Here is a 56,324-nt window from a genome sequence, read left to right as displayed (position 1 = left end):
ACGAAAGCCGGCGGATCGACAACCAGCTGCGCGGCCGCTCCGGCCGGCAGGGCGATCCCGGCGCCTCCAAGTTCTTCCTGTCGCTCGAAGACGACCTGATGCGGATCTTCGGCTCCGAGCGCATGGACGGCATGCTGAAGCGCCTCGGGCTGGAAAAGGGCGAGGCGATCGTCCATAGCTGGATCAACAAGGCGCTCGAGAAGGCACAGCAGAAGGTCGAGGCCCGCAACTTCGACATTCGCAAGCAGTTGCTGAAGTATGACGACGTCATGAATGACCAGCGCAAGGTCATATTCGAGCAGCGCAAGGACATCATGCGCGCCGAAGAGATCGCGACCATGGTTGCCGACATGCGTCATGAAGTGATCGAGGATGTGGTATCGCGCTGTATCCCGGAAGGCGCCTATTCCGAACAGTGGGATATCCCCGCCCTGCACGAGGAATGCCTGCGATTGCTCGCCCTCGACCTGCCCGTGTCCGAATGGGCGGCGGAAGAAGGCATCGCGGATCAGGAAATCCTGGAACGCATCACCAAGGCGTCGGACCGGGCGATGGCTGAGAAAGCCGCGAACTACGGCCCGGAAGTGCTGCGCATGGCGGAGAAGAGCCTGCTGCTGCAGATCCTTGACCAGCAATGGAAAGAGCACCTTCTGTCCCTGGATCACCTGCGCCAGGGCATCAACCTGCGCGCCTATGCCCAGAAAGACCCGCTCAACGAGTACAAGCGCGAGGCCTTCAATCTATTCGACGGCATGCTGACCGGACTGCGCCAGACTGTCTGCAGTGTGCTTTCTCATCTGGAAATCCGGATTCAGGCAACACCGGAAGAAATGGAAGCCCGCATGGCGGCGGAGAGGGCAGCCCGGGAAATGCATGAGGGCCGCCAGGATCCCGCTCTTGCTGCTGCTGGTACCGACGACGAAACGATGACGGACGGGGAAACCATGGTCCGCTCCCGGCAGAGTGCCGCCAGCATTGACCCACAGGACCCGTCGACCTGGGGCAAGGTGCCGCGAAATTCGGCATGCCCCTGTGGTTCTGGCAAGAAGTTCAAGCAATGCCACGGGAAGATCTGACCAGGAACGCAGGCCGGAGCACCTACCCTGCTCCGGCGCGTTAGCGCCCGAGTGAGATCACCGTCCCCCCGGCACGGATTTCCATGCTGGCCACGCAGACCAGTCCGATAAGCACAACATCGACCTCGTCGAAGTCGCCGCTGAAAGGCAGGCAGAGGAACTGCATTCCATCGGCGGAACCCGATGCCGGCTCGTGGCACTGCGCCGCCGTCAGAATGCAGCGCGTGAGTTCGTCAGGCAGACCTTCGCCGGGCTCGGTTGTCGCGCCAATTGGCTCCCCGCCGAGAAGACCCGCCGCGGCCTCGCCTGCGAACTCGATCTGAAATCTGGCATTTTCCCCATAGGCGAGTAGGACATGGGGCATTTCATCCACAAGATCGGAGAGAAACAGGTTTTCCGACAGGGGGAGTACCAACTGCGCACGGGAAAAATCCCAATAGACTTTCAGATCCCGCAAGACCGGGGACAAAGGCTCCGCGTGCGCAAGCCGCCGGTCCAATTGAAAATCCACAATCATAATCTTCTCCCTCGGCGTTGCCATGCGCCGTGGCTATGGACGGTCGACAATGGTTTTTCATTGCCCGGCCCTATTCCAAGCCAGCCCCTTAGTTCCTTTCGCTCCGGCTCCGGTCGCTCCCCGGCCCCGGCATCGCCTTGCTCCACCAGCGCGAATTCAAACGCTTACGCTGCTACGACGTAGCACCAGAGCGTATGTGACAAGACCAGCCTCCGCAACGTTCCGTCAGGCAGTCGTGTGTTTTTCAATCATGGCTTTTCAAATACATCCGACCCCGGGCAATGGCGACAACTTTAGCTATCATCCGTTCCGCTACGGGTTCGCACAGCCGCAACCCTCTGCACACAGGCCGGACGGGGGATTTCTACTGTAAGGTCTTCGAAAGCGACAACCCTGAGTTCAGGCCGACACAAAATCAGAAGTTCTTCGCGGTGTAGCAAAAAGTCCGGATTCCGTGGCTTGCCGAATGCTTCATTACCCGTCGCGAAGGTTTCGTAAATCAGCATACCGCCCGGTTCGACGGCCGCCACAATATCCCGCACGATCGGCCGGTGCAGATAGTTCGTCACGACGACACAGCCGAACCGGCGGCCGGCAAGCGGCCAGGGCCGTCCGGATTCGAGATCGAATGCGACAAGCTCGACCCTGGGATCGGCTGCCATATCGGCAACCGGCGCAATATTCCGATCCAGCATAACCACCGGATTTCCACGAGCGCGGAAAAACCGGCCATGGCGTCCCCCGCCGCAAGCGACGTCAAGAACAACCGCCTCTTTCGGCACCATCGTCGCGAACCGCTTCACCCAGTCCGATACAGCCCGGACCGGACCGGTTTCAGCCCGTGCCTCGCTCATTCCGCCCCCCCGGCCGCGTCAATGATGGGGATGACCGCGCCGGAAAACACACAATCCGGAACCGCGAGTCGCAGAAAAACCGGCCCGGCCGCCTCGACCGGGGTCACAGATCGTGGGTCCTCATTCGGAAAGGCCGTCGCCCGCATATCCGTGCGCATCGCCCCCGGATCGACGGCATTGGCCCGGATGCCGAATTTCCGGTTTTCTGCTGCATAGACACGCATCATGGCTTCCAGCCCCGCCTTGCTGGCGGCATAGGCGCTCCAGTCCGCATGGGCGCCGCGGGCGGCGCCAGAGGTCACAAAAACGCACCGGCCAGCATCGGACGCGGCCAGCATCGGGTGCAGTGCCATCAGCAAACGATGGGCGGCGTTGAGATTGAGATCGATCACCGCGTCCCAGGTTGCGTCTTCGGTATCCGGCAGGGGCATAAGGCTCCCGAGCGATCCGGCATTGAGAACAAGCACGTCAAGCCGTCCGCCGCTGCTCTCGATGGCCTCAAGCACCATCGCCATTCCTTCCGGGCGGCTCAGGTCGGCCGGAACGGACACCGCAGCACCTCCCTCGACCTCGATTTCGCCCTGCCGGGCTGACAGCGCTGCGGCATCACGCGCAACCAGAAAAACGGCCGCTCCGGCGCGCGCGAAGGTTCGCGCAACTTCTGCACCGATGCCGCGGGAAGCGCCGGTCACAAGCGCCACCTTCCCGGCGAGCGGTTTTTCCGTATGGTCGACGACGTCGGCGACTTTCTTCTCCTCGGCGATGATTCCGAGCTCTTTGCTGATGTCGTTCAGGGCTGCTTCCAGGGTATCCACGATGTCGTCGACCTGATCATGCGTCACCACGAAGGGCGGTGCGATCAGAAGGGTGTCCCGCACCGCGCGCAGGATGATGCCGCGCGCCCGCATGTTCTCGCGGCAGACCGCGGCGACCACGCCGGGCGGATCGAACAGGATATGACGGGCCTTGTCCTGAATCAGCTCCACCGCCCCCAGCAGGCCGAGACAGCGCACTTCTCCGACCAGAGGATGATCCGAAAGACGGGCAAGCGCATTCCGGAAATAGGGGCCGATATCCTGCGCAACCCGCTCGACCAGCTTTTCCCGCTTCAGGATGTTCAGGTTTTCCAGAGCCACGGCGGCCGCGACCGGATGTCCGGAATATGTAAAGCCGTGGGCCAGTCCGCCATCGGCATCCCGCAGTCTCTCCGCGATCGGGTCCGAAATCATCAGGGCGGAAATCGGCTGGTAGCCCGAGGAAAGTCCTTTCGCCAGGGTGATGAAATCCGGACTCAGGCCGAACAGTTCCGCCGCCGACCAGGCCCCGAGCCGGCCGAAAGCGCTGATCACCTCGTCCAGAACGAAGAGCACATCATGACGCTGGCAAATCGCCTGAACTTTCTTCAGATACCCTTCCGGCGGGAAGATCAGGCCGCCGGCGCCCTGGATCGGCTCGCAAATGAATAGCGCGACGTTCTCGGCACCGAGTTCCGCGATCTTGATTTCAAGCGCATGCGCGGCTTGCTCGGCGAAAGCAGCTTCCGACAGGTTCGGACCATGGCGGAATTTGTAGGGTGCATCGATATGCGCAAAGTCCGGCAGTCCGGCACCGCCCTGCTCGTGCATGGCGCCGATGCCACTGGCTCTCAGCGTCGCCAGTGTGGAGCCGTGATAGCCCTCTTCCCGGCCAATCACGATACGCTTGGATGGCTTGCCGGCAAGCTGCCAGTAATAGCGCCCCAAACGGATCGCACTGTCGCAGACCTCGGAGCCGGAATTCGCGAAAAAGGCGGTGTTGAGATGACCCGGCATCAGCGCTGCCAGCGTCTCGGCCAATTCCGCCGTCGGCGCGGTCGTGGTGTTGAAGAAGGTGTTGTAATAGGCCAGCCGCTGCATCTGTCGGGCCGCAATATCGGCCAGTTCCTTGCGGCCATAACCGACATTCACGCACCACAGGCCGGCAAGTGCATCGAGATAGCGATGGCCCTGATCATCCCAGAGATAGCAGCCCTCGCCCCGATCCATCACCGTCGGCCCACCCGCCTCGGCAAGTCCCCGGTTATCGGTGAAAGGATGCAGGTGATGGGCGGCGTCCCGCTGCCCCAGGGTCTTGCCCTCCGGATCACTCACACTCAGTCCCCCGCGCAACAACACACTGGCTAATTCGCAATTATTACACTATTTCCACACCATGCTATCCGATAGCTGACAGAACGACATTGGGTCAGTTGGATGATCAAATACAGATTGCATTGCGACAAGGATCATAGTTTCGACGCATGGTTTCGCGACAGTGCTGCCTATGACACTCAGGCGAGCGCCGGTTTGCTGACATGCCCTGACTGCGGCTCGTCCTCGATCACCAAGGCCCTGATGACGCCAAACGTCTCCTCTTCCAAGAAGAAGGGCGACGACACGCCACCGCGAACAGTCGCGGCGATTAACGAAACCCCGCCGGAAATGATTGAGCTGCGCCAGAAGCTCGCCGCACTTCGTTCCGAGGTCGAACGCAATTTCGACTATGTCGGCAAGGATTTTGCCGAAGAGGCCCGGAAGATCCACTACGGCGAGACCGACCCGCACGGCATTTACGGTGAAACCAGTTCCACCGAAGCCGAAGCCCTGCGGGAAGAAGGTATCGGTTTCTCAGCCATCCCCTGGCTGCCGAAAAGCGACGCCTGATCAGGCACTTTCCGGACGGACCGCCAGCATGGCGTAATTGATTGCGAGATCCGAAGACCGCTCAAAGGAATCGCCCAGTGGATCGAACCGGATCCCGGTCTTCTCCGCCATGGCCAATCCAGCTTCCGTCAACAGCGCGCGCAGCTCTTCCGGTGTCAGAAACTGCCGCCAGTCATGCGTGCCCGCCGGCACCCAGCGCAGCACATATTCGGCCGCAAGCTTTCCGAACAGCAGAGACCTCATGGTCCGGTTGAGAGTGGTCACGAAGACCGCGCCGCCGGGGCGAACCAGCTTGGCGAGCGAGGATGCAAAAAGCGCCGGATCAGCCACGTGCTCGATCACTTCGGAAGCGATCACGACATCGAAAGCCCCGGGCATTTCGGCGGCAAGATCTTCCGCCAGACAGGCCCGGTAATCGATTTCGAGACCTGTTTGCCCGGCATGCAGCCGCGCCGTGCCGATGGTCAAGGGATCCGCGTCGATGCCGGTCACCGCCGCGCCCATCCGGGTCAGCGGTTCCGAGATCAGGCCGCCGCCGCAGCCGATATCGAGAAATTTCAGGCCATCGAACGGCCGCACGTCCGTTTCGGAAAGCGCAAAATGATCGCCCAGCCACTCCCGAATCAAAGCGAGACGGACCGGTGTGAACTTGTGCAACGGCGCGAAAGGCCCCTGCATGTCCCACCATTCCGCCGCTACCGCGGAGAACCGTGCGACATCCTCCGGATCCGCCGTACTTGCTGCTGTGTTCTTCTGATTCATGGGCGCTCCATTCAACACCGAGCCCGGCCTTGCCCGGACAGCGACGTGCCGTTATGTATAGCCCCGCCCGGGTCCATTAGGAACGCTTGCGTTCCGGTTTCGGGCATTGGGGATACACTCCTGAAAAGCGGAACGAAATGGCGCGTATCGTGCAAAAGTTCGGCGGCACATCTGTCGCCGACATTGAGCGCATCAGAAATGTGGCGCTCCGAGTCAAGAAAGAGGTCGACGCCGGCAACGAAGTGGCCGTCGTCGTCTCGGCCATGGCAGGTGTCACAAACCAGCTTGTCGGCTGGGCACGCGAGATGAGCGTGCTGCACGACGCGCGGGAATACGACACCATTGTCGCAACCGGCGAGCAGGTCACCAGCGGATTGCTGGCGATGGCGCTGCAGAATCTCGGCATCAACGCCCGGTCCTGGCTCGGATGGCAATTGCCGTTCCGCACCGACGGCGTGCACAGCAATGCCCGGATCGAGGGCATCGACACGGACGAGATCATCAAACGGTTCGAGCAGGATCAGGTTGCCATTCTGGCCGGCTTTCAGGGCGTCGGACCGGACAACCGCATCACCACGCTCGGCCGCGGCGGCTCGGACACCTCGGCGGTGGCGCTGGCAGCGGCGCTGAATGCGGACCGGTGCGACATCTACACCGATGTCGACGGCGTCTACACCACGGATCCACGGATCGTGCCCGCCGCCCGCAAAATCGACAAGATCACCTACGAAGAAATGTTGGAACTGGCCTCGCAAGGGGCCAAGGTGCTGCAGACGCGCTCGGTGGCGCTGGCCATGCAGCACAATGTCAGGCTCCAGGTGCTGTCCAGCTTTATCGACGCTCCCGGCACCCTGGTCTGTGATGAGGATGAGATCGTGGAACAGCAAATCGTCAGCGGCATTGCCTACAGCCCGGAAGAAGCCAAGGTCACCGTGCGCCATGTGCCAGACAGGCCCGGCGTTGCCGGATCGATCTTCGGCAGCCTCGCCGATGCGGCCGTGAATGTGGACATGATCGTCCAGAACGTGACCGAGGACGGCAACACCACCGACATGACCTTCACCGTCGGCAAAACCGATCTCGCACGCGCCCGCCAGGTGCTGGAAAAGCTGCACGACGAACTCGGCTTCAAGGAAATCAACGCGGACCCGAATGTCGCCAAGGTCTCGGTCGTCGGTGTCGGCATGCGCTCGCAGCCGGGCGTGGCGAAGACCATGTTCCGCACCCTGGCCGACAAGGGGATCAACATCCAGGTCATCTCGACCTCGGAGATCAAGGTCAGCGTTCTGATCGCCGCCGAATATACCGAGCTCGCCGTGCGGGCCCTGCACACCGCATACGGCCTCGACGGGCCGCCGGCGGGCTGAGGCATGACAGCGGCGGTCGGGCAACACGGCTTCGGCCGCAACTCCCGCACCATGTTGCGCAGATTGCGCGATGTGATGGCGGATACGCGCGCACCGCAGGAACGTCTCGACAGCATCACTTCGATCATCGGCGCGGACATGGTGGCCGAGGTCTGCTCGATCTATGTCCGCCGCGCCGACAACCTGCTGGAGCTCTGTGCCACCGAGGGCCTGAACAAGGACGCGGTCCACCGCACGCTGATGCATTTCGGCGAGGGCCTGGTCGGCGATATTGCCGCCCGTGCCCAGTCGCTTGCCCTGTCGGACGCGCAGTCTCACCCCAAATTCGCCTATTTCCCGGAAACCGGTGAAGAGATCTACCAGTCCCTCGCCGGCGTGCCGGTGATGCGCGCCGACCGGGTTCTCGGCGTGCTGGTGGTGCAGAACCGCTCCCGCCGGCAATATTCCGACGAAGAGATCGAAACGCTCGAAACCTTTGCCATGGTGCTGGCGGAGCTGCTCGCGAACGGCGTTCTCGACGGGCAGGACAACAAGCACGACGCCCCCGTCCGCCTTGCCGGTCAGGCCGTCGCCCCCGGCGTCGGCATCGGCGCTGCACATTTCCACAAACCGAGCACCGCGATCCGCCGGGTTGTTGCCGACAACCCGGCGATCGAAAAGGATCGGCTGGACAGCGCCATGCAGGGCGTCCGCTCCCGCATCGATACACTGCTTTCGGCGCCCGACCTCGCCGAAGCCGGCGAGCATCGCGACGTGCTCGAAACCTTTCGCATGATCGCCCATGACCGCGGCTGGCTGACCCGGATGAACGACGCGATCGACAATGGGCTGACCGCGGAAGCCGCCGTTCAACGCTCCCGCGCCGACATGCGGGCCCGCCTCGGGTCGGTCCAGAATCCCTATCTGCGCGAGCGCCTCGCTGATTTCGACGATCTTACAAACCGGTTGCTCGCCCAGCTTGCGGACGGTGAGGAGAATGGCGATACAGCCGGAACGCTCGACGACGACCAGCCCTATATCGTCGTCGCCCGCTCCATGGGGCCTGCGGAGCTGCTCGACTATGACCGCAAGAACCTTGCCGGCCTCGTCCTTGAGGAAGGCTCGGCGACCGCACATGTCGCCATCGTCGCCCGGGCGCTGGATATTCCGGTCCTCGGCAACATTCCGGGCCTGCTGAGCGAGGTCAACCCTCGCGATCACCTGATCATCGACGCCGACAACAGCCAGATCCTGCTGCGGCCGACCGAAGATGTGCGGGAATATTTCCATGCCGGCCTGCGGGCCCGGGCAGAGACCAAGGCCCGCTATCAGGCCTTTCGCGACCAGCCGGCCCGGACCCTGGACGGCGTCGATATAAGTCTCCTGCTCAATGTCGGGCTGATGTTCGACCTGCAGCAGCTGGATGCCACCGGCGCTCAGGGAATAGGCCTCTACCGGACCGAAATCCCGTTCATGGTGCGCCGGGATATTCCAGACGTGGCGCAGCAGACCGAAGTCTACCGCCGGGTCCTGGACGCGGCCGGTGGCCGCCCCGTGACCTTCCGCACGCTGGATGCGGGCGGCGACAAGCATATCCAGGCCTTCGATCACAGCCCAGGCGACAATCCGGCACTCGGTTGGCGATCGATCCGGATATCGGTCGATCACCCAAGCCTGTTGCGCAACCAGATCCGGGCAATCCTGCGCGCGGCGGACGGTGAACCGGTCGACCTGATGTTTCCGATGGTCGCTACGGTCGCCGAATTCGACGTCGCACGCTCCATTCTTGATCGGGAACTCGACCGGGCCGCTCGACTGGGGGCCGCGTTACCGTCAGAATTGCGCCTCGGAAGCATGCTCGAAGTCCCGTCACTTGCATGGCAACTTCCTGAGATCTTGCGCCGGGTCGATTTTCTTTCTGTGGGTAGCAATGATTTACAGCAGTTCTTCTTCGCTGCCGACCGTGGCGACCAACGCGTGACCAATCGGTATGACGCCGTCTCCGTGCCGTTCCTGAAACTGCTCAGAGATATATCCAATACTTGTAAAAGTCACGGTAAGCCATTGACTCTATGTGGTGAGATGGCTGGATCGCGGATCGGCGCAATGGCACTTGTCGGAATCGGATACGAGAAACTGTCCATGGCGGCAGCGTCGATCGGCCCCGTGAAAGAAACAATAAGATCATTTAGTTACAGTGATTTGCAAATATTGATGTCTAATTTATTGGAATCAAAAGAAGGCTCTCTCGTTCAGCATCTGAGAGCGTTCGCGCAAGACCATCAGATACCTGCGTGAGTCATCGGATCGAAAAATCCGAATAGATCATTGATTCATTGGAGAATTTATTCTAACTTGGAACTGAGCCTGATTACTCCATGGTGCCGCAGTTTGTTTTTTTCGGAATAATGACTGCAGAAATTTTGGGGTTAGGACGACGTAATATTCGCGGGCAATAAGGTCGTGGATGATATGAGCGCAAAAGCAAAGTTGAGACTTCGGCATATCGAAGATGCCGCGTTGTCAAGTGCTGTGGACAGCCCGCCCAAAGTGAGGGCGGTCAATAATACAGCGTCGCCAAAAACGGCCTCCGGCATAAAGCTGTCCGCGCCATTCGAACATTCTTCCTCTCCGCAAGCGAACCCCGGATCAGCGGTCGGCGAAACTTTGCGCCGCCACCGAACCGAACAGAACTTTTCCCTGCGTGATATTGCGGATCAGCTCCGTATTCAGAGGAGCTACCTGGAAGCTCTTGAGACCGGTGATTTCGACCGTCTTCCCGGCCTGACCTACGCGATCGGATACGTTCGCAGCTACGCCCGGCTTCTCGACCTCGATCCGGAGGCGCTGATTCTTGACTTCAAGACCGAAGCCAAGAAGTTGCAGGAACCGACGCAGCTTTCGTTCCCGTCTCCCGCGCCCGAAGGGAAAGTTCCCGGAGGCGCCCTGGTGTTCGTTGGCGTTCTGCTGGCAGCGCTGAGCTATGGCGGCTGGTATTATTTCTCAACATCGGGAACCATGGTCTCCGACCTGACGCCGACCGTGCCGGACCGACTGGCCTTCCTGCTGGAAGAACCCGCAATCGGCTCCACCGCACCGGCAGGCAACGCGGCGATTGCGAGCGAACAGGTCGCGCAGAATGCGGAGACGCCAATTCCTTCTGCCGGCGAAACGTCATCGACCGGCAATAAGGCATCGAAGCCTGTTCAGACAGCAGCCACCGACGCGCCAATAGCGCCGACGCCGGAGAGCGTGCGGCCCGCACCGGTCACCCCGGTGGTGAGTCCGCCGCCGGCTGACGTGATCGCAACAGCGGCGACTACGGAACCCGTGACAGCAGCGCCGGAAGATCTGGTGCCGACATCGACAGATAATCCCACGCCTGATGCTGGACCCAGCACGGAAACTGTGGCGATTGAAGAGCCGATCCCGGAAGCGCCGGCAGCGTCGCCAATCTCGACCAGCGCCAGCGGCGCAGTGGTGCCCGTTCCCGCGCCGAAAGCTCCGGCGGCAGCGGAACCGGAGCAGGTTGCCAGTGCACCGGCATCGGACACCGGCTCTGAAGCGACAGCAATTCCGGACATCCCCGAGATGCCCCGCGAGGCATCTGCATCGACCGGTCGGTCCGGCGCGGAAGCAGAAGCCGCCGCGATCGACAGCAAGCCGAAACCCGTATCAGCCGTATCGCATACCGGCCCGATTATCGTAATCAGCGCCACGGACGACAGTTGGGTCCAGGTTCGCAGCAAGGAAGCCACGCCATTGCTGACACGCATCCTGCGCAAAGGCGAGCGATATGAGGTGCCGGTCCGGTCCGGGTTAAAACTGTTCACCGGGAATGCCGGCGCCCTGAAAATTTCCGTCAATGGTGCAGAAGCGCCGAGCCTCGGCCCGTTCGGCAAGATTGCCCGGAACATCCCTCTGGACGAGAGCCTGCTGACCCACACGGTCACCGACTGACACGGGCAAACGGCGATCGTCACGAAGGCATCGTTTACCCGTAGTACCTGCTTGCACTATAAGAGCGGAAACGCCATCTCGCATTGGCGAGGACAGCGAGCGGATCGATCCCATGAGCGTGCGGCCCTACCGCGACATCTTCAGACGTAAATCCCGCCAGATCTCCGTCGGCAATGTGCTGGTGGGCGGCGACGCACCGATCACGGTGCAGACCATGACGAACACCCTGACATCGGATGCCAGGGCGACCATCGCCCAGATCCAGGCCTGCGCCGATGCCGGCGCCGACATCGTGCGCGTCTCCTGCCCGGACGAAGCCTCGACGGCGGCAATGCCGGAAATCTGCAAGGCCAGTCCGGTACCGATCGTCGCGGATATCCATTTCCACTATAAGCGCGCCATCGAAGCCGCCGAGGCGGGGGCTGCCTGCCTGCGGATCAATCCGGGCAATATCGGCAGTGCCGAACGCGTCCGCGAAGTCGTGAAAGCCGCCAAGGATCACGGCTGCTCCATCCGGATCGGCGTCAATGCCGGCAGCCTGGAAAAGCATCTGCTGGAAAAATACGGCGAGCCCTGCCCCGAAGCGATGGTCGAATCCGCGCTCGATCACATCCGCATACTGGAAGACAACGACTTCTACGAGACGAAAGTCAGCGTGAAAGCTTCCGACATCTTCCTTGCGGTCGCCGCCTATCAGGGACTGGCTGACGCCTGCGATTACCCATTGCATCTGGGCATCACGGAGGCTGGCGGTTTCCGCATCGGCTCCGTCAAATCCTCCATTGGCATGGGCATGCTGCTCTGGAGCGGTATCGGCGACACCATTCGGGTCTCGCTCTCCTCAGATCCGGTGGACGAGGTGAAGGTCGGCTTCGACATCCTGAAGTCGCTCAACCTGCGCCACCGCGGCGTGAACGTTATTTCCTGCCCGTCCTGCGCCCGCCAGCAGTTCGACGTCATCAAGACCGTCGAGGTTCTGGAACAACGGCTCGCCCATATCACCACGCCTATGACGCTCTCGGTAATCGGCTGCGTCGTGAACGGGCCGGGCGAAGCGCGCGAGACCGATATCGGTTTCACCGGCGGCGGCAAGGGAACTCACCAGGTCTATATCGCCGGAATGCCGCACCACCGCCTGAAGGACGACAATGTCGTCGACCATCTGGTCTCTCTCGTCGAGGAAAAGGCGGCGGAGATCGAGAAGGAGCTGGCCGAAGCGGACGAAAGCCCGGCGCAGGCCATTTCTCCGGCGGCTTCCTGACACCCTCCGGAATTTCCAACCAACGCAAATTCACCGCATCCGTTTGAATCCGGGACGGAAACGCGGCATAAACCGAGCCTCCCCGGCATTCTGTCGGTTTCGGGGACGTTTGAAAGGACCTCAATCATGGCCAAGTTGCAGCCCGTTCGCGGCACCCACGACCTCCTCGGTGAGGACGCGCGGCGGCATCGCCATGTTATCGAGACGGCCCTCGAAACGGCGAGCCGCTATGGTTTCAGCGAAATTCAGACACCGATCTTCGAGTTCACCGAAGTCTTCGCCCGCACCCTGGGCGAGACCTCGGATGTGGTTTCGAAAGAAATGTACAGCTTCACCGACCGGGGCGATGAAAGCATCACCCTGCGCCCGGAAGGGACGGCGGGCGTGGCGCGCGCCTTCATTTCCGGCGGCCTGACCCAGGACCTCCCGCTGAAGCTGTTCTATCAGGGCCCAATGTTCCGCTATGAGCGCCCGCAGAAAGGCCGCCAGCGTCAGTTTCACCAGATCGGCATCGAGCTGATCGGCGTGCCGACACCGCAGGCGGATGTCGAGGTGATCACGGTCGGCGCCGATATTCTCGACGCGCTCGGCATTTTCGACGGCATCGTTCTGCAGCTGAACACCCTCGGCGACACCGAAAGCCGCCAGGCCTATCGCGGCGCGCTGGTCGAGTATCTGATGGGCCACAAGGACGGGCTCTCCGAGGACAGCCTCCGGCGGCTGGACGCAAACCCCCTGCGCATCCTCGACAGCAAGGATGAGGGCGATCGCAAGATCGTCGCGGGCGCTCCCTCGTTCGGCGACTACCTCAATGCGGCTTCCGAAGATTTCTACGGCACGGTCAAGGCCGGGCTGGATGCAGTCGGCATTCCCTATCAGCAGAATGACCGGCTGGTGCGCGGCCTCGACTACTATTGCCACACCGCCTACGAGTTCGTCACCGACCGGCTCGGCGCCCAGGGCACCGTGATGGCCGGCGGACGCTATGACGGGTTGATCGAGACCATGGGCGGCCCCTCCACACCGGGTGTCGGCTGGGCAGCCGGGATCGAGCGGATCGCCATGATGATCGAGGCGCCTGCCGCTCCGGCACGGCCGCTTTCCCTGATCCCGGTCGGCGCGGACGCAACCATCGCGGCAATCAAGCTCGCGCACGACTTGCGAAAGGCGGGCCGCTCTGTCGAAATGGGCTATTCGGGCAATCTCGGAAAGCGCATGAAACGGGCCAACAAACTCAATGCCAGCCACGCCGTCATCATCGGCGAGACGGAACTCGAAAAGGGCGTAGCGACGATCCGCGACCTGGATACAGGCACGCAGGTCGAAGTCGCGCTGGGCAAGATCGGGGACCATCTCGGCGCCGAGGCCTAGCGAGGCGCGCGTTGGCGGACCGCTCCGCTTCCCCGCTTTTTCAGGATCTGCACCGCTTCGCCGTCGTCGGCGTCAACCACCGGACCTGTCCCGACGCGATCCGTGAGCAGCTTTTCGTCGCTGACGAGGAGCTGCCGGTCGTCCTTCGCTCGCTCCGGGTCTTCGGTGTCGAGGAAGCCATGCCGCTCTCGACCTGTGACCGGGTGGAAGTCGCCGGTATCTTCCCGAACCCGGAAGAAGCCCGCAGCATCATCGCGAAGATCCTTTGCGCTCCCGTCGGTCTCGATCCGGCACTGCTGGAGCCGCTGCTGTACCGCCATGTTGGCGGGGACGCGGTGAGCCATCTGTTCCGTGTCGCCGCTTCCCTCGACAGCCAGGTCATCGGCGAGCCGCAGATCCTCGGCCAGATGCGGGCGGGCCACCGGCTCGCGCGCAACCTGAAATCCTCGGGCCCACTGCTCGACGCCACGATGAGCGCAGCCTTTGAAGCCGCCCGCCAGGCGCGCCGGGAGACCCGTATCGCAGAGGGGCCGGTCTCCATCGCCGCCGCCGCGCTCTCCGTCGCACGCGACGTGCATGGCGCACTGGAGCGAACCCGTGCGGTGCTGCTCGGCTCAGGCGAGCTCGGCCTCATCCTGGCGGAACAGCTTCTCAACAGCCACGGCACACCGGTCACGGTGCTTGACCGCATTGCCCGCCGAGCCGAGGCAACGGCCAGATCCATCGGGGCGCACCACGGCACCATGGACACACTTGCGGATGCGCTCGTCGATGCCGATATCGTCATCGCCGCCGTCGGAGAAGGCCGCCCCCTGCTGACTGAAGAGATGATCACGCGGACGCTGGCGAAGCGCCGCTACCGGCCGATCTTCCTGGTCGATCTGTCGGTTCCCTGCGATATCGATCCGGCGGTCAACAGGATTGACGAGGCATTCCTGTTCGATCTGGAAGATCTGGAGCGATCGGCCACCGAAGGAAAGAATGCCCGGCGTGCCGAAGCGGAGGCGGCCCGCGAGTTGGTCGATGCCGCCGTCGCCCGGTTCCTCTCGGACCAGAGCGGACGCATCGCCGCCCCCTCGATCGCGCGGCTGCGGGCTCATCTCGAAGCCATGCGCGACACCCTGCATGCGGAGCAGCGGAATCTTTCCGCCGAAGACGCGACCCGCTTGTTGCTGAAGCGCATCATGCACGGCCCGTCGGAACATCTCCGGCGCCTGGCGGCAACGGACAATCTGGACGACCGGACACTCTCCACGCTGGAGGAACTGTTCGGTCTCGACCAAGAACAAGGAGAAGACCAGTGAGCTTGCAGGCAAATCTGGAACGCGTGCTGGCCCGTCACAAGGAACTGGAAGCCATATTGGCCTCCGGTGACAGCTCGGACATTGCCAGGCTTTCGAAAGAACTCTCGGAACTCGCGCCCATTGCCCAGAAGGTGACGGAGCTGAACGACATGCGCCGGGAGTTGACCGACACTCGCGGGCTGCTGGAAGACCCGGACATGGCGGACATGGCCGGTGAGGAAATACAGCGGCTGGAAAAAGCGCTGCCGGAGCTTGAGCACGAGGTCCAGATCCTGTTGCTGCCGAAGGACGAAGCGGACGAGAAAAACGCCATTCTCGAAGTCCGGGCGGGCACCGGAGGAGACGAAGCCGCGCTGTTCGCTGCAGATCTGTTCGGCATGTACCAACGCTACGCAGCCCTGAAAGGCTGGAAGTTCGAGGTCATGGAAATCTCGGAGAATGATATCGGCGGCTACAAGGAAGCCACGGCCGAGATTACCGGCCGTTCGGTCTTTGCCCGTCTCAAGTTCGAGTCCGGCGTGCACCGGGTGCAGCGGGTGCCAGTGACGGAATCGGGCGGCCGCATCCACACCTCCGCCGCCACCGTCGCGGTGCTGCCGGAAGCCGAGGATGTCGATCTCGACATCGAGGACAAGGATCTCCGGGTCGATGTGTTCCGGGCCAGCGGCGCCGGCGGCCAGCACGTCAACACAACGGAAAGCGCGGTGCGCATCACACATGTTCCGTCAGGCATCGTGGTTTCCCAGCAGGACGAGAAGTCTCAGCACAAGAACCGGGCCAAGGCGATGAAGATCCTGCGTGCCCGTCTCTACGATCATGAGCGCCAGCGTCTTGCCAGTGAACGGGCGGCCGACCGAAAGGACCAGATCGGCAGCGGTGATCGTTCGGAACGCATCCGGACCTATAACTTCCCGCAGGGCCGGGTGTCCGACCACCGCATCAACCTCACCCTGTACAAGATCGACAAGGTCATCGCCGGGGAAGCCCTGGACGAGCTGGTCGACGCCCTGACAGCCGAAGACGAGGCCGCCCGCCTCGCCACGATGAACTGATGACGCCGGACCAGACTGGCGCGGCGCCTGTGGGCGCTCTGCTGCGGGATGCGACGCAGCGTCTGGCCGCGGAGGGAAACGACAACCCGCGGCTCGACGCCCGGCTGCTGCTGGCACATGCCCTCGGCACCGATGGCCGCCTGCATGGCCGGGAGGATGATCCGGTTTCGACAGAGGATCAGATCGCCTATGCCGCATTGCTGGCCCGGCGGATCGGCGGGGAGCCTGTCTCCCGCATTCTTGGCAACCGCGAATTCTGGAGTCTGGAATTCTCCCTCTCACCGGCCACGCTCGATCCGCGCCCCGATAGCGAGACCTTGATCGACGCGCTTCTGGAATTGCGCCTGGACCGCAACCGGGCCTATCGCATCCTCGATCTCGGTACCGGAACCGGCTGCCTCCTGCTGGCGGCGCTTTCCGAATTCCCGAATGCTGAAGGCGTCGGTGTCGATATCGATGCAGATTGCGTCGATACCGCGCGTCAAAATGCAGAGAAACTATGTCTTTCCCCGCGCGCACGAATGATCCGTTCCCGATGGGCCGATGACGTGACAGGGCTGTTCGATATAGTGCTTTCAAACCCACCATATATTCCCACGCAGGAGATCGAATCGCTGCAACCGGAAGTAAGACTTCACGATCCGATGGCAGCGCTTGATGGCGGACCCGACGGGCTGTCCGCCTACCGTAACATTGCGGATTTCCTGCATTCCCTGCTCACGGAAGATGGTCTCGCGCTGCTCGAATTTGGAGAAGGTCAGGGGCCTGATATTGCCCGCATCATGGAAACAGCGGGTCTCGTCGCGCGCGAATTCAGAAAAGACCTGGCCGGCATTGATCGATGCCTTCTGGTGCGCCGGAATTAATCAGCCGCCGCCGCCGTCCAGTGCTGCAAAGCGGGAATTAAAACTTGGAATACCGCGCTCAAACCAGTACTCTCCGTGACATGCAATAGATGCCGGAGGGGGCGTTCTGTTGCAGGAAACCATCCTGGTTATGAGACGAACAGCATTGGCTTGGGCGACGCTCGGCCGAATGCTCCGGATGATTCGATCACACACGCAGTGTGGATCGGTGTTTTGGCACGGGGCCATACTGTGGCACCCTTTAAAAACGGCAAAGTAATCGACCATGAGACAGGGTCCGCATCAGAAGCGTGGGCGAGGCCGCGGCGGTAATAACAATAACAACCGCCGTCCGAATGCCCCCAACAGAAACCAAACCTTCGACAGCAACGGTCCCGATGTCCGGATCCGCGGCAATGCGCATCAGGTGTATGAGAAATACCTGACACTTGCGCGCGATGCCTCGACCGCCGGCGACCGGGTTCATGCTGAGAGCCTATTCCAGCATGCGGATCACTATTTCCGCATCTACAGTGCCTATAACGAAGAGAACGAGGCACGCCGGAATAATTCCCAGCAGGAAAATAATCAGAATCAGGATCAACCGTCGCGCGGCGGTAACGATTCCGAAACCGGTTATTATGGACCGAGCGACGGCTACTCAGCCCCGCCCGCCACTTCCCAAACGACACCGTCCGACGACGACGCTCCGTCCCGCAAGACGCGGAGCGAGCGCCGGCAGGACGCCGAGACTGCCGAGCAGACTCAGACAGAGTCACCTCAACCACAGCAGGATCGTCCGCCGCGTCAGCCGCGCCGCCGTCGCAATGGAACTGCTCCGCAGGCTGAAGGCGCTGTCGCCGCCACTTCGGCAGAAGACAACGACGCCGCGCTCCGGGCCATGCTCGGGGCAAGCGAAGCCGGGGCAGCGAAAACTGAATCGGCGGAAAAATCCGCGTCCAGCGAAGAGCCGGAAGCAAAGCCGGTCCGCCGCCGCGGTCGTCCGCGCAAGGTTGTGGAGCAGACCGAGCCTGCCCTGCCGCTGGCCGGCGAGGACTGAGCTCTCAATCATCTTCATGAAAAACCGGTCGTCAGAAATGGTGACCGGTTTTTTTTGCTCAAACAACCGCCTGGCGGGGCCCGGCTCATCCGTCCGGATCAACGCCCCCCACCAGCGCGGTCTTGCAAGTCCATGAAGCTGGATACGCCACCCGGCAAGCTCGCGAGAATGCTGACGCGCCCGGGCGGCCCATGTCCCGCCGCTAGAATTTCTTTGAAAAGGAATATGAGCGCGAAGAACGCTGATAGCCGATGCGTTCGTAAAAGGCATGAGCTCCGGACCGGCGTTCGTTCGATGACAATGTCACGGTCGAACAGCCCAGCTGCCGCGCCAACTACTCAGCCTCGGCCATGAGCCTGCGCCCGGCCCCGCTGCCCCGCGCCCGCTCATCCACGACGAGTGACCGCATCCTCGATGGTCAAACTCCGCAGGATCAAGTCGTCCGCCGCCACAATGTGCCGCTCTCCCGGCCGGTCCGTCCTAGAGAATGCTGATGTCGTCCCCGACGCCGATGGTGCCGCCGGACGTGATCTCGACATAGATGCCGCAATCGGTATGGCCGAACCCGTTCTGCAGATCACGCGGGATCGTCAGATCGCGCTCAGCCGTCACCGGATCGACATTGGTCGCCGGACAGCGGCCGATCCGTTCGGCAACGCGGATCTCGGCCTCACCGATTTTCACCGTCTTTCCGACCCAGGTGAATTCTTCCCAGGCGGGCACCCCCTCGATCAGGAGATTGCCCCGGAACCGCAGCGGATCGACCGACCGGCCGACCACCCGCTCGAGATCGCGGACACTCTCCAGATTGATGATGGAGACAAACGGGACCTTCACATCGGAATAGGGCTGATCTCCGCTTTCGACAATGCGCGGCTGCCCCCGGCTCTCCTTCGCCATGAAAGCGGCGAAGAACTGCTCCAGGACCGTGCGCCCATTGACGTCGGTGAGCTTGCCGCTGGCGACGTTCCGTCCCTTGCGCCAGATCTGCAGGATCTCGCTCGAACCATCGAAACGCGCTTCCAGTTGAGCGAGCTTCTCGGCCTGGGCAAGCTGCAGGAAATTGGCTTTCGCCTTCCAATCCCGGTCCCCGGCCTCCGCCCGACGCGCCGACGCGCCGTGCAGAATTCCGAAACGACGGTCATTCGGGAGCATGCGCCCCGCTTCCAGCGGAACGCTCTCCAAAGATTCCCCGGTCATACCCTTGACCGGAAATCTGTAAATCTGGCTGATTTTTCCCATAGTGCACCGCACAATAAATGGCTTCGAAAGACTGTCAACTCGCTTTACCACCTCTTGCGGCGGCGGCGGTGCTCCCCATATCTGGTATGCGGGTTCCGGATGCCACACGCGGGTCCAGGAGCCTTTCAAGACGGAACGCAATCGGCGATGCTGTGATGATCGACCGTGCGTTCCGGAAAAGGCCTGCGTGCCGCCATATTGGGGCACGTGGCGCTGTATCGGCAACCTTGCGGTACGAAGGAGACAACCGTTGGATTTCGAAAAACTCTCGGAGCGTCTGCGCGGCTTCATACAATCGGCCCAGACCTATGCAACCGGCGCCGGCCACCAGCGCCTGACCCCGGAACATCTGCTGAAAGTCCTGCTCGACGATAAGGAAGGCATGTGCGCCAAACTTATCGACGCGTCGGGCGGTGATACGAAAGCGGCCCGCCTTGCCCTTGAGACCGAACTCGGCAAGCTGCCGACGGTCGAAGGCAGTGGCGCCGGACAGGTTTACCTGGCACCGGAAACCGCCCGCCTGCTCACCCAGGCGCATGAAATCTCCGAAAAGGCCGGCGACAGCTTCATCACGGTGGAGCGGCTGCTGCTCGCCATCACCATGGCGGAAGTCACGGCCGCGGCCCGCATCCTGAAGGATGCAGGTCTGACGGCGCAGGCCCTGAACCAGACCATCAATGACGTGCGCAAGGGCCGCAAGGCAGACAGCGCCACGGCCGAGAATGCCTACGAAGCGCTCGACAAATACACCCAGGACATGACCGAGGCGGCCCGCGACGGCAAGCTCGATCCGGTGATCGGCCGGGACGAGGAAATCCGCCGGACCATCCAGGTGCTGTCGCGCCGGACCAAGAACAACCCTGTGCTGATCGGCGAGCCCGGCGTCGGCAAGACCGCGATCATCGAAGGTCTGGCACTGCGCATCGTCAATGGCGATGTGCCGGAACCGCTGAAGCAGAAGCGGTTGCTGACGCTCGACCTCGGTGCGCTGATTGCCGGCGCCAAGTTCCGCGGCGAGTTCGAGGAGCGGCTTAAAGCCGTGCTTCAGGAAGTCTCCCACGCCGAAGGCGACATCGTTCTCTTTATCGACGAATTGCACACGCTGGTCGGTGCCGGTGCCGCGGAAGGCGCGATGGACGCCTCCAACATGCTGAAACCGGCCCTTGCCCGCGGCGAGCTGCACTGCGTCGGCGCCACCACGCTGGAAGAGTACCGCAAACATATCGAAAAGGACGCGGCGCTGGCCCGCCGGTTCCAGCCGGTCTTCGTGGCGGAACCGACCGTGATCGACACGGTCTCGATCCTGCGCGGCCTGAAAGAGAAATACGAACTGCACCACGGTGTGCGGATCACCGATTCGGCACTGGTCTCGGCGGCGAACCTCTCCAACCGCTACATCACCGACCGGTTCCTGCCCGACAAGGCCATCGACCTGATGGACGAGGCGGCATCGCGCCGGCGCATGGAAGTGGATTCCAAGCCGGAGAAGATCGACGAGCTCGACCGCAAGATCATCCAGCTCAAGATCGAGCAGGAAGCCCTGAAGAAGGAAGCGGACAAGGCCTCCAAGGATCGCCTCTCGAAACTCGAGGGCGAGCTGGCGGCGCTTGAGAAAACCTCTTCGGAGCTGACCGACCGCTGGCAGTCCGAGAAGGAAGTCGTGGTCGGCGTCCAGAAAATGCAGGAGAAGCTGGACAAGGCCCGTGTCGAACTCGAGAACGCCAAACGGCAGGGCAATTTCGAGAAAGCCGGCGAGCTGATGTACGGCGTGATTCCGGATCTGGAAGCCACCATCGGCCAGGCCGAAAACGCGTCCGCCGAGAAGATGGTCATGGAAGAGGTGACGGATCGCGACATTGCTTCCGTCGTCTCCCGCTGGACCGGGATTCCGGTCGACAAGATGCTGGAAGGCGAGCGCGAGAAGCTGCTGCAGATGGAGGCAAACCTGCATGCACGGGTGATCGGCCAGGACGAGGCCATTGCCGCGGTCTCCAACGCCGTGCGCCGGGCCCGTGCCGGATTGCAGGACCCGCATCGCCCGATCGGCTCCTTCCTGTTCCTCGGCCCGACCGGAGTCGGCAAGACGGAACTGACCAAGGCGCTTGCCGAGTTCCTGTTCGACGACGAGCAGGCCATGGTCCGGCTCGACATGTCCGAATACATGGAGAAGCACTCGGTCAGCCGTCTGATCGGGGCGCCTCCGGGCTATGTCGGCTATGACGAAGGCGGTGCGCTGACCGAAGCCGTGCGGCGCCGGCCCTATCAGGTCGTGCTGTTCGACGAGGTCGAGAAGGCGCACCCGGATGTCTTCAACGTGCTGCTCCAGGTGCTCGACGACGGCCGTCTGACGGACGGTCAGGGCCGGACAGTCGATTTCCGCAACACCCTGATCATCCTGACCTCCAACCTCGGCTCCGAGTTCCTCGCGGCCCAGGGCGAGGGCGAGTCGGTCGATGCCGTGCGCGAACAGGTGATGGAAGTCGTGCGCCGGGCGTTCCGGCCGGAATTCCTGAACCGGCTCGACGAGGTGCTGCTGTTCTCACGGCTCGACCGGGCGAACATGACGCATATCGTCGATATCCAGCTCGGCAACCTGCGGAAGCTGCTGGAAGACCGCAAGATCACGATCGACCTGGACGAGGCGGCGCTGCGCTGGCTCGCCGATACGGGCTACGATCCGGTCTACGGTGCCCGGCCGCTGAAAAGGGTGATCCAGCGCTCGCTGCAGAACCCGCTGGCCAACCAGATCCTGGAAGGCTCCATCCTCGATGGCAGCCATGTGACGGTGACGGCGGAAGACGGCAAGCTGATCATCAACGGCAAACCGTCCGCGCCGAGCTCCGAAGTCCGGATAGAGGCGGCGGAGTAAGTTATGTAACCACTCTCTCCCTACCAAGGGAGAGAGTGGTAGAAGTCAGAAACGCGCTGATAACACTCATTGAAATCGGGGACTTCGTCGAGTTCTTACGCGAATGTGCCCCAATCTGCCCCAGATCTATTCCTGACCTCTGGATCGTCAATTAATTTGATTTCTGGATCAATACCACGAGATCGACATTTAACTTGAAAGACTTCAAGGAGTCTTACCTTAAAATCCTCATCTAAGTATGGGTGCGCCTTAATTAAAAAATTTAGATCGTAAACATCCTGCCTTCTAATACGATCACGAGAAACCTGTTGAAACATTGCACGGTATTTTTCAGCCATTAGCTCAATTAGGCCGTAGACATATAGCGACTCTCCATCAGTGAGTTTAATGACATGAATGTCTGACAATGGTTCGTTGAATGAAATATCGACTTCAACGACATTTGGAGGATTTGACCTCTTCGAGGCACGCTCTTGTGGAGATCCGCGCCGCGCGTAAGCAATTTTTATTTTGAGAGCGGGGTAAGTGTCTTTTTCAAAACTACTTTTCCGTGGTAATTTTTTAATGCTGCTCAGGCGGACAAGAATGTCAGCGTAGCCGAGTTGGGCGGCCGAACGCGGAAGTGTTTCACTCAACTGATTTGCGATTAAATCAACGACTGCATCGCTCGCATTTAGGTTTGTTGAAAAATCTACATCAGTTGTCTGGCGTAGACTGTTATATGCCACCCCCATAAGGATCCCTCCCTTGAGGAATATTTTACCTCTTATAAGGCTTGCTACAGAAATGGCGTTTAAAAGTATGTGAGTCGCCTGTCTTTGCATCCAAGCGACGGGGTCTTCCTTTACTTGATTGACCCACGCATCAATATCGACTGGCGGGCTATCTTCACTTAACATTCAGAGAAATCATCCACTTTTCTGAGAATCTTGGCAAAAAAGGAGCATTTGGATCCAATTTTCTACTACCACCTCTTTGAGCCGATGAAATCCAAGATTCAATTTTAACATTATTTTTTACAGACAAAACTTCCTCTAAGATGTACCCGGCACGACACTTAACAATTCCAGAAACATCTTCTTGATCAATTCTATTGATTATTTCTTGCACCCAATCTCTCGCATGCCTCTCCCAAACACGGAGCACGTGACGCATACCACCGCATAAATCCGGATCTTTAAGCGATTCCAAAAAAGTTTGCCCCATCGTCGACACACATGCATGAGTCCCACGAACTTTAATACGCTCGCTAGGATTAGTGCTTTCGTGAAGTACCAACGGGCGCTTTCTGACTCGCTTCGGATGACTGACTATCGTTATCGGAACCACCGGTTCTTGATCACCATAATCACGTTCAACTATATGATTCAGAATTTTTTTTGCTGCTGGCCGATTCGGTCTCGTAATGCTCAGAGCCTTCGGACGGCGATTGGTTATCCCCCAACGCTGCATAGCTGATAAATGCGAAATGTGGCAGGTCGGATCAATTAAACAGACTATCTCTTCAGCAGGCAGGTCCTGAAGAGATAGAACTCGGAACGCCCGCCGATCATAGTCATAATCAGGCGCAATGATCTGCGCTGCCAACAAGTTACGACGCAATCTTTCATATGCAGAAGGATCCGCTTGGGTCGATCTCAAGTATAGTTTCCGCTCTTTATTTTGAGCATAAATATCTGAAATCATTACACCAATTCTATATGGAGTAATGACCGGGAGCGCCTCTAAATGAATTACATCCGCAAGGAATCGCGCCGCACGGGAGAGTCGGCTTGTCGGAGCAGGAAAGACACGATGCTGAATGATAATATTATATCCCCGCTCTGTATGTGTGTCCTCAGGACACACATACAGAGCGGGGAATTGAAAAGCAACAAGAAATTAGCTTCGCACAATTATTTATTGACTTTTCTAACAGCATCGTATATATCCTGTCCTCAGGACAGGATATATACGATGCTGGCGTATTTTTTGTGTTTTCCTAACCGAAAATACCTACAAGCGCGCCCAAACATACACAAATTCCTATCCCCCCTTCTCCAGCAGGAACCAGGTCATGTCGTCCGCCGGGAAATTCGGGTCCCTGTGATAGCAGAAGCCGTAATCGACCAGCTTGAGGTCCGGGAACCGATCCAGCAGGTCGCCGGCGAAATCCCGTTTGAACAGCCGGTCGTCGTGCCCCCTGTAGGGGATCGCGACCGGGGCCGGGTTGTAATATTCCGACAGCGCGATGTAGCGCCCGCTCGCCGCGTAGAGATTGTCATAGACGCTCGGCAGCGCGTCAGGGTTGATGTGGATGAGCACGCCGGAGGTGAAGGAGAGATCGTGCGGCGTCTCCACCTGCGGCTCCAGGATCGAGCCGTGATGCACGTTCAGCCGCTCCTGCGTCTCGAGGATCTTCACCGCTTCCGGATTGATCTCGATGGCGGAGAGTTTCGCGTCCGGCAGCAGGCTGCGCAGGGCCAGCATGTTGAGGCCAATATTCGCCCCGAACTCGACCACCGAGCCCACCGTTCCGGCCCGTGACAGGATGCGGGTGAACATCGCCGTGCGCGAGGCCAGGATGGCGGCGTCCCGGTTCCGGTCGATATAGGCATTGCCGAACGATCCGGCCCAGAAGGCTTCCTGCTCGGTACGATAGCTGTCCGTCATCGGGTTACTCCGTTCTAGCGGTGTCTCAGGCCTGCTCGGGATAAGCGCCGCTGTCATTCTTCACGGGCTGGGGGCGTTCATAAACCCCGCGATTGATAAGCGGCCAGTCCGGGTGCTGCTCCAGCAATGCCAGCACGTCCTGGTAGGTAAAGGCCGGGTTCACCGGATAGAGCGTTTCGAGAATGCGCCGGACCAGCTCGAAATCCTCCGGATGGTCCACCGTCCAGCGATGTCCTGTGATCGGCGGCTCGTGCAGCAGGTAGCGGCAGGCGAACCGGTCCTTGTTGTTGTAGAGGAAGGGTGTGACATGCTCCCTCTCCTGCCGGGCCCCGGCCTCGCGGTGCGCCGCCATCAGGGCCGTGCCCCGGATCCCCTCCGCATCCAGCCCCATGGGCAATGTGCGCGGGGTGGTGTTGGAGACGTAATCGAGCGGCGGGTTGCTGTCCCGCAACGTCTCGACAACCTGATCCACCAGTGCCGGATCGATCAGCGGGCAATCGGCGGTCAGGCGCACGACGAGATCTGCCGCCGCCATGTCCGCCGCTTCGGCATAGCGCGACAGCACATCCGCTTCCGAGCCGCGCCAGACACGCAGCCCCGCGCCCTCGACAAACTCCGCCACCGGATCGTCCGTCGCGTTCACCGTGGTGGCGACGACAATCTCGTCCACCGTCCGGCAGCGGCCGACACGTTCAAGCTGGTAGGCGAGCAGCGGGCGGCCAAGGACCTGCTTCAGCACCTTGCCGGGCAAACGCGACGAGGTCATGCGCGCCTGGATGATCACAACAGTTTTCACGAAATGCCTGTCCCCGCCCCAATTCCCAGCATGGCGTCGATCACCCGTTCCGCCCCGCGCCCGTCGACAAGGGCCGATGCGGTGGCGGAGAGATTTCGGCGCACGTCTGAATCTTGCAACACCCTGACGGTTTCCGCCACCAGTTGCTCCGCCGGGCAGTCCGCAAAGCGGCCGAGATAGAGTGCGGCGCCCCGGGCCGCCATGCCTGCGCCCACCGGTTCTTCCACCGGAACACTGGCGCCGAGGATCATCGGCGTGCCCTGCAAGGACAGCTCCCAGACCGTGGAGCCGGCAGAGGAAATCGCCAGATCCGCCTTGCCGATCAACGCCGCCATATCCGTCACGCAGCGGTGATAGGCAATCATCGGGCCCGCATCCGCCGGCGGTTGCCAGATGCTCGCCGGGCCGATCACCGCATCGACATGGCCATCGCCAAGACCAGCTTTCAGCAGCGCTTGCGCCGCCGCCTGCGCCAGTGCCTCAAGATGCCCGCCGGGATCCGACCCGCCGACCAGCACGAGAATACGCTGCGGCCGGTCGGGGATCCTGCGGGGCGGCACGGCACGGCGCATATCGGCACGGATCAGGGCATAACCGGGTCCGGCCAGGACCCTTGCCCCGGTAAGCCCGGTATACTGATCGGGCGATGCCTGCACGTTCTGGTTCAACAGTAGATCGCAGGGATAACGCTCCGCCGATGCCGCATCGTCGAGCAACAGGATCGGCAGACCCGCGTTGTGAACAAGATCGAGATAGCCGGGCGTCGCGAAGGAACCGTCGACAACCAGCCAGCGTGCGCCGATCCCGGCTGCCGCCACGGCAAACTCAGCGCCGGTATCCAGTGTGGCAAACGTCCGGTGCTCGATACCCGTATCATCGAGCCGGGCCAACACCGGATCGGGCAGCGCCGCACCGGAAAAAAACACCGCTTCACCGCCCTGCGCGCACCAAGTTTCCGCCAGCGCGAAACAGCGCATGGCATGACCGAGACCGATCCGCGCGTCGGCGTCGGCCCGAATTGCCAGCATCCCCGGACTCACCCTGCGGCCATCCCTTCTATCCCCCGGTAAAAAAAGCTATTCTGGCGACTTCGCAGCACCAAGTCACGGGAACCATGGCCAGCACCTTCGAGATCAACGGACGCCCTGTCGGCCCGGATCACCCGCCCTATGTCGTGGCGGAGCTGTCCGGTAACCATAATGGCGATATCGGTCGTGCCCTTGCCCTGATCGATGCCGCCAAGGCGGCGGGCGCCGACGCGGTGAAGATCCAGACCTATCGGGCGGACACCATCACCATCGATCATGACGGCCCGGAATTCCTGCTCAACGACGGGCTTTGGAAGGGCCGGCGGCTCTATGAACTCTACGAGGAAGCCCATACCCCCTGGGACTGGCATGCGGAGCTGTTCGCCCATGCCCGCAATCTTGGCATCACGATGTTCTCCGCGCCGTTTGACCCGACGGCGATTGAACTGCTGGAGCGTCTGCACGCCCCGGCCTACAAGATCGCCTCTCCGGAAATTGTCGATCTCGACCTGATCGAGCTGTGCGCGCGAACGGGAAAGCCACTAATCATCTCAACCGGTATGGCCAGTTTCGAGGAGATTGAGGAAGCGGTTGCCACAGCCCGCGCCGCCGGGGCGACGGAGATTCTGGTCCTGCACTGCACCAGCGGCTACCCGACGCCGGTCGATCAGGCCAATCTCTCCACGATCACTGACCTGACGAAACGTCTCGATGTGGCGATCGGCCTCTCGGACCACACACTGGACAACATCGTTGCCGCCGCCGCCGTCGCGGTGGGTGCGGTGCTGGTCGAAAAGCATTTCACCCTGAGCCGGGCCGATGGCGGTGTGGACAGCACCTTCTCGCTGGAGCCGGCGGAGCTGGAGAAACTGGTCAAGGATCTGCGTTCGGTGCATGCCGCGATCGGCCAGCCGAACTACCGGCCGACGGCGGCGGAAAAAATCACCCTGCCGATGCGCCGTTCCCTCTATGTGGTCGCGGATATTGCTTCCGGCGAGGCCTTCACCCGGCAGAATGTCCGCTCGATCAGGCCCGCCAACGGCATGCCGCCCCGGCATCTGAAAAGCGTTCTCGGCAAGACCGCGACCCGCGCGCTGAAGCGCGGCGAGCCGCTGGCATCGGACATGATCCAGGGCTTCACGGTCTGACATGACGGACAGTGCCCCGCAGACCCTGCTGCATCAGGCCCTGCAAAAACACCAGTCAGGCGATCTCGCCGGAGCGGCGCCGCTCTATCAGCAGGTGCTCAAAGCCCGGCCGCAGCATCCCGATGCCTTGCACCTTCTCGGCTTCCTGCTGCACCAGGCGGGAAAACCTACCGAAGGTCTGCAACTTATCGAGGCGGCCATCGCCGTCGCCCCCCGGCAGGCCAGCTTCCGCAGCAATAGGGCCCGGGTCCTGCAGCGCCTCGGGCGGCACACGGACGCGGATATCGCTTTCCGGTCCGCACTGGTGCTCGATCCCACCGATGCAAATACATTCCGGGAACTCGCCGAGGCACGACGCGCCGATGGTCAGATCGTCGCGGCCGCTCCGCTGTTCCATCGTCTGCTCAGCTTGAGCCCTTCGGACCCCGTTGCCCTTCTCGCCGAGGCAACGAGCCGTATAGATCTCGGCCGGCATGACGCAGCACGGCATCTGTTGCGGAAATGCCTGCTGGTCGCCCCGACCCTGATCGAGGCATCCAACAGCTACGCTTTTCTCGGGATCACCGCCCTCGCCCTTGCCGAATCACGCCGATGGTTCCGGCGGACCGTTGCAGTTCAGCCGCGCTATGCCGCGCCCTATTCCGGTTTGTCTGAAGTCAGTTACTTCGAAGGTGATGTAACGGCCAGTCTCGGCTTTTCCGAGCAGGCCCTCGCCCTGACTCCGGATGATCCGCAAATCCGGGTTCGCCACGGCATCCGCCTGCTCTCGGCCGGGCATGTCCGGGAGGGCTGGCAGAATTTCGAGTGGCGCCTGAAACGGCCGGATGCGGTGCAACGCCTCGGCCTGCCTCCCCGCTGGCAGGGAGAACCCCTTTCCGGCAAACGCATCCTTGTCTGCGCGGAAGAAGGTGTCGGCGACGAAATTCTCTATGCGTCACTGATCCCCGACCTGCTGACCGCCGGCGCATCCGTCGTGATCGAATGCGCACCGCGTCTGGTCGACGTCTTCCGGCGTTCCTTCCCGGAGTGCCTCGTGCATGCTTATGCAAGGAGTGGCGATCGTTTCAGACCTGTGCATGATTGCAGCTGGCTGCCGCAGGACCCGCCCGTCGATTACGCAATCGCCGGCGGCAGCCTGCCGGCGCTCCTGCGGCCCGATCTCGCGTCTTACGATCGTCAGCGCCCCTACCTCACCGCCTCACAGGAAAGAGTCAGCCTGATGCGGCAGAAACTGTCCCGCCTGCCGCCTGGTCCACGGATCGGGTTTGCCTGGAGATCAAAGGTGCGCGACCCTTTCCGCGACCTCTTCAACACCCGGCTCGACGATTGGCGGGATCTGCTGACAGACCCGCATCTGCAGATCGTCTCCATGCAATACGGTACCGGGTGGGAGCAGGAGATCGCCGAAGCGCGGCATGCATTCGGTGCCCGCCTGCACGTGTTCGACGGTGTCGACATGACGAATGATTTCGAGGATATTTTCGCCTTGGCCGCTTCTGTCGATTGTCTGGTCTGCCCAAGCAGCACACTGGTCTGGGTCGGGGCCAGCCTGGACAAACCCGTCTTTCAGTTCACACTCAGGCCGTATTTCCCGCAGTTCGGCACGGATATCTGCCCGGGGTTTCCGACAGTGACCTGTTTTCTCAAACGCGCGGCGGAGAATTGGAACAAGGTGACGGACGCCGTCACCGCATCCGCCCGAACCCTGTGAGCCCCGGAATGAAACCTCACTTCTTATCGTGCGGCGTTCTCACCATCCGGCCAAGCGGCTAAGCTTCCGGATCTTTCGCTCCTTCGACCAGCATGGACGTTCGACAAAGCAATCATGCCCACTCCGCAAACCCAAGACCTGCTGCAGCAGGCGCTCACGCACCACCAGCAGGGCAAGCTGCCGGAGGCGGCCGCGCTTTATCAGGAGGTCTTGCGGCGTGACCCGCGCCAGCCGGATGCACTCCATCTGTTCGGCGTACTGATGCATCAGGGAGGGCAGCATGAAACCGGGCGTCAGCTTGTCGAGGCCGCGGTGCAGATCGCGCCCCAGAGAGCAGACTTCCTCAGCAATCTTGGTCAGATCCTGAAAGCATTGGGCAAGCTGGACGAGGCCGAATCTGCCTACCGCAGCGCCCTCGCCAAATCACCCGGCTTTGTCGATGCCCTGGCCAATCTGGGCGCCCTCCTGCAGGAGCGCGGCGCGGTGGCGGAAGCGATCGGTTTCCTGCAGCAGGCGATTCGGAAAGAGCCCGGCCACGCCAATGCGCATATGAATCTTGGCAACGCCCTTCGAAAGGATGGCCACGTCGAAGAGGCCGAAGCCGCGCACCGGCAAGCCGTCTCGCTCGCGCCTTTGAGCGAGGAGGGCCATGCCAACCTGGCCACCACATTGATGGATCAGGACAGGCTCGGGGAAGCGGATCGCGCCCTGAAACGTGCCCTTCTCCTGAATCCGGCCCTGGCCGAGGCAGCAAACAGTTTCGGTTTTCTCCTTTTCAACCAGCGCCGCTACGGGCAATCGGGGACTTGGTTCCGCCGCGCCATCCTGCTGGCCCCCGGCTATGCCGCCCCCGAAACCGGTCTTGCCGAACTGGCCTATTTCTGCTGTGACCTGGAACAATCCCTGCGCCACTCCGAAAACGCCCTCCGCCTCGCCCCTGACGAGCCGCAAATCCATCTGCGCCATGCCATCAGGCTGCTGGCAGCCGGCCGGCTGGCAGAAGGCTGGCAGGAACGGGAATGGCGGCATCAGGCACCGGACCGGGTGCGTCGGATCGGCCTGCCACCCATATGGCAGGGCCAGCCTCTGGCTGGAAAGCGCCTTCTTGTTTGCGCCGAGGAAGGCGTCGGGGACGAAATCCTCTATGCCTCCATCCTTCCCGAAATCGCGCAGCAGGGCGCCGAGCTGGTGATCGAATGCGACGAACGTTTGCTTCCAGTTTTCCGGCGCTCCTTCCCCGATGCAATGGTGCATGCCTATGCACGTGCGGGCGACGGCTTCCGGCCGGTGCAGAAATATGACTGGCTGCCGCACGACAAGCCGGTCGACTACGCCATCGACGCCGGCAGTCTTGCCCTCTATTTCCGGCGTTCACTTTCCGATTTCGCAAGGACCCGGCCCTATCTGAAACCGGATCCGCAACGCATTCTTCACGTCCGAGACATGCTTGGCGGAACCGGCGACGGACTGAAGGTCGCGCTCGCCTGGAGATCACGCAAAAGCACGGCTTTCAGGGACATTCACTATACCGCCCTGAAAGACTGGTTGCCGCTCTTCGCCCTGCCCGGAGTGCAGACTGTCTCTATCCAGTATGGCGAAGACTGGAATACGGAGATCGAGACCCTCGCGCGGGAGACCGGGTACGGTCCAGCGATCCTGCCGGACCTCGATCTGACCGATAGTTTCGACGACATCCTCGCACTGGTATCCTCGGTCGATATTCTCGTCTGCCCGAGCAGCACGCTCGGCTGGATCGGCGGGGCGCTCGGACAGGAAACCTGGCTGTTCCATCCCCGGCCTCTCTTCGTCCAGTACGGCACGGACAGCTTCCCCGGCTTTCCGTCCGTCAGAAGCTTCTCCAAGCCGTTTGAGGAAAGCTGGGAGCAGACCATCTCCGGGATTACCGCCGCACTCGGCACAAGAGCAGCGACATGAGCGCGACATTGCTTCAGGCAGCATTCGCCGCCCACCGGGCCGGCAAACTTGAGGACGCCGTCGGCTATTACAGGGCCTGCCTTGCTTCCGATGCCGGGCAAAGCGCCGTCTATGATTATCTTGGCATCGCCTGCACCGGCCTGCCGGGGCGCAGCGCGGAAGCCGTACATGCCTTTCGACGCTCCCTGCTGCTTGAGCCCGGGCGCGGCGCCGTCTTGAGTAACCTGGCAACGCTCTATGCTCACGCAACGGACGATCCAAGGGCCCTCCTGTGGTTTCGCCGCGCGTCGAAAGCAGATCCTCTGCGCGCTGACCATTGGGCGCGTCAGGCGAGCTGTGCAATCCGGCTTGGCCGTAATGCCGAAGCCCATACCTGCCTGAAGCAGGCATGTATGCTGGCACCGGAGGACCCTGTCCACTGGGAGCATTTCGGGACCCTGTTGCGCCGCATGACCCGCCGGGCGGATGCAGAGCGCAGTGTCCGGAACGGACTGCTCATCTGTCCCGGGGCGGGACGTCTCTGGTCATCCCTGTCGGCGACACTTCTGGAAGTGGACAATATTCCAGCGGCAATCCTGTATGGACGCCGGGCGAGAATTGCCGCACCGGCGGATAGCGAGGCTTTCGGAAATCTTGCCCAGGCCCAATACCGGTCCGGGCAGATTGACGCCGCGATATCGAGCGGTGCGCAAGCCATGCGGCTCGACCCGCAAAATCCGATCATCACTCTCAATCTCGCAATCTATCTTCTGACAAAAGGTGATCTGGCGCATGGCTGGCCGCTCTATGAAGCCCGCCTGATTCCGCTCCGGAAAATGACGCGAAATCTTCCGCCACAGCCCTGGACTCCGGAGATCGCCGGGCCGGGAATCCATCTGCTGGTCTATGCCGAACAGGGTCTCGGCGACGAGGTCATGTTCGGCACCTGCTTTCCGGAGCTTCAGGAACGGCTGAGCGCGGGAGATCTGGGCAGCGTGACGGTCGAGTGCACCGACCGGCTACGTTCCCTGTTTGAACGCTCCTTCCCCGCATTCCGGTTTTTCGACCGGATCCGCAAACAGGAGCAGCGGCTGCGCCCGGCGGACTATGAAACCGCGGTTCGCACCCATGGCTGCACGCATCATGTGGCGGCCGGCAGCCTGCCCAAATTCTTTCGCGCGGCATTGAGCCACTTCCCGGACACGAATACCATCCTGACACCGGATCCGGACAAGCTTGAGCACTGGAAAAACTGGCTCGCGACAGCGGGGGCCGGCCCCAGGATCGGGCTGAGCTGGAGATCACGCGCCGGGCGCGACCGGGCGTCGGTCTATTATCCCGGGCCAGGAAATCTCGGGCCTTTTCTGGATATCGCCGGCGCGCAGTTCGTTACCCTGCAATATGACGAGGATCCGGAGGAACTGGCCCTGATCGAGCAGCAGACCGGAGTCCGCATGCTGCGGCCGGACGGCCTCGATCTGACCAACGATCTTGATGGTGTGGCCGCGCTGATCGCGGCACTCGATGCCGTCGTCGCGCCACAGAATCTGGTGCTCAGCCTGACAGGAGCTCTCGGAAAAAAGGGTTACTCGATGCCGCATTTCCTGACCTGGGTGTCGCTCGGCTCCGACCGCATGCCGTTTTTCCCGTCACTCACGGTTGACGTTCGATGGGACCGGGAGGGGCTGGACTGGAAGCCTGTCATGGGGCGGCTCGCCGGACGCTTGCGATCGGATCTTGGCCTCTAGAGATGTAACCCGCGTCTCTAGCGCTCCGCGACGGCTTCGGCGGCGATCGGGGTCGAGCGTGCCCTGCGCGCCTCGCGGTAGGTAATATACAGCCCGCTGCCGACAATGATCCCCGCCCCGAGCCAGGTCAGGGCATCCGGCAGGGTGCCGAAGATCAGGAACGTCATCAGAGTTGCCATCAGCAACTGGCCGTAATTGATCGGCGAGAGCAACGAGGCTTCACCGAGCCGGAAGGCCTTGATGACGAAGAAATGCCCGAGGCCGCCAAGGAAACCGGTCAGGGCGAACAGACCGTAATCGAGCGCATTGTTCGGCAGCCGGTAGTCGAAGGGCAGCGCCACGCTGGTGATCAGGGCACCGATCAGGGCGATATAGGTGATTGAGGTCTCGGCCGAATCGCTGCTGGCATATTTACGCGTCAGCACCTGGTAGACCGCATAGAAGAACGCGGTTCCCATGACCAGGAACATCGCCCAGTGGCTTTCCGCGCCCCCCGGACGAATGATGACCAACGCGCCGCCGAAGCCGACCAGAACGGCAATCCAGCGCCGTATCCCGACCTTTTCGCCGAGGAACGGAACCGCCAGTGCGGTGACGATGATCGGCGAGGTGAAGTTGATCGCGCTCGCTATCGGCACTTCGACATAGCGCAGCGCCAGGAAGAACAGGCAGGTGCAACAGAACATCAGTATGGAGCGAATGATGTGAACGCCCGGCTTCTGCGCCCGCAACAGCCCGATCCCGTGCCGCGGCATGAAGATGAGGAGTGCAAACACAAGGTGCCCTGTATAGCGGGCCCAGACGATCTGCGTGGTCGAGTAATCGGCCGAAAGATAGCGCGCCACCACATTCATGCAGGGCAGCACGGTGATCGCGCCCAGCATGAAGAGAACAGCGATGCCGTAGGAATTCGTCAGTGTGCCGGAAGGAGATGCCGCAGCATCCGGTGCGTCTGTTGCCATTTGCGCAGCTTACTTTTGCTGCGACCGCAAAACAAATTCCAAGCCGGAATGAATGAGGCGTCACGGCGCCCGGAGCGATGCCAGACGCGCAGCCAGCCTGCCAGGTATCATCGCTTCAGAGTATGCGGCGTCACGGTGAGGTACATCGCGTTCATGGACATGTCCGGGTGCCGGCCCTTCTCGCGAAAGCCGGCCCGCTTCAGGGCGATGACGGCGGGCCAGTTGTCCGGGTGCGGGCAGGCGACGACGCGGTCGATTTCAGGGTCGCGGAATATCTGGGTTGCCAGTGCCCGGAGCAAAGCCTGTCCGTGTTTCCGGTTAAGGAACGCGCTGTCGCCGATCAGAAAATCGATGGCGCGGGTCCGTCCCGTAACATCCGCAATCGCTTTCCAGCGCGGGTCGCCTTCGGCACCGTAGACATGCGCGCAGCCGATCGCCTGGCCGGCATGTTCCACAATGAGGAGCGAGGCGTCCGTATCCCGGGACAGGCTGTCGAGCGCCCCGGAAATCGTCGAAAAGACCCGGTGCGTCCAGCGCGTGACATGGGGCGCGGCGAGCCAGCGCCGGATGATATCTTCTTCCGCAGGCTCCGCCGACCGAAGACTGAGGTCACTGCTGCTAGCGGACATCCGCGCCGAGCGCCGCCACCGTCGTCATATCCTTGTCCTTGCGCATGCTCGCGACGTCGCGGCGTTCCGGGTTCAGTCGGTATTCGATGAAAGCCACGACCCGCGTCACAACGAAGACAAGCGTCAGGTAGAAGACGGCGGCAATCAGGAAGATTTCCAGCGGCTTGTAGGTCTGCGAGATCAGTTTGCGGGCAATGCCGGTCATTTCCAGCAGCGTGATCGTGCTGGCCAGCGATGTCGACTTGATCATCAGGATGATCTCGTTGCCATAGGCCGGCAGGGCCTGGCGAATGGCCTGCGGAAAGACGACCCGCCGGAACCGCATGACCGCGTTCATGCCGCAGGCCTTGGCCGCCTCGATCTGGCCGAACGGCACCGCCTGGATGCCGCCACGGATGATCTCGCTGGTATAGGCGCCGGTATTCAGGGTCAGCGCCAGGATCGCGCACCACCAGGCTTCCCGCAGGATCGGCCAGGCAAAGCTTTCCCGCACCACTTCGAACTGGCCGGAGCCGTAATAGATCAGGAAGATCTGCACCAGCAGCGGCGTGCCCCGGAAGACATAGACAAAACTGTAGGCGAAGCCCGCAAGAGGCCGGAACCGGGACGTCCGCAGCAGCGCAATGACAATCGCCAGGAAGAATCCGAGAAAGAGCGACGACGCGGCCAGAGCCATGGTTACCGGCAGGCCGTCGAGGATTTTCGGAAAGGCTTCCGCCATCAGTTCGAAATCCATGGCTCAGGCCCTCCTGACGCCGCGATTGGCCCACAGCTCGGCAAGGCCGAAACCCTTGTTCGAAAAGGCCGTCAGGATAAGATAGAGCACGCCCGCGGTAAGGTAGAATGTGAACGGTTTCTGGGTCGAGCCGCTGGCAACAGACGCCTGGCGCATGATTTCGACCAGACCGACGATGGAGATCAGCGATGTGTCCTTCAGGGTGAGCTGCCAGACATTGCCGAGCCCCGGCAGCGCGAACCGCGCCACCTGCGGCACCATGATCCTGCGAAACAGCAGGAAGCGGCTCATGCCGCAGGCCTTCGCTGCCTCGATCTGACCCTTGGGAACAGAGAGGACCGCGCCCCGGATCACTTCGGTGGCATAGGCGCCGGAGATGGTGCCGAGCGCGATGGTGCCGATGGCGAAGGCATCCAGCTCGATATAGTCCTCATACCCGAACATCCGGGCCACAGTCATCAGCGCCATGCTGCCGCCGAAGAACAGCAGATAGATGACCAGCAGGTCCGGCACGCCACGGATCAGCGTTGTGTAGGCTTCCCCGATGAGGCGGAGGAGCATGTAGCGGGAAAGTTTCAGGGCGGCGCCCAGGGTACCGATGACGATACCGAGCAGGAATGCCGCCATGGCCACAGCAAGCGTCATCAGCATGCCGCGGACCATTTCGTCGCCCCAGCCGGCATCGCCCCACTGCAGCAATAGCATCCAATCCGGCAAATTCACCTGGGCGGTCTCCGTCGGGTTTCAGCAGCGACACGGCCGCCATCAGGCGGCCGCGTGCATTTTTTCAGGTCAGTTGCAGCCGATCATTCCTTCGGCGTGCCGTCGAAGCCGAACCACTGCTTGGACAGCTTTGCGATCGTGCCGTCTGCACGGGCTTCGTCGATCGCCTTGGTGAACATGTCGGCCAGTTCCTGGTCGTCCTTGCGGATGCCCGCGCCGACGCCGTTACCGAACGGGCCACCATCCATCTTCGGGCCGACCATCGCCATGGTCTTGCCCTTCTCGCCTTCAAGCAGCGGCACCCAGTAGGAGAGCGACGCCAGAGCGGCATCGATCCGGCCTGCAACGAGATCGAGATCGAGGTTTTCCTGGGTGTCATAGGTTTTCACGGTGACCGTGTCGCCCATGTATTCGTTCAGGAAGTTCTCGTGCGTGGTGGAGATCTGCACGCCGACGGTCTTGCCCTTCAGAGCGGCCTTCATCGAGTCCAGGCCAGCCTTTTCCTTGGCATCGACATCGGCCAGGGTGAGCGCGTCAAGACCGGCACTAAGGCTTGCCAGCGGGCTTGACTTGACGACCACGAAGGAAGCCGGGGACCCCATGTAGGAACGCGAGAATGTGATGACTTCCTTGCGCTTGTCGGTGATGGACATGCCGGCCATGATGGCGTCGAACTTGCCCGCCTGCAGCGCCGGAATAATGCCTTCCCACGCGGTCTGCACCAGATCGCACTGAACATCCATGCGCTCGCACAGATCGGCATAGAGGTCGACCTCGAAGCCGTCGAGCTTGCCGGAGCTGTCGGTGAAGTTCCACGGCGCGTAGGCGCCTTCGGTGGCGATGCGGACCTTGCTGCCCGCCTTGAAATCCTTGGCATCCGCGGCACCGCCAAAAGCGATGGACGCGAGGGCCAGAGCAGTCAGAAAACGTTTCATTATTGTAGCTCCCAGTTTGGTTCCCTGCGGTTGCTGTTGCTGCCTCGATCAGGCTCGTTTGACGAACTGACGGCAGCGCTCCGATCGCGGGTTGTCGAACACCTGTTCAGGCGGTCCCTGTTCTTCCACGCGCCCCTGATGCAGGAAGACAACCTCGTTCGAGACCTCGCGAGCGAAATCGATTTCATGTGTAACGATGATCATGGTCCGGCCTTCCTCGGCGAGCTGGCGCATGACCAGCAGCACCTCGCCAACCAGCTCCGGGTCGAGTGCTGAGGTCGGCTCGTCGAACAGCATGACCTGGGGCTCCATTGCCAGCGCCCGCGCAATCGCACAGCGCTGCTGCTGGCCGCCGGAAAGATGGCTGGGATAGGAATCCCGCTTGTCTGCGATTCCGACTTTCTTAAGCAGGCTCTCCGCGCGGGCAATGGCCTCTTCGCGCGGCACCTTCAGCACATGGACCGGTGCCTCGATGACGTTTTCGAGCACTGTCATGTGAGTCCAGAGATTGAAGCTCTGAAACACCATGGAAAGCCGCGAGCGGATGCGGTCGACCTGCCGGTTGTCGGCCGGGAGCTGCGTGCCGTTCGGGCCCGGTTTCATGGCGATTGTTTCACCGTCGACGGAGACAATGCCCCGGTCCGGGATCTCAAGCAGATTGATGCAGCGCAAAAAGGTGCTCTTGCCGGACCCGGACGAGCCGATCATGGAGATCACGTCGCCCTGACGGGCTTCGAGAGAAACCCCCTTGAGGACCTCAAGGCCAGCGAAGCTCTTGTGCAGGTCCTGAACGACCAGCGCTTCGGATACGGAATCCGGCGCGTGCGCTACTGCCATATTGACGCAATCCCTACGGTAACGGACAGGCGCAGCATAATGGTCAATGCGAAACCGGCAAGATTAATGTCACGGAAACGCCATGAAAATCGCACGGAACAATGCGGGCGGCACCTATCCGCCGAGCGCCTTGATCCGGGCTTCGAGCATGCCGCGTGCCGGCGCATCCGGTCCCATAAGCGCCAGCAGCTCGCTCCAGAGCGCTTTCGCTGTCGCAGCATCACCATTCCGGAAGGCGACAAGGCCGCCATAGAAAAGGCCGTCGGGATTTTTCGGTGCCAGGTCGCGGATATGGCCGACCAATGCGACGAACTCTTCGGTCATTCCCGTCTCCGGCGTGCCGGGCGGGAACAGCGCCCGGGCATAGGCGAGCTGGATGTTCAGGTCATCCGGCGCCAGCCGGGCCGCATTGGCCTGCGCGTTCTTCGCCGCCTCGGTCTTGCCGAGCACGCCATAGGCGCGGGCGAGCCGGATCCAGCCGTCGAGATCATCGGGCTCTTCCTCCATCCGGCTGGCCAGACGATCGACCATCGACTGGATCATGGCCGCACGATCCTCGGTGCTCATCTGCTGCGCTGCGGCCACGTCATCGGCACTCGGCCCGGGTTCCACCGGGCGTTCGGAACGGGTCGCCTGCTCGGCCGCACGGAGGCTGGCCACGTCGATACCGGCCTCGGCGCCAAGCTCGTCGATCCGCTGTCTCACCAATGCTTCCCACGGAGCATCCGGCGGTGTATCCGCCTCCAGTGCAATCCACCATTCCAGAGCGCCGGCCGGGTCCGCGGCCTGACTGCGCGCCAGGCCGAGATAATACCGGGCACGCGGTTCCAGCGGCTGCTGCCGATTGACGGCACGGAAGTCCTCGACGGCCGTGGGCGACACCATGCCATCCGCCGCGAGCACCAGCGCCTCTCCCCGCGCGGCCAGGAGCTCCAGGTTATCCGGCACCATGGCAATCGCCTTGTCGTAGGCAGCAACCGCCTCGCGATAACGCTCCGTCACCATGTAGGAGCGACCCAGCAGCGACCAGCCGTCCGCATCGTCCGGATTAGCCGCCAGCTTGGCTTCCAGCTCCGAAACCATGTCCGAAACGCCCGGCTGCACCTCTTCCGGGGTGCCCCCACCCCCCTCGCTGCCGGGATTGCCGGCAAGGGCCCGGGTTCCTGCTCCATCACTACGCGAAGCCAGCGGCAGATCCGGCATGCCGGGGCTGCCGACGGAAACATAGGTCAGAAGAGCGCCCGCGGGGACCGCGAAGATCACCAGCACCACTGCCGCGAGCCGGCGCTTGCGGATCGCCTGCGGAGACTCGGTGTTGCCGCCGTCATGCTCCGCCGCCGCAGCCAGCATCCGGCGCTCGATCTCGAGTTTCGCAGCCTCGAAATCCTCGGTCGCGAGGCGACCCGCATCAAGGTCGCGCTCCAATTCCAGCAGCTGGTCGCGATAGACCGCCAGCGCTTCCTTGCCGGCTTCTTCCGCATCATCGTCAAGTGTTCCGGCGGACAGGACCGGCCAGAGCAACAGCAAGATGGTGCCGAATGTCAGCACTCCGGCAAAAACCCAGAAGATCATCAGGCATTCCCATCCTGCTCAGACAATAAGGCGTCGATCCGCTTGCGCTCGGCATCGCTCAAAGGCACCGGCGCCACGTCCACGCCACCGCCATCTCGTCGCCGCAGAAGGAACACGGCGACACCGATGGCACCGAAGATCCCAATGGCCAAGGGTCCGTACCAAAGGACCAGCGTCGATGCCTTCACCGGTGGCTTGAGCAGCACGAAATCGCCGTAGCGGTCGACCAGGAAGCTCTTGATTTCGGCATCGCTGTCGCCGGCAACCAGCCGTTCCCGCAGGATCACCCGGAGATCCTTGGCCAGCCCCGCATTGCTGTCGTCGATAGACTGGTTCTGGCAGACAAGGCAGCGGATTTCCTTGCTGAGTTCGCGCGCCCGAGCCTCAAGCGCGGGATCCTTCAGCATTTCGCCCGGCTCCACCGCAAAGGCGGGCAGGGTCAGGACGGCGATCAGCAGTGCCAGGAGTGCGGGGCGGATCATCCTTTGGCCGCCCGCAACTGCTGGACCATCGGCAGGATCGTCTCCTGCAGGGCCGGGGATGTCAGCGGGCCGACATGCCGATAGCGGATATGCCCGCCCGCATCGACGACATAAGTCTCCGGAACGCCGTAAACGCCCCAGTCGATGGCGGCACGGCCGTCCCCGTCGACACCGATCCGGCCGAACGGATCACCCAGCTCGCGCAGCCAGACGATGGCGGCATCCGGCTTGTCCTTGTAATTGATGCCGACCAGCGGCAGGTCGGTCTCGGCGGCAAGCCGCATCAGGATCGGGTGTTCCACCCGGCAGGGACCGCACCAGGAGGCGAAGAAATTGACCAGCGTCACCTCACCCCTGAGAGCCTCCGGTCCAACCCCGGGCTTGTCCTGGAGCAGCGGCCCCAGATCATGCGGCGGCACGGGCTTGTCTATCATCGCCGATGGCAGCACATGCGGGTCTTTCTTGGTCAGGATCGGCACGGTGAAATAGCCGGCAATCACCGCGAAAACCAGCAGCGGCAGAAGGAAGAGCAGCCGTTTCAGCATCTCAGTCTCCCGCCTCCGCCGCCGGCGCCGCCGCGCGCCGCTTCGAGCGTTTCGGCGCCCCGATCCGCAACCGCCGGTCCGACAGGGAGAACAGTCCGCCAAGGACCATCAGCATGGCCCCGGCCCAGATCCACGGTACCAGCGGCTTGACCCAGACCCGAACGATGTAGCCGCCCTCGGTACTGCCTTCACCGATGGCGACATAGAGGTCGCCTTCGATGCCGGAGCGAATCGCCGCTTCGGTGGTTGGCATCTGCTGTACCGGGTAGAGCCGGCGTTCGGGCTGCAGGGTTGCGAAAGGCACACCGTCCTTCGTGACATTGAGTGTGGCCATGTCCCGGAAATAGTTCGGTCCCTGGCTGCGCTCGACCTTTTCCAGCACCAGCTCGTACTGGCCGATGGTCAGGGTATCCCCCGCCTTCGCCGTGGCGACGAGCTCCCGTGTCCAGTTGGTCTCGCCCGTCGCACCGCAGATGAATACCGCCATGCCGATATGAGCGAGACTCATGCCATAGGCCGCACCCGGAAGCGAGACGAGACGTCTCAGACTGTCACCGAGCGGTATCCGGAACAGGCGGATCCGCTCGGCCAGCTCGGTCACGACGCCGCCGGCCACCCAGGCGGCGAAGCCGAAACCAAGCACCGGCGCCAGCGGGGCGCCCTCCACCAGCACGAGGATGCCGCCCGCAACCACGATGGTGAAGAGCGCACTGACCCAGAGCTTTTCGATCGCCACGCGCAGGTTCCCGCGCTTCCAGGGCAACAATGGCCCGATCGCCAGAAGCACAAGCAGCGGGATCATCACCGGCACGAAGGTCGCATTGAAGAAGGGCGCACCGACAGAGACCTTGTCTCCCGTCATGGCGTCGAGGAACAGCGGATAGAGCGTGCCGATGAAAACCGTTGCCGTCGCCACGCTGAGAAACAGGTTGTTGAGCACCAGCCCGCCTTCCCGGCTGACCGGGGCGAACAGGCCGCCGGCCTTCAGCGCCGGCGCACGGATGGCAAAGAGCGTGAGCGAACCACCGACCGCGACGATCAGGATACCGAGGATGAACAGCCCGCGCTCGGGATCGACGGCAAAGGCATGCACCGATGTCAGGATGCCGGAACGCACCAGGAACGTGCCCATCAGGCTGAGCGAGAAAGTGATGATGGCAAGCAGGATGGTCCAGGCCTTCAGCGCATCCCGCTTTTCCACCACGATAGCGGAATGCAGCAACGCGGTTCCAGCGAGCCAGGGCATGAAACTGGCATTCTCGACCGGATCCCAGAACCACCAGCCGCCCCAGCCAAGCTCGTAATAGGCCCACCAGCTGCCGAGCGTGATGCCGGCGGTCAGGAAGGTCCAGGCGGCGAGGGTCCAGGGCCGCACCCAGCGGGCCCAGGCCGGATCGACCCGGCCCTCGATCAGTGCCGCCATGGCGAAGGAAAAGGCCAGCGAGAAGCCGACATAGCCGATATAGAGCATCGGCGGATGGAAGGCGAGGCCCGGATCCTGCAGCAGCGGGTTCAGGTCACGGCCGTCAAGCGGCGCCGGGTCGAGCCGCTCGAACGGGTTCGATGTCAGCAGGATGAAGCCGAGAAAGGCGAGGCCGATCAGGCCCTGGATGGAAATCACCCGCGCTTTCAGCGTGTCCGGCAGTTGCCGACCGAAAGCGGCCACGGCGAAGCCGAACAGGGCCAGGATCAGCACCCAGAAGACCATCGAGCCTTCGTGGTTCCCCCAGACGCCGGAGATCTTGTAGAGCAGCGGCTTCAGGCTGTGGGAATTCGCCGCCACATTGGCGACCGAGAAGTCCGAGGTGATGTAGGCGTGCATCAGTGCGCCGAAGGCGATCGCAATGCACAGGAACTGGGCGGAAGCGGCGGGGGCGGCGAAGCCCATCAGCGCAACATCGCGCTTGGCTGCGCCATACATCGGCACGACGACCTGCGCGACGGCAACAAAGAAGGCAAGGACAAGGGCGTAGTGCCCGATCTCGGCGATCATTGCGCCGTCTCCCCTTCTTTCCAGCGGCCGGACTTCTTCAAGGCATCGGCGACCTCGCGCGGCATGTAATTCTCATCGTGCTTGGCCAATACTTCGCTGGCCGTGAAGACGCCGCCGCTGAACTTGCCTTCCGCCACCACGCCCTGCCCCTCACGGAACAGGTCCGGCAGCGAGCCGCGATAGACGACTTTCACCGCGTTCTGGAAATCGGTGACGATAAATTCGGAGCGCAGCCCCTCCTCATACTTCTTCCAGCTGCCATCCTCGACCATACCGCCGATCCGGATACGCCGGTCCGCGCCGACATCCTTTTCCGCAAGATCCGTCGGACTGAAGAAGAAGACGAGATTTTCCTCGAACGCGGTCAGCACAAGCGCCGCCGCCGTGCCGAGCATGACAAGGCCGATCAGGACAATGGAAAGGCGGCGTCTCTTAGGCGTCATGTCGCGCATCCTCCAGATCGGCCTGCTGACGGCGCTGCCGCCGCGGCCCTACCCGCTCTTCCAGAGCGGTCAACTCGCGTTCGCGCGCCCGCATGCCTGTGATGGAAGCAACCAGCATCACGGCGAGCACCAGAGCGACGACACCGTATGACGACCAGATGAAGGCCGCATATCCGCCCATTTCGAGAAATTCCTGAATGGCCCTGCTCCGGCAAACCGTTCTTCGACACCGGGAATTTAGATTATTTCCGAGGCCCGTCAAAGCGACGTGGCGTCGCGGGCTGATCACAAGCTGGCCAGCCTCGCATCCGCGTCATGAAATGTCGGACAGACGCAGCAGTCGAATGCGACGGGCCGTCAGTGCGCCGCGCATGCGCACGATCAGTAGATACAGGAAATACAGCTTGAAAGCGCCCGCCATCAGCAACAGCGGCAGCAGCATGGACGGGTCGACGGACGGGCCATCCATCCGGGCCACGCTGGCCGGCTGGTGCAGGGTGTTCCACCAGTCGACCGAGAATTTTATGATCGGGATATTCACCACCCCGACCAATAGCAGCACGGCCCCCGCCCTGGAGCCGCGCTCCGGATCGTCAAAGGCGTTCACAAGGGCGATATAGCCGAGATAGAGAAAGAACAGGATGAGCACCGAGGTCAGCCGCGCGTCCCAGACCCACCAGGTGCCCCACATGGGCTGCCCCCAGAGGGAGCCCGTGATCAGCGCCATCAAGGTGAAGCCGGCACCGATCGGTGCCGCGGCCTGGGCCGCGACATCGGCCAGCGGATGCTTCCAGATCAGGAAACTGCCCGCCGCAGCAGCCATCACCACATAGACGAACATGGCCATCCAGGCCGACGGCACATGCACATACATGATCCGCACGGTCTCGCCCTGCTGGTAATCCGCCGGCGAGGCGAACAGGGCGAAATAGAGCCCGGCGGCGCCGGTCAGCACCCCGAGCACCATGATCCAGGGCTGCAGCCGGGCGGCAAGGCGCATGAAGCGCGCCGGGTTGGCAAGCCAGTGGAACCAGTTCATCCGCGCATATCCTCCGAATGCCGTACCGGCATGGATCGGTCCGGGTGCGGGGTCCGCCCCCGTCTCTTTCCGTCCGCAGATCTGTTTGAACACCAACCGGCGGAAAACATCAACCGGCCGCCTGTCGCAGGGCCGCCGCCGTCGCCCAGGGCGCCAGCGGCAGGCAGGCCACCAGCATGGCCCCGAGGATCAGAAGCTGTGCCTTGGCCGACTGCCCGGTGACGGCCGCCTCCACCGCGGAAACCCCGAAGATCAGCAACGGAATGGCCAGAGGCAGCACCAGCAGGGCGACCAGGGTTCCGGCCCGGCGGGCACCCAGCACCAGCGCCGCCCCGACCCCGCCGAGCAGGCTGAGGACCGGCGTGCCAAGCGCCATGCTGGCCAGCAGCACCGGAAACGCCTCGGATTGCATGTTCATGAAGACCCCGAGCAGCGGCGCGATCAGCAGCATCGGCAATCCCGTCGTGAGCCAGTGCGCCAGGCATTTCGCCAGCACCAGCAGCTCCAGCGGCACCGGTGTCAGCAGCATCAGCTCCAGCGAACCGTCGTCGTAATCGGCCTGGAACATCCGGTCGAGGGAGAGCATCGCCGCCAGCAGCGCGGCAACCCAGACGATGCCGGAGGAAATCCGCTCCAGCACACCCGGCTCCGGGCCGACGGCGAGCGGGAACAGGGTGACCACGATGACGAAGAACATCAGCGCCATGGCCGCATCGCTGCCCTGGCGCAGGGCCAGCGAAAGATCGCGCCGGACGAGGGTCAGAAACGCCTTCATGACGCATCCTCGAAAGCCGCGCCGAGAGCGCCATAGGCAGCGTCGAGATCGGCCGCGGACGGCTCGAACGCACGGAGATCGAGCTCGGACACGCCGTCCCCTGCCTCGAAACGAATATGGGTGGCCGCCACGATCATGCCGCCGCGCTGCCGGTGCGCCGCGATCGCCGCTTCCAGTGCGGCAACCCCGTCATCGTCCAGCCCCACGGTCGGCTCATCGAGAATCCAGAGCGGCGCCTCGCTGACCAGCAGCCGGGCCAGCGCCAGCCGGCGCTTCTGGCCGGAAGAAAGATATCGGGCCGGGAAATCGGCGCGATGACCGATGCCGAAATGCTCCAGCGCCGCCATCACGGAGATGCCGTCGGCGCCGCGCATGCCGGACCAGAATGTCAGGAGTTCCTCGGCTGTCATCGCCGGTTTGGCCGCATCCGCATGGCCGACATAATGCAGGCTCCCGGCATGGGCTTGCGGGTCGTCCGTGACCGGCGCGCCGTCCCAGAGAAGATCGCCGCGGGCCGGACGGACCAGGGTCGCCATGGTGCGCAGCAGGCTGGATTTGCCGCTGCCGTTCGGGCCCTTCAGGATCAGCACCCCACCGGAGACAAGAGCGAAATCCAGCCGGTCAAACACCAGACGGCCGCCCCTCTGGCAGCCGAGGCCCTTGCCCTCGAACCGGTGATCACCGAAATATTCCATGAAAGCAATGCCCTCGTGCCGCACGGAGCCACCATAGGCGAGGTCGCCGCCGGCCTCAACGCGGTAAGCTGCCGCAAGGCTGTCGCGGGATGTTTTTCGCGAGCGCGACCGGGATTTACATAAAGAAAGCGGCGCCGTTCTCTGGGGGGGAGGGGGAACGCGGCGCCGCTTTTCAAGGTCCCGGCCCTTAACAGGGAACCGGAGAAGGGGACCAGTTCTTGGCGAAAGCTCCGCCAAGCCATTTTACCGGGGACTGCCGGTATATGAAAAATATAGGAAGCTTTATGGTGATTTCGAGGTCACGAAGTGTATTTTTTCCATCTGCTCTTTCCGGTACGAGGCACTGACGGTGGCCGAATTCGTATCAACCGGTAACAAAGAATAAGAATCCAGCTCTTGGGGAGTGACCAATGTCCGCCATCCATGCCTCCGCCGCCCTATCCCGTTTCACCGTGCTCGACCTGACGCGGGTCCGCTCCGGGCCGACCTGCATCCGCCAGCTCGCCGACTGGGGCGCGAACGTGATCAAGATCGAACTGCCTGAGGCGATGGAAGCAGGCAACCAGCTCGGCGGCGCCCGCAGCGGATCGGACTTCCAGAACCTGCACCGCAACAAGCGGGCGATGACACTGAACCTGAAGGACCCGGAAGGCCTCGCGCTGTTCAAGCGGATGGCAAAGACGGCGGACGTCATTGTCGAGAATTTCCGCCCCGACGTGAAACAGCGCCTCGGCATCGATTACGAAACCCTGGCGAAGGACAATCCCGGACTGGTCTATGCCTCGATCTCCGGCTTCGGCCAGGACGGCCCCTACGCCAAGCGCCCCGGCTTCGACCAGATCGCCCAGGGCATGGGCGGCTTGATGTCGATAACCGGCGCCCCCGGCGAGGGCCCGATGCGGGTCGGCATTCCGGTGGCGGACCTGACCGCCGGCATCTTCGCCTCCCAGGGCATCATGGTTGCCCTGCTGGAAAGGGAAGCCTCCGGCAAGGGCCAGTGGGTGCATACCTCCCTGCTGCAGGCGCAGATCTTCATGCTCGACTTCCAGGCCTCGCGCTGGACCATGAGCGGCGAGGTCGCCAAGCAGGCCGGCAACAATCACCCGACCAGCATCCCGACCGGCGTATTCCAGACCAGCGACGGCTATATGAACATCGCGGTTGCCGGGGAGAAGATCTGGACCCGGTTCTGCGCTGTCATCGGCCGCGAGGACCTGCCGGACAACCCGGATTATAAAACCGCGCCGTCCCGCTCGAAGAACCGGGACACGCTGAACGCCCTGATCCAGGACCTGCTCGCCACCGAAAGCACGAAGCACTGGGTCGATCTTTTCAACAAGGAAGGCGTGCCCGCCGGCCCGATCTACAATATCGACCAGACCTTCGCCGATCCGCAGGTCAAGCATCTCGGGATGCAGAAAACCGTACATTCCGAAGAGCATGGCGATATCGATCTGGTGGCCCAGCCGATAACGCTCTCGCGCACGCCCAGCACCTTCGCCGCCGCCCCGCCCGCCTATGGCGAGCATACGGACGAGATCCTCGGCGGTCTCGGCATGAGCACCGAGGACATCCAGGCCCTGCGCGACAAACAGGTGATCTGACCCGCACCCCGCCCCGACAGCCGATACGAAACGGACCCGCCCCATGCCCGCCAGCGCCGCGCCGCAGCCGATCCTGACCGAGTTCAAGGACGGCATCGCCCGCCTGATCTTCAACAACCCGGCCCGCCACAATGCCATGTCCCTTGAGATGTGGACCCATGGGGCGGAACTGCTGGAGGCCTTCGGGCGGGACGACAATGTCCGGGCCATCCTGCTGACCGGGGCGGGCAGCGAGGCCTTCGTCGCCGGGGCGGATATTTCCAAGTTCGGGGACGAGCGGGCCAGCCGGGACGCGGTCGAGACCTATGACCGCGCCGTCGCCCGCTTCCAGCAGGTGATGCGGGATCTGGAGAAACCGACCATCGCCCGGATCGACGGCTTCTGCATCGGCGGCGGTCTCGCCATCGCCATCGAATGCGACATCCGGGTCTGCTCGGAGAAATCCAGCTTCTCGGTGCCCGCCGCCAAGCTCGGCATCGGCTACGCCATGGACGGCATCCGCCGCCTGCGCACACTCGTCGGCCCCGCCTTCGCCGCCGAGATCTTCTACACCGCCCGCCGGTTCTCGGCACAGGAAGCGGTGATGATGGGGCTCGTCAACCGGGTGCTGCCCGAAACGGAGCTCGACAAACATGTCGAAGACCTGCTCTCCCGCATCTCCGAAAACGCCCCGCTGGCCATCCAGACGGCAAAACGCGCGCTGATCGAGCTGGAGAAACCGGAAGACGGACAGGACGCCGCCTCCTGCGAGGCGCTGGTGCTGAGATGCATGGAGAGCGAGGATTATGTGGAGGGAAGGACGGCCTTCATGGAGAAGCGGAAGCCGGTGTTCCGGGGGCGGTAGGAAACCGCTCAGTTACAAAATGGAATACAATTTTCGAACATAAACTTAGCCCCTGCAAGATAAGGGAAATCTAAACGCGAAATAATTTTCCACGCATCAGACAGTTACAAACCCAAAATTAAATGCCATTTAAATGGGTGGTGAGGTACTTAAAGTGGTGGCACGATACCGCTCATTGGTACTGAAATCGACCTATTGAGGTCTTGGTTCCCATGACATCGAATAACAGCACAAACATTGTCGCTTTCAGTGAAGAGGATGTCATCCGTCTCACTGGGCTTTCACTCGGGCAACTTCGGGCGTGGGACCGGCGTGGGTTTTTCGAGCCGCAATTCGCATATGAAGACCGGCATGTTCCACATAGCCGAGTTTACTCGTTTCAAGACGTAGTTGGGCTGAGGACCATCTCGGTACTAATGAAAAATTACAAGGTATCTCTGCAGCAGCTTCGTAAGGTTGCCGGCGAGCTAATACATAGGGGGTTCGACCATTGGACCGACGTCCGCCTTTATGTGCTCAATAAACAGGTCCATTTTAGAGAGCCCACGTCAGATAAAGTTGAAGGAATATGGGACGGGCAACTTGCAATGCTCCCTGTTATCGACGTTATACACGACGTTGAAAACCGCATTATTGAAATGAATCAAAGGTCCAAATCACAAAGCGGGAAAGTCGAGAAACATAAGTATGTTGCTAGAAATGCGTCCGTAATTTCAGGCACACGAATACCAACAGCATCAATACGAAGATTTCACGAAGCCGGTTACACAATCAGCCAAATCTGTCACGAATACCCGACTCTTACTGAAGAAGATGTCGCTGCAGCGATTTCCTATGAAGAAGGACTCGCAAAAAGCGCATAAATTGTCATAGACATAAATTATGCGCTTCATGCTCGATGAAAATGTTCCCCGCGCCGTTGCAGAACTCCTGCTTAAAAGAGGCTATACAGCGGAATTCATCCGTGATTTCGCTTTTCCTGGCGCAATCGACACGACAGTAGCGACTATCGCCGAACAGCGAAACTCGATCCTTATCAGCTTTGATGGGGACTTTGAACGGATTGCCCCGCGCATCCCATTGGGGCAGCGTCGTCGTTTTAAAAGCCTTAGCCGTATCTGGCTCAGATGCGAAGAGCACAACGCAGCGATTAGAATAAACGCAGTGCTGTCATTCATTGAGACCGAGTATGAAACCGCACAAAACTCGCCTCGCAATCGTATGCTTCTTTGGATTGGGAAATCTTATCTCACGACCCACCGATAGGCTGAGTTTACAGAAAACAGCCCAAACCTAATCCACGATGAACAGCTTCGCGCCGGTCGCCGTCGAGGACCGGTGGGCTGCGTCGCCGAAGTCGGAGACCTGATAGGACATGCCCGCTGTCATAATGGTCTTGCGGCCGTCCTTCAGTTCGGAGACCAGCTCGCCTTCCAGCACATAGAGAATATGCCCCCGGTCGCACCAATGGTCGGCGACGTAGCCTGGTGAGTATTCGACCTGCCGGATGCGGATATCGCCGATTTCCATGGTCCGCCAGATGGCCTCCCCGGTCTCGCCGGGATGTCTGGTTTCGGCGACCTCGGACCAGTCGGTGACGGTGAACGGCAATGCGGGGATTTTCATGGGAGGCTTTCGGGTGACGGGAGGACGAGCCGGAAGCTTATGCAGGTGCAGGGCACCTGACAATCACCGGCGCGGGGCTCCTCACGAAAAGGCCGGCATCACCTCGTCGATGAAACGGGCCAGCGATGCTTTCTTCCGTTCCGTGCTCATGCCGCTGTCGATCCAGAACGAGAACTCGTCATAGCCGAGATCCTCGATCCGTTTCAGCCGGTCGATGATTTCCTGCGCGGTACCGATGGTCAGATCCCGCCGCAGGGCATCGGGCGTGACCATCCTGTTGGCCGCGATCTCCTCCTCCGTCAGCGCCGCGATCTGGCCCTGACGGATCGGCCGCTCGTTCTTGAACCAGGCGCCGAAATAGCAATAGAAGCGGTGCAGCTCATCCACCGCGACGGCGAGATCGTCCGCGTCCGCCGCCACATAGGTATGGTGCAGCAGCATGATCTTCGGGCGCGGGCCGGTGTGTTTTTCGCAGGCGGCATTGAAGCGCCCCATCAGCATCTCGATTTCCTCCCAGCCCTGCCAGAGCGGCGTCACCTGGATGTTGAAACCGTTCGAGACGCCGAATTCATGGCTGTTCGGGTCGCGGGCGGCGATCCAGACCGGCGGGCCGTCCGGCTGGGTCGGCTTGGGCACACTTGAGGTGGCGGGAAACTGGAAAAACTCGCCCTCATGCGCACAATCGCCGGCCCAGAGTTTCGGCAGAAGCGGCGCGATCTCCCGCATCCTCTGCCCGGCCTGCCAGGCATCCAGCCCCGGTGAGAGCCGTTCGTACTCGAAGGCATAGGCACCCCGGGCAATACCGAGCTCCAGCCGCCCACCGGTCAGGAGATCCGTCGCCGCCGCCTCCCCCGCCAGTTTGATCGGGTGCCAGAAGGGCGCCACCACGGTGCCGGTGCCGAGCCGGACGTTCTTCGTCCGGTGCGCCAGGTCCACCAGTTGCAGGAACGGGTTCGGCGTGATGGTGAATTCCATGCCGTGATGCTCGCCGGTCCAGATGGCGCGCATGCCGCCCTGATCCGCCATTTCGCACAGGCTGACGAATTCCTCGTGCAGCTCCGGGTGAGACTGGCCGGAGGTGACGCGCTCCATATGCGCGAAAAGAGAAAAGTCCATTGCAGCCAGTCTCCCTAACCGTAGTGACGTGCGCGCCCGGCATCGCCGAGGCTGAAATAAGTCTGCTCGGCAAATCCGAGCCCACGCCTGTCGGACCGTTCGAAAGCTTCGACCGCGCCCATCAGGACTATGTGATCGCCTGCCGGGATGACCCGGTGCGTGGCGCACAGGAAATGCGCCGCCACGCCGTCGAGCACAGGCGGCATGCCCGCCTCGTCCCACCAGCCGATCTGCGCGAACCGGTCACCGCCAAACCGGGCAAACCTGTCGGACAGTGCTTCCTGTCCATCCGCCAGCACATTGACGGCGAAACGCTCGCAGTTTTCGAACACGGAGAAGCTGGAGAGATAGCGGCCCGGGCAGACCAGCAGCAGCGGCGGGTCGAGCGAGACCGAGGTGAAGGAATTCGCGGTGAAGCCGACCGGTGTTCCGTCCGCCGTGCGCGCGGTGACGATGGTGACGCCGGTCGGGAAAACGCTGAAAGCCTGGCGCAGGGCTTTTGGGTCGAACGGCCTCATGCTGCACCGCCATGGCAGCGGCCTGCGAAATCGAGCAGCGCCGCATTGACGCTGTCGGGATGCGTCATCGGCATCATGTGGGCCGCCCCATCGATCACCGCGCACTGGCCGTCCTTCACCAGCGCCGCCATCGCCTCGGACATGGCCGGCGTCGAGTTCGGCTCTTCCGAGCCGGTCATGAACAACGCCGGACACGGGAGTGCACGCAGCGTCTCGTCCGCCGGGCCATCCGAGTGCGCGAACACGGTATAAGCCGCCTTGTAGCCAGCCGGATCGGCGCCGAGCAGCCACTCCCGGCAGGCTTGCTTCGCATCTGGGTTCCGGTCGATGGAAAACCAGCGCTCCAGGGTCGGTTCCGGATCGGCGATTTCATCCAAAGGCAGGCTGTCTGCCCGCGCCCGGACGGCGTCGGCGGCCTGTTTGCTGCGCCGGAAAATCGCGTTCAGGGCCGCCACGCCGGCGCAGAGATCCGGTTGGCGGGTGGCGATTTCCAGCGCGATCAACGCGCCGAGGGAGTGGCCGGCGATAACGGCCGGGCCGGTCTGCATGTCGATCACTTTCGCGATCCGCCCCGCATAATCGGCAAGGCTCGGCTGGGCATCGAAGGGGGCGCTGTCGCCGTGCCCCGGCAGATCCACCGCGATCACCGTAAAGCGTTCCGCCAGAGCCGGTATCTGCCGGGCCCAGCTTTCGGACCGCAGCCCGACGCCATGGATCAGCACGATTGTCGGGCCCGACCCGGCACGGGAGAGTGCCAGACCGGACGGCCCGTCAGATCGCTGCGGGATTGTCCAGGTCATGGCCGAGCTCCTCCAGATCCTGATAGCGGTCGCCGATCCGGTGATGCGGACGGCCGCCCGTCGATCCTCCAAGGGCGACGACAATCTCGTCCGGCCCCGGCGCATCGGGGATGGCGAACTGCACCGTCAGATAATGCGAGCGGCGGCCCGCATCGTTCTTGTCCATCAGCGGGATCGAGATCTGTGCGTTGGCAGGACCGCGCGTGTTGGTGAAGGCGAGATAGGAGGAGGCGCCGACGGCCGTGCGATAATGGTTGCCGAAGCGCAGGGTGTGGATCAGCCCCGAGGCATGTTCGATCTCGCCATTGAGCCCGACGAGGGCCGCCTTGCCATAAGCCTCGATCGCGTCGCCGCCACCGGCAAGAGCGAGGATACGCTGTGTCAGCAGCGCGCCCAGCTCCGGCCCGTAGCTGCGGATTTCTGTCGTCAGATCCTCGACAAACCGTCCGGCCCACGGGTTCTTCACCACGGCCGCGACGGCGAACATCCGGAGCGGCGGCTCCGCCTTCCTGAAGCCCTCGATCAGGGTTTCCTCATCGAACTGAACGAATTTCCGAATCTCAAGTGACATGCCGCCGCCCTTCAAAATGTGCCGCGACAACTCTCCCGTATGGACAGACCAGCAACAAACAACCAATTATGAGCCAACATCATTAGTCAAACTTATGGCTTGGTTTTTCATGGCTCGTTTCACCCCGCCGCTGAACTGGTTCCGGGTCTTCCAGTCGGCCGCCCGCCATCTCAGTTTCACGGCGGCGGCCCGCGAACTCGGCCTGACGCAATCCGCTGTCAGCCAACAGGTCCGTGCACTGGAAGGGCGACTTGGAGTCGCGCTGTTTCACCGCCAGGCGCGCGGCATTGCGCTCACCGATGACGGGCGGCGTCTGTTGCCGGAGATCACGTCCGGCCTCTCGGTGCTGGACAATGCGGTCAGCCAGTTTGATTTCGGGCCGCGGGAGGAACTGGTCACGGTGGCGACCTCCATCAGCTTCGCGCATTGGCGGCTGGCGCCCGTGCTATCCCGCTTTCTTGCGGCGCATCCGACGATCAAGGTGCGCCTGCTCAGCACGGTCTGGTCGGACGAATTCAACAGCACCTTCGGGGATATCGAGATCCGCTTCGGCTCCGCCGAGCTTGTCGGCAAGGAGTCCGAACGCCTGCTGAACGACAGGTTGATCGTGGTCGCGGCCCCGGCGCTTGCCTCCGACGCCTCGGCGCTCGGGAACCATCCGCTGATCGAGGCTGTCGGTACGTCTGGCGGATGGGCGCAATGGTGCGCACAGTCAGGGCACCCCACTCCCCTCCAGCCGAGCCTGTTCGTCGACCATCACGGTATCGCCGTGCAGATGGCGACGGACGGTGTCGGTGTCGCCCTGACGAGCTCCCTGCTTGCCCGCCCGAGCCTCGACAGGGGCAGTCTGGTCCAGCTCCACACCGCCGAACTGGCGAGCCCGGACGGCTATTTCATTGCCTTGAGGAAACAGACGAATCCGGCCACCGCAACCCTGTTCGACTGGATCAGGGAGGCGGCGGCAAATTGAGCTGCTAACCGCCGAACCGGCCCCGGAACGGTGCCCCCGAAAACAGCGTCACCAGATGCGCCAGCAGCACGAGGCAGGTGACGACGGCCAAAATCTGGATCATCGTATAGGGGATCAGGCTAACCTGACCCGGTATCCGCTCCCGTTTGTCCTGCCACCAGGCAAAGGCGAACAGCAGAACGGCACCGGCAAGAACGATCAATGTTGTGAAGAGGTCCATAAACCCGACAGACTGAACACGTTACCCAACGAGAAAAAACGACAGGGGGAAACATAAGCATGAGTGTTGCCAACCGCCAGCAAGCCGCGACAAGCGGCAGCTACGATCCGGCGAGCGCCAGCCTGCCTACCTTCCACGACGCGGTGCCTGCTTTCCAGGACGGAAGCGACAGCCCGCGGGCCTATCTGGAACGCTGCCTTGAGGTGATCGAGGCGCGGGAACCCGAAGTCAAAGCATGGGTCACGATCAACCGCGAAGGCGCCCGCACAGCCGCCGACGCGGCGACGGACCGCTACCAGGCAGGCCGCGCCCTTTCCCCCATCGACGGCATGCCCATCGGCATCAAGGATCTCTTCATGACGAAGGATATGCCGACGGAGATGGGCAGTCCGCTGTTCAAGGGGAACCGGACAGACTCAGACAGCGCCCTGGTTTACGGCTTGCGCCTCGCCGGTGCCGTGGTGCTCGGCAAGACGGTGACCACCGAACTCGGCTTCTCCCATCCCGGCCCGACCCGGAACCCGTTCGACACGAACCGGACGCCCGGCGGCTCCTCCAGCGGCTCCGCCGCCGCCATCGGTGCCGGCATGGTGCCAGCCACCATCGGCTCCCAGGTCGTCGGCTCGGTCATCCGGCCGGCCAGCTTCTGCGGCAACATCGCCCTCAAGCCGACCCTCGGCGCCCTCAATCGGGGCGAGCGCGCGGGCGGCCTGAGCCAGAGCCATGTCGGTGTGCATGCCGGCTCTCTTCAGGACATGTGGGCCGTCGCCTACCAGATCGCCGCCAAGGCCGGCGGCGATGCGGGCTATCCCGGTCTCTATGGCGCGGAAGCCCCGGCGACGGCGCGCAAGCCGAGCCACCTGGTGCTGCTGCAGACCGAAGGCTGGGAGATGCTCGACGGCACCAGCCGCGCCGCCTTCGAACAGATACTCGACCAGCTCCGCCGCCAGGACATCCAGATCCTGACCCGGGCCGACAGTCCGACCATCGATGCCTGCGAGGCGGCGATCGCCGACAGCCTGAAGCTGGCCCGCGACATCTGCTGCTGGGAGCTGCGCTGGACGCTGCGGAACCTGGCGGAGAAGGACGAGAGCCTGATGAGCGAGAGCCTGAAACAGCGCCTCGCCCTGGCCGAGGACATGAGCCTGACGGACTACCGCGCTGCGCTCGACCAGAGAGACCGCATGCGCGCCCGGTTCCGTGCCCTGGCCCCCTTCGCCGACGGCTGCATCACTCTTTCGTCCGCCGGTATCGCGCCGCCCTTCGACGGCTCCGGCGCCGTCGGTGAGCCCGGTATCACCCACCAGACCGGCCTGCCCGCCTTCAACGCGGCGACCTCGGCCCTCGGTGTGCCCTGCGTCACCCTGCCGCTAATGGCGGTGAACGGCATGCCTCTGGGCGTGCAACTGATCGGTCAGGCCCACAGGGACCAGGAACTCACCGGCACCGCCGCCTGGATGCAGGAGAACGTGAAACCGGTCTCGCTTTAAACAGATCGTCCACCGGCTTTCCGGGAGCCTCCGGAATGCCGGTGGACGATGGTGGGAGAGCCTTATGAGTCGGTGACGTGATCTTACCCTGACGGTTCTCCTACGGCATGCGCCCTCATATTGCCCATCAAATAATAGGCATTATCGACTAATTCGCCTATCTATAGATTGACAATATTTTTATTTTGCATATCTTTTCATAGGCTTTTTGACTCTCCATGCCCATGAAATAATATGCAATGAATGTAAAAAACACGGCCAGAAAGCAGTATGTGCAGATCGTGGATCGCACCGCACGGCAGCTCGCCTCCCTGAAGCAACCCTCGGAAGGATGGCTCTCAGTGCTCCGCAAAGCCTTCGGCATGTCCGGGGCGCAGGTAGCCTCCCGAGCGGGCGTCAGCCGCAATGCGGTCTATCAGGCCGAGCGGAATGAACGCGACGGGGCGATCACAATCAACCAGATGCAAAAACTCGCCGAAGCGATGGGCGGACGCTTTGTCTATGCCATCGTTCCTGACGGCGGACATGTCGAGGATGTTATCCGGAAGCAGGCACGTCGCAAGGCCGAAGCACGCATCATGCGCGCCAGCGCCCACATGGCTCTGGAAAAGCAATCTTTGGCAAGCGAGCAGGTGACGCATCGCATCGAAGACCTGGCAGACGAACTCGTGCGGACCATGCCTCCCGGCTTCTGGGATGCCAAATGACGTTTGACGAGCCGGACGGCGCCACACCGCTTGATCCAGATGAAATACAGGGACTGAAGTTTCCCCATGTCACGACACGTGGGGAGCTGGACGAACTGGAACAGGCGAATATCGAGCAGGGTCTCGCGTGGGTATCCCGGCGGCGCGGCGGGTCGGTCCTTGACGATAATTTTATCAGGACGCTGCACAAAAGGCTCTTCGGCGACGTCTGGACATGGGCGGGCGAATATCGTCTGACCGAGAAGAACATCGGCATCGATCCATTCCAGATTCCCGTGCAGCTTCGCATGCATCT

At 62.1% G+C, this 56,324-nt stretch carries 55 protein-coding genes (2 of these 55 only partly in view); 24 read left to right on the top strand and 31 right to left on the bottom strand.

All coding sequences use genetic code 11. From position 1 onward, the window contains the following. Nucleotides 1-1,076, top strand: the 3' end of a protein-coding gene (secA, locus tag RH950_RS09865; RefSeq protein ID WP_350056203.1) for a preprotein translocase subunit SecA. The gene continues 1,651 nt to the left of window position 1, outside the view; 1,076 of the gene's 2,727 nt are visible here — the last part of the coding sequence; its start codon lies off the left edge, out of view; the stop codon is at nucleotides 1,074-1,076. Nucleotides 1,077-1,116: 40 nt separating this feature from the next. Here secA and RH950_RS09860 read toward each other — a convergent pair whose 3' ends face one another. The 3 genes from RH950_RS09860 to RH950_RS09850 form a co-directional block, all read right to left on the bottom strand. Continuing rightward, nucleotides 1,117-1,593: a hypothetical protein gene (locus RH950_RS09860; RefSeq protein ID WP_350056201.1), complete on the bottom strand. Its 477-nt coding sequence runs from the start codon at nucleotides 1,591-1,593 to the stop codon at nucleotides 1,117-1,119. Between the two features lie 293 nt (nucleotides 1,594-1,886). Next, nucleotides 1,887-2,288, bottom strand: a complete 402-nt coding sequence (locus tag RH950_RS09855) for an SAM-dependent methyltransferase (protein ID WP_350056199.1) — start codon at nucleotides 2,286-2,288, stop codon at nucleotides 1,887-1,889. 155 nt (nucleotides 2,289-2,443) lie between these two features. Further along, nucleotides 2,444-4,576: an aminotransferase gene (locus tag RH950_RS09850; protein WP_350056197.1), complete on the bottom strand. Its 2,133-nt coding sequence runs from the start codon at nucleotides 4,574-4,576 to the stop codon at nucleotides 2,444-2,446. A gap of 102 nt (nucleotides 4,577-4,678) precedes the next feature. Here RH950_RS09850 and RH950_RS09845 point away from each other — a divergent pair, with 102 nt between their 5' ends. Next, nucleotides 4,679-5,128: a DUF1178 family protein gene (locus RH950_RS09845; protein WP_350056195.1), complete on the top strand. Its 450-nt coding sequence runs from the start codon at nucleotides 4,679-4,681 to the stop codon at nucleotides 5,126-5,128. On the opposite strand, the gene ubiG is transcribed toward RH950_RS09845, so the two are convergent. Continuing rightward, nucleotides 5,129-5,890, bottom strand: a complete 762-nt coding sequence (gene ubiG / locus RH950_RS09840) for a bifunctional 2-polyprenyl-6-hydroxyphenol methylase/3-demethylubiquinol 3-O-methyltransferase UbiG (protein WP_350056193.1) — start codon at nucleotides 5,888-5,890, stop codon at nucleotides 5,129-5,131. It abuts the gene before it with no gap. Nucleotides 5,891-6,027: 137 nt separating this feature from the next. Here ubiG and RH950_RS09835 point away from each other — a divergent pair, with 137 nt between their 5' ends. The 9 genes from RH950_RS09835 (at nucleotide 6,028) to RH950_RS09795 (ending at nucleotide 18,089) form a co-directional block, all read left to right on the top strand. Continuing rightward, entirely contained in the window at nucleotides 6,028-7,257 is a 1,230-nt protein-coding gene (locus RH950_RS09835; RefSeq protein WP_350056191.1) for an aspartate kinase, read from the top strand. A gap of 3 nt (nucleotides 7,258-7,260) precedes the next feature. Continuing rightward, nucleotides 7,261-9,534, top strand: a complete 2,274-nt coding sequence (gene ptsP / locus RH950_RS09830) for a phosphoenolpyruvate--protein phosphotransferase (RefSeq protein ID WP_350056189.1) — start codon at nucleotides 7,261-7,263, stop codon at nucleotides 9,532-9,534. Nucleotides 9,535-9,903: 369 nt separating this feature from the next. Beyond that, the gene (locus RH950_RS09825) at nucleotides 9,904-11,196 is read left to right on the top strand and encodes a RodZ domain-containing protein (protein WP_350056187.1); all 1,293 of its coding nucleotides are present in this window, start codon (nucleotides 9,904-9,906) and stop codon (nucleotides 11,194-11,196) included. A 112-nt stretch (nucleotides 11,197-11,308) separates the two neighbouring features. Then, a complete protein-coding gene (gene ispG, locus RH950_RS09820; RefSeq protein WP_350056185.1) occupies nucleotides 11,309-12,457 on the top strand; it encodes a flavodoxin-dependent (E)-4-hydroxy-3-methylbut-2-enyl-diphosphate synthase in 1,149 nt (382 codons plus the stop codon). A gap of 126 nt (nucleotides 12,458-12,583) precedes the next feature. After that, the gene (gene hisS, locus RH950_RS09815; RefSeq protein WP_350056183.1) at nucleotides 12,584-13,828 is read left to right on the top strand and encodes a histidine--tRNA ligase; all 1,245 of its coding nucleotides are present in this window, start codon (nucleotides 12,584-12,586) and stop codon (nucleotides 13,826-13,828) included. An 11-nt stretch (nucleotides 13,829-13,839) separates the two neighbouring features. Then, nucleotides 13,840-15,132: a glutamyl-tRNA reductase gene (gene hemA / locus RH950_RS09810; RefSeq protein WP_350056181.1), complete on the top strand. Its 1,293-nt coding sequence runs from the start codon at nucleotides 13,840-13,842 to the stop codon at nucleotides 15,130-15,132. Next, nucleotides 15,129-16,184, top strand: coding sequence for a peptide chain release factor 1 (gene prfA, locus RH950_RS09805; protein ID WP_350056179.1), 1,056 nt, complete (start codon nucleotides 15,129-15,131; stop codon nucleotides 16,182-16,184). Before hemA ends, prfA begins: the two co-directional genes overlap by 4 nt. Next, nucleotides 16,184-17,050, top strand: a complete 867-nt coding sequence (gene prmC, locus RH950_RS09800; RefSeq protein WP_350056177.1) for a peptide chain release factor N(5)-glutamine methyltransferase — start codon at nucleotides 16,184-16,186, stop codon at nucleotides 17,048-17,050. The genes prfA and prmC overlap by 1 nt, the downstream gene beginning before the upstream one ends. Before the next feature lie 265 nt (nucleotides 17,051-17,315). Further along, nucleotides 17,316-18,089, top strand: a complete 774-nt coding sequence (locus RH950_RS09795) for a DUF4167 domain-containing protein (protein WP_350056175.1) — start codon at nucleotides 17,316-17,318, stop codon at nucleotides 18,087-18,089. A 480-nt stretch (nucleotides 18,090-18,569) separates the two neighbouring features. Here RH950_RS09795 and RH950_RS09790 read toward each other — a convergent pair whose 3' ends face one another. Next, entirely contained in the window at nucleotides 18,570-19,331 is a 762-nt protein-coding gene (locus tag RH950_RS09790; RefSeq protein ID WP_350056173.1) for an MOSC domain-containing protein, read from the bottom strand. Between the two features lie 250 nt (nucleotides 19,332-19,581). Here RH950_RS09790 and clpB point away from each other — a divergent pair, with 250 nt between their 5' ends. Then, a complete protein-coding gene (gene clpB, locus RH950_RS09785; RefSeq protein WP_350056171.1) occupies nucleotides 19,582-22,200 on the top strand; it encodes an ATP-dependent chaperone ClpB in 2,619 nt (872 codons plus the stop codon). A gap of 95 nt (nucleotides 22,201-22,295) precedes the next feature. On the opposite strand, the gene RH950_RS09780 is transcribed toward clpB, so the two are convergent. The 5 genes from RH950_RS09780 to RH950_RS09760 all read right to left on the bottom strand — a co-directional run bounded on the left by RH950_RS09780 (nucleotide 22,296) and on the right by RH950_RS09760 (nucleotide 26,676). Next, a complete protein-coding gene (locus RH950_RS09780) occupies nucleotides 22,296-23,099 on the bottom strand; it encodes a nucleotidyl transferase AbiEii/AbiGii toxin family protein (RefSeq protein ID WP_350056169.1) in 804 nt (267 codons plus the stop codon). Next, nucleotides 23,089-23,886, bottom strand: a complete 798-nt coding sequence (locus tag RH950_RS09775; RefSeq protein WP_350056167.1) for a hypothetical protein — start codon at nucleotides 23,884-23,886, stop codon at nucleotides 23,089-23,091. Before RH950_RS09775 ends, RH950_RS09780 begins: the two co-directional genes overlap by 11 nt. Before the next feature lie 339 nt (nucleotides 23,887-24,225). Continuing rightward, entirely contained in the window at nucleotides 24,226-24,852 is a 627-nt protein-coding gene (locus RH950_RS09770; protein WP_350056165.1) for a pseudaminic acid biosynthesis-associated methylase, read from the bottom strand. Between the two features lie 25 nt (nucleotides 24,853-24,877). Then, the gene (locus tag RH950_RS09765) at nucleotides 24,878-25,648 is read right to left on the bottom strand and encodes a cytidylyltransferase domain-containing protein (RefSeq protein ID WP_350056163.1); all 771 of its coding nucleotides are present in this window, start codon (nucleotides 25,646-25,648) and stop codon (nucleotides 24,878-24,880) included. After that, complete coding sequence (locus tag RH950_RS09760; RefSeq protein ID WP_350056162.1) at nucleotides 25,645-26,676, bottom strand: PseG/SpsG family protein; 1,032 nt, start codon at nucleotides 26,674-26,676, stop codon at nucleotides 25,645-25,647. Before RH950_RS09760 ends, RH950_RS09765 begins: the two co-directional genes overlap by 4 nt. Before the next feature lie 86 nt (nucleotides 26,677-26,762). Between RH950_RS09760 and pseI the strand changes: the two genes are divergently transcribed. The 4 genes from pseI to RH950_RS09740 all read left to right on the top strand — a co-directional run bounded on the left by pseI (nucleotide 26,763) and on the right by RH950_RS09740 (nucleotide 33,197). Then, nucleotides 26,763-27,824, top strand: coding sequence for a pseudaminic acid synthase (gene pseI, locus RH950_RS09755; protein WP_350056160.1), 1,062 nt, complete (start codon nucleotides 26,763-26,765; stop codon nucleotides 27,822-27,824). A 1-nt stretch (nucleotide 27,825) separates the two neighbouring features. Next, on the top strand, nucleotides 27,826-29,535 hold the full coding sequence (locus RH950_RS09750) for a tetratricopeptide repeat protein (RefSeq protein ID WP_350056158.1): 1,710 nt from the start codon (nucleotides 27,826-27,828) through the stop codon (nucleotides 29,533-29,535). A 114-nt stretch (nucleotides 29,536-29,649) separates the two neighbouring features. Then, complete coding sequence (locus tag RH950_RS09745) at nucleotides 29,650-31,470, top strand: tetratricopeptide repeat protein (RefSeq protein WP_350056156.1); 1,821 nt, start codon at nucleotides 29,650-29,652, stop codon at nucleotides 31,468-31,470. Continuing rightward, the gene (locus tag RH950_RS09740; protein WP_350056154.1) at nucleotides 31,467-33,197 is read left to right on the top strand and encodes a tetratricopeptide repeat protein; all 1,731 of its coding nucleotides are present in this window, start codon (nucleotides 31,467-31,469) and stop codon (nucleotides 33,195-33,197) included. The genes RH950_RS09745 and RH950_RS09740 overlap by 4 nt, the downstream gene beginning before the upstream one ends. 17 nt (nucleotides 33,198-33,214) lie before the next feature. On the opposite strand, the gene RH950_RS09735 is transcribed toward RH950_RS09740, so the two are convergent. From RH950_RS09735 to ccmA, 15 genes are all read right to left on the bottom strand, one after another. After that, nucleotides 33,215-34,159 carry a DMT family transporter gene (locus tag RH950_RS09735; protein ID WP_350056152.1) on the bottom strand — a complete coding sequence of 315 codons (945 nt, stop codon included), beginning with the start codon at nucleotides 34,157-34,159 and terminating at the stop codon, nucleotides 33,215-33,217. Nucleotides 34,160-34,266: 107 nt separating this feature from the next. Continuing rightward, a complete protein-coding gene (locus RH950_RS09730) occupies nucleotides 34,267-34,788 on the bottom strand; it encodes a GNAT family N-acetyltransferase (RefSeq protein ID WP_350056150.1) in 522 nt (173 codons plus the stop codon). Continuing rightward, nucleotides 34,778-35,524 (bottom strand): ABC transporter permease, encoded by a 747-nt coding sequence (locus RH950_RS09725; protein WP_350056148.1) that lies wholly within the window; start codon nucleotides 35,522-35,524, stop codon nucleotides 34,778-34,780. Before RH950_RS09725 ends, RH950_RS09730 begins: the two co-directional genes overlap by 11 nt. Before the next feature lie 3 nt (nucleotides 35,525-35,527). Next, on the bottom strand, nucleotides 35,528-36,247 hold the full coding sequence (locus tag RH950_RS09720; protein ID WP_350056146.1) for an ABC transporter permease: 720 nt from the start codon (nucleotides 36,245-36,247) through the stop codon (nucleotides 35,528-35,530). Nucleotides 36,248-36,330: 83 nt separating this feature from the next. Then, on the bottom strand, nucleotides 36,331-37,182 hold the full coding sequence (locus RH950_RS09715) for a lysine/arginine/ornithine ABC transporter substrate-binding protein (protein ID WP_350056144.1): 852 nt from the start codon (nucleotides 37,180-37,182) through the stop codon (nucleotides 36,331-36,333). A 48-nt stretch (nucleotides 37,183-37,230) separates the two neighbouring features. Then, the gene (locus RH950_RS09710; RefSeq protein WP_350056142.1) at nucleotides 37,231-38,019 is read right to left on the bottom strand and encodes an ABC transporter ATP-binding protein; all 789 of its coding nucleotides are present in this window, start codon (nucleotides 38,017-38,019) and stop codon (nucleotides 37,231-37,233) included. Between the two features lie 114 nt (nucleotides 38,020-38,133). Beyond that, nucleotides 38,134-39,591 (bottom strand): c-type cytochrome biogenesis protein CcmI, encoded by a 1,458-nt coding sequence (ccmI, locus tag RH950_RS09705; RefSeq protein WP_350056140.1) that lies wholly within the window; start codon nucleotides 39,589-39,591, stop codon nucleotides 38,134-38,136. After that, nucleotides 39,591-40,073, bottom strand: coding sequence for a cytochrome c-type biogenesis protein (locus tag RH950_RS09700; RefSeq protein ID WP_350056138.1), 483 nt, complete (start codon nucleotides 40,071-40,073; stop codon nucleotides 39,591-39,593). Before RH950_RS09700 ends, ccmI begins: the two co-directional genes overlap by 1 nt. Continuing rightward, nucleotides 40,070-40,618 carry a DsbE family thiol:disulfide interchange protein gene (locus RH950_RS09695; RefSeq protein ID WP_350056136.1) on the bottom strand — a complete coding sequence of 183 codons (549 nt, stop codon included), beginning with the start codon at nucleotides 40,616-40,618 and terminating at the stop codon, nucleotides 40,070-40,072. Before RH950_RS09695 ends, RH950_RS09700 begins: the two co-directional genes overlap by 4 nt. A gap of 1 nt (nucleotide 40,619) precedes the next feature. Beyond that, entirely contained in the window at nucleotides 40,620-42,611 is a 1,992-nt protein-coding gene (locus RH950_RS09690) for a heme lyase CcmF/NrfE family subunit (RefSeq protein WP_350056134.1), read from the bottom strand. After that, nucleotides 42,608-43,054, bottom strand: a complete 447-nt coding sequence (gene ccmE, locus RH950_RS09685) for a cytochrome c maturation protein CcmE (RefSeq protein ID WP_350056132.1) — start codon at nucleotides 43,052-43,054, stop codon at nucleotides 42,608-42,610. Before ccmE ends, RH950_RS09690 begins: the two co-directional genes overlap by 4 nt. After that, the gene (gene ccmD / locus RH950_RS09680; protein WP_350056130.1) at nucleotides 43,044-43,235 is read right to left on the bottom strand and encodes a heme exporter protein CcmD; all 192 of its coding nucleotides are present in this window, start codon (nucleotides 43,233-43,235) and stop codon (nucleotides 43,044-43,046) included. The genes ccmE and ccmD overlap by 11 nt, the downstream gene beginning before the upstream one ends. 132 nt (nucleotides 43,236-43,367) lie before the next feature. Then, complete coding sequence (locus RH950_RS09675; RefSeq protein ID WP_350056128.1) at nucleotides 43,368-44,093, bottom strand: heme ABC transporter permease; 726 nt, start codon at nucleotides 44,091-44,093, stop codon at nucleotides 43,368-43,370. 109 nt (nucleotides 44,094-44,202) lie between these two features. Beyond that, nucleotides 44,203-44,868, bottom strand: coding sequence for a heme exporter protein CcmB (gene ccmB / locus RH950_RS09670; RefSeq protein ID WP_350056126.1), 666 nt, complete (start codon nucleotides 44,866-44,868; stop codon nucleotides 44,203-44,205). After that, nucleotides 44,865-45,563, bottom strand: coding sequence for a heme ABC exporter ATP-binding protein CcmA (ccmA, locus tag RH950_RS09665; protein ID WP_350056124.1), 699 nt, complete (start codon nucleotides 45,561-45,563; stop codon nucleotides 44,865-44,867). Before ccmA ends, ccmB begins: the two co-directional genes overlap by 4 nt. A 410-nt stretch (nucleotides 45,564-45,973) precedes the next feature. Between ccmA and RH950_RS09660 the strand changes: the two genes are divergently transcribed. The 4 genes from RH950_RS09660 (at nucleotide 45,974) to RH950_RS09645 (ending at nucleotide 49,277) form a co-directional block, all read left to right on the top strand. Beyond that, a complete protein-coding gene (locus tag RH950_RS09660; RefSeq protein WP_350056122.1) occupies nucleotides 45,974-47,167 on the top strand; it encodes a CaiB/BaiF CoA transferase family protein in 1,194 nt (397 codons plus the stop codon). 43 nt (nucleotides 47,168-47,210) lie between these two features. Then, nucleotides 47,211-48,011 carry an enoyl-CoA hydratase gene (locus RH950_RS09655; RefSeq protein ID WP_350056120.1) on the top strand — a complete coding sequence of 267 codons (801 nt, stop codon included), beginning with the start codon at nucleotides 47,211-47,213 and terminating at the stop codon, nucleotides 48,009-48,011. A gap of 212 nt (nucleotides 48,012-48,223) precedes the next feature. Next, nucleotides 48,224-48,874: a DUF433 domain-containing protein gene (locus RH950_RS09650; protein ID WP_350056118.1), complete on the top strand. Its 651-nt coding sequence runs from the start codon at nucleotides 48,224-48,226 to the stop codon at nucleotides 48,872-48,874. Nucleotides 48,875-48,893: 19 nt separating this feature from the next. Continuing rightward, the gene (locus tag RH950_RS09645) at nucleotides 48,894-49,277 is read left to right on the top strand and encodes a DUF5615 family PIN-like protein (protein ID WP_350056116.1); all 384 of its coding nucleotides are present in this window, start codon (nucleotides 48,894-48,896) and stop codon (nucleotides 49,275-49,277) included. A gap of 27 nt (nucleotides 49,278-49,304) precedes the next feature. Here RH950_RS09645 and RH950_RS09640 read toward each other — a convergent pair whose 3' ends face one another. From RH950_RS09640 to RH950_RS09620, 5 genes are all read right to left on the bottom strand, one after another. Further along, nucleotides 49,305-49,637, bottom strand: coding sequence for a DHCW motif cupin fold protein (locus RH950_RS09640; protein ID WP_350056114.1), 333 nt, complete (start codon nucleotides 49,635-49,637; stop codon nucleotides 49,305-49,307). 81 nt (nucleotides 49,638-49,718) lie between these two features. Then, entirely contained in the window at nucleotides 49,719-50,753 is a 1,035-nt protein-coding gene (locus RH950_RS09635) for an LLM class flavin-dependent oxidoreductase (protein ID WP_350056112.1), read from the bottom strand. A 14-nt stretch (nucleotides 50,754-50,767) separates the two neighbouring features. After that, a complete protein-coding gene (locus tag RH950_RS09630) occupies nucleotides 50,768-51,271 on the bottom strand; it encodes a flavin reductase family protein (RefSeq protein WP_350056110.1) in 504 nt (167 codons plus the stop codon). Beyond that, nucleotides 51,268-52,071, bottom strand: a complete 804-nt coding sequence (locus RH950_RS09625) for an alpha/beta fold hydrolase (RefSeq protein ID WP_350056108.1) — start codon at nucleotides 52,069-52,071, stop codon at nucleotides 51,268-51,270. The genes RH950_RS09630 and RH950_RS09625 overlap by 4 nt, the downstream gene beginning before the upstream one ends. Beyond that, the gene (locus RH950_RS09620; RefSeq protein WP_350056106.1) at nucleotides 52,043-52,642 is read right to left on the bottom strand and encodes an amino acid synthesis family protein; all 600 of its coding nucleotides are present in this window, start codon (nucleotides 52,640-52,642) and stop codon (nucleotides 52,043-52,045) included. Before RH950_RS09620 ends, RH950_RS09625 begins: the two co-directional genes overlap by 29 nt. 109 nt (nucleotides 52,643-52,751) lie before the next feature. On the opposite strand from RH950_RS09620, the gene RH950_RS09615 reads away from it, so the two are divergent. Beyond that, nucleotides 52,752-53,612: a LysR family transcriptional regulator gene (locus RH950_RS09615; protein WP_350056104.1), complete on the top strand. Its 861-nt coding sequence runs from the start codon at nucleotides 52,752-52,754 to the stop codon at nucleotides 53,610-53,612. A gap of 4 nt (nucleotides 53,613-53,616) precedes the next feature. Here the strand turns inward: RH950_RS09615 and RH950_RS09610 are convergent, their stop codons facing one another. Beyond that, nucleotides 53,617-53,832 carry a hypothetical protein gene (locus RH950_RS09610; protein ID WP_350056102.1) on the bottom strand — a complete coding sequence of 72 codons (216 nt, stop codon included), beginning with the start codon at nucleotides 53,830-53,832 and terminating at the stop codon, nucleotides 53,617-53,619. A 59-nt stretch (nucleotides 53,833-53,891) separates the two neighbouring features. Here RH950_RS09610 and RH950_RS09605 point away from each other — a divergent pair, with 59 nt between their 5' ends. The 3 genes from RH950_RS09605 to RH950_RS09595 form a co-directional block, all read left to right on the top strand. After that, nucleotides 53,892-55,322, top strand: a complete 1,431-nt coding sequence (locus RH950_RS09605; RefSeq protein ID WP_350056100.1) for an amidase — start codon at nucleotides 53,892-53,894, stop codon at nucleotides 55,320-55,322. A gap of 239 nt (nucleotides 55,323-55,561) precedes the next feature. Next, on the top strand, nucleotides 55,562-56,029 hold the full coding sequence (locus RH950_RS09600; RefSeq protein ID WP_350056098.1) for a mobile mystery protein A: 468 nt from the start codon (nucleotides 55,562-55,564) through the stop codon (nucleotides 56,027-56,029). Continuing rightward, nucleotides 56,026-56,324 carry the 5' portion of a mobile mystery protein B gene (locus RH950_RS09595; RefSeq protein WP_350056096.1) on the top strand. 298 nt of this gene lie beyond the right edge of the window, so only the first 299 of its 597 coding nucleotides appear in the window; the start codon lies at nucleotides 56,026-56,028; the stop codon falls past the right edge of the window. The genes RH950_RS09600 and RH950_RS09595 overlap by 4 nt, the downstream gene beginning before the upstream one ends.

Origin of the sequence: Nisaea sp., from assembly GCF_040217065.1 — a bacterium.
Lineage (GTDB): Bacteria > Pseudomonadota > Alphaproteobacteria > Thalassobaculales > Thalassobaculaceae > Nisaea.
This window is presented reverse-complemented; position numbering and strand designations above follow the sequence as displayed.

What these genes read in the sequence shown, in the direction of transcription:
- RH950_RS09860 (WP_350056201.1), bottom strand. Translation starts at nt 1,593, where the DNA reads ATGATTGTGGATTTTCAATTGGACCGGCGGCTTGCGCACGCGGAGCCT.
- RH950_RS09855 (WP_350056199.1), bottom strand. Translation starts at nt 2,288, where the DNA reads ATGCTGGATCGGAATATTGCGCCGGTTGCCGATATGGCAGCCGATCCC.
- RH950_RS09845 (WP_350056195.1), top strand. Translation starts at nt 4,679, where the DNA reads ATGATCAAATACAGATTGCATTGCGACAAGGATCATAGTTTCGACGCA.
- ubiG (WP_350056193.1), bottom strand. Translation starts at nt 5,890, where the DNA reads ATGAATCAGAAGAACACAGCAGCAAGTACGGCGGATCCGGAGGATGTC.
- RH950_RS09835 (WP_350056191.1), top strand. Translation starts at nt 6,028, where the DNA reads ATGGCGCGTATCGTGCAAAAGTTCGGCGGCACATCTGTCGCCGACATT.
- ptsP (WP_350056189.1), top strand. Translation starts at nt 7,261, where the DNA reads ATGACAGCGGCGGTCGGGCAACACGGCTTCGGCCGCAACTCCCGCACC.
- ispG (WP_350056185.1), top strand. Translation starts at nt 11,309, where the DNA reads ATGAGCGTGCGGCCCTACCGCGACATCTTCAGACGTAAATCCCGCCAG.
- hisS (WP_350056183.1), top strand. Translation starts at nt 12,584, where the DNA reads ATGGCCAAGTTGCAGCCCGTTCGCGGCACCCACGACCTCCTCGGTGAG.
- prmC (WP_350056177.1), top strand. Translation starts at nt 16,184, where the DNA reads ATGACGCCGGACCAGACTGGCGCGGCGCCTGTGGGCGCTCTGCTGCGG.
- RH950_RS09795 (WP_350056175.1), top strand. Translation starts at nt 17,316, where the DNA reads ATGAGACAGGGTCCGCATCAGAAGCGTGGGCGAGGCCGCGGCGGTAAT.
- RH950_RS09790 (WP_350056173.1), bottom strand. Translation starts at nt 19,331, where the DNA reads ATGGGAAAAATCAGCCAGATTTACAGATTTCCGGTCAAGGGTATGACC.
- RH950_RS09780 (WP_350056169.1), bottom strand. Translation starts at nt 23,099, where the DNA reads ATGTTAAGTGAAGATAGCCCGCCAGTCGATATTGATGCGTGGGTCAAT.
- RH950_RS09775 (WP_350056167.1), bottom strand. Translation starts at nt 23,886, where the DNA reads ATGATTTCAGATATTTATGCTCAAAATAAAGAGCGGAAACTATACTTG.
- RH950_RS09770 (WP_350056165.1), bottom strand. Translation starts at nt 24,852, where the DNA reads ATGACGGACAGCTATCGTACCGAGCAGGAAGCCTTCTGGGCCGGATCG.
- RH950_RS09760 (WP_350056162.1), bottom strand. Translation starts at nt 26,676, where the DNA reads ATGCTGGCAATTCGGGCCGACGCCGACGCGCGGATCGGTCTCGGTCAT.
- pseI (WP_350056160.1), top strand. Translation starts at nt 26,763, where the DNA reads ATGGCCAGCACCTTCGAGATCAACGGACGCCCTGTCGGCCCGGATCAC.
- RH950_RS09750 (WP_350056158.1), top strand. Translation starts at nt 27,826, where the DNA reads ATGACGGACAGTGCCCCGCAGACCCTGCTGCATCAGGCCCTGCAAAAA.
- RH950_RS09745 (WP_350056156.1), top strand. Translation starts at nt 29,650, where the DNA reads ATGCCCACTCCGCAAACCCAAGACCTGCTGCAGCAGGCGCTCACGCAC.
- RH950_RS09740 (WP_350056154.1), top strand. Translation starts at nt 31,467, where the DNA reads ATGAGCGCGACATTGCTTCAGGCAGCATTCGCCGCCCACCGGGCCGGC.
- RH950_RS09735 (WP_350056152.1), bottom strand. Translation starts at nt 34,159, where the DNA reads ATGGCAACAGACGCACCGGATGCTGCGGCATCTCCTTCCGGCACACTG.
- RH950_RS09730 (WP_350056150.1), bottom strand. Translation starts at nt 34,788, where the DNA reads ATGTCCGCTAGCAGCAGTGACCTCAGTCTTCGGTCGGCGGAGCCTGCG.
- RH950_RS09725 (WP_350056148.1), bottom strand. Translation starts at nt 35,524, where the DNA reads ATGGATTTCGAACTGATGGCGGAAGCCTTTCCGAAAATCCTCGACGGC.
- RH950_RS09715 (WP_350056144.1), bottom strand. Translation starts at nt 37,182, where the DNA reads ATGAAACGTTTTCTGACTGCTCTGGCCCTCGCGTCCATCGCTTTTGGC.
- RH950_RS09710 (WP_350056142.1), bottom strand. Translation starts at nt 38,019, where the DNA reads ATGGCAGTAGCGCACGCGCCGGATTCCGTATCCGAAGCGCTGGTCGTT.
- ccmI (WP_350056140.1), bottom strand. Translation starts at nt 39,591, where the DNA reads ATGATCTTCTGGGTTTTTGCCGGAGTGCTGACATTCGGCACCATCTTG.
- RH950_RS09700 (WP_350056138.1), bottom strand. Translation starts at nt 40,073, where the DNA reads ATGATCCGCCCCGCACTCCTGGCACTGCTGATCGCCGTCCTGACCCTG.
- RH950_RS09695 (WP_350056136.1), bottom strand. Translation starts at nt 40,618, where the DNA reads ATGCTGAAACGGCTGCTCTTCCTTCTGCCGCTGCTGGTTTTCGCGGTG.
- RH950_RS09690 (WP_350056134.1), bottom strand. Translation starts at nt 42,611, where the DNA reads ATGATCGCCGAGATCGGGCACTACGCCCTTGTCCTTGCCTTCTTTGTT.
- ccmE (WP_350056132.1), bottom strand. Translation starts at nt 43,054, where the DNA reads ATGACGCCTAAGAGACGCCGCCTTTCCATTGTCCTGATCGGCCTTGTC.
- ccmD (WP_350056130.1), bottom strand. Translation starts at nt 43,235, where the DNA reads ATGGGCGGATATGCGGCCTTCATCTGGTCGTCATACGGTGTCGTCGCT.
- RH950_RS09675 (WP_350056128.1), bottom strand. Translation starts at nt 44,093, where the DNA reads ATGAACTGGTTCCACTGGCTTGCCAACCCGGCGCGCTTCATGCGCCTT.
- ccmB (WP_350056126.1), bottom strand. Translation starts at nt 44,868, where the DNA reads ATGAAGGCGTTTCTGACCCTCGTCCGGCGCGATCTTTCGCTGGCCCTG.
- ccmA (WP_350056124.1), bottom strand. Translation starts at nt 45,563, where the DNA reads ATGGAATATTTCGGTGATCACCGGTTCGAGGGCAAGGGCCTCGGCTGC.
- RH950_RS09660 (WP_350056122.1), top strand. Translation starts at nt 45,974, where the DNA reads ATGTCCGCCATCCATGCCTCCGCCGCCCTATCCCGTTTCACCGTGCTC.
- RH950_RS09655 (WP_350056120.1), top strand. Translation starts at nt 47,211, where the DNA reads ATGCCCGCCAGCGCCGCGCCGCAGCCGATCCTGACCGAGTTCAAGGAC.
- RH950_RS09650 (WP_350056118.1), top strand. Translation starts at nt 48,224, where the DNA reads ATGACATCGAATAACAGCACAAACATTGTCGCTTTCAGTGAAGAGGAT.
- RH950_RS09645 (WP_350056116.1), top strand. Translation starts at nt 48,894, where the DNA reads ATGCGCTTCATGCTCGATGAAAATGTTCCCCGCGCCGTTGCAGAACTC.
- RH950_RS09640 (WP_350056114.1), bottom strand. Translation starts at nt 49,637, where the DNA reads ATGAAAATCCCCGCATTGCCGTTCACCGTCACCGACTGGTCCGAGGTC.
- RH950_RS09635 (WP_350056112.1), bottom strand. Translation starts at nt 50,753, where the DNA reads ATGGACTTTTCTCTTTTCGCGCATATGGAGCGCGTCACCTCCGGCCAG.
- RH950_RS09630 (WP_350056110.1), bottom strand. Translation starts at nt 51,271, where the DNA reads ATGAGGCCGTTCGACCCAAAAGCCCTGCGCCAGGCTTTCAGCGTTTTC.
- RH950_RS09625 (WP_350056108.1), bottom strand. Translation starts at nt 52,071, where the DNA reads ATGACCTGGACAATCCCGCAGCGATCTGACGGGCCGTCCGGTCTGGCA.
- RH950_RS09620 (WP_350056106.1), bottom strand. Translation starts at nt 52,642, where the DNA reads ATGTCACTTGAGATTCGGAAATTCGTTCAGTTCGATGAGGAAACCCTG.
- RH950_RS09615 (WP_350056104.1), top strand. Translation starts at nt 52,752, where the DNA reads ATGGCTCGTTTCACCCCGCCGCTGAACTGGTTCCGGGTCTTCCAGTCG.
- RH950_RS09610 (WP_350056102.1), bottom strand. Translation starts at nt 53,832, where the DNA reads ATGGACCTCTTCACAACATTGATCGTTCTTGCCGGTGCCGTTCTGCTG.
- RH950_RS09605 (WP_350056100.1), top strand. Translation starts at nt 53,892, where the DNA reads ATGAGTGTTGCCAACCGCCAGCAAGCCGCGACAAGCGGCAGCTACGAT.
- RH950_RS09600 (WP_350056098.1), top strand. Translation starts at nt 55,562, where the DNA reads ATGAATGTAAAAAACACGGCCAGAAAGCAGTATGTGCAGATCGTGGAT.